A 57,671-nucleotide genomic window follows, 5' to 3' on the forward strand; every position below is an offset into this window, starting at 1 on the left:
CCTGAACCTGTGGTTCGTCCTCGGACTGGATTGGGGCGTGGTCGGCTCGGCACGCGCGTCGGTGATCGCCGAATGGACTGGCGCCCTGCTCGGCCTGGCCCTCACGCGAAAAGCCCTGCGTGCCTACCCCGGACATATCGCCTGGGCTGCGCTGAAACTATGGGAGAGCTGGCGCCCGCTGCTGGCGGTGAACCGCGACATCTTTATCCGCAGCCTCGCGTTGCAGTCGGTGTTTTTCATGATCACCGTGCAAGGCGCGCGCTTGGGCGATGCCACCGTGGCGGCCAACGCTCTGCTGCTCAACGGCCTGTTGCTGACCGCCCATGCGCTGGACGGCCTGGCCCATGCAGTCGAGGCCCTGTGCGGCCACGCTATCGGCGCCCATGACCGCCAAGCGCTGCGCCGTTCACTGGTGGTGGCCGGCGGTTGGTCGTTGATCGCCAGTGTAGGCTTTGCCCTGCTCTTTACTGTCGCCGGGCACCTGTTTATCGCCATGCAGACCGACATCCCCAGCGTGCGCGAAACGGCGGACCGCTACCTGCCGTACCTGGCGGTACTGCCGTTGATTGCAGTGTGGAGTTATTTGCTCGATGGCCTGTTCATCGGCGCCACCCGCGCGCGGGAGATGCGCAATGGCATGTTGCTGACGGTGTTGCTGACGCTGCCTTTCGCCTGGGCGTTGCAGGGTTTGGGCAACCACGGGCTGTGGCTCACCTTCCTGCTGTTCATGGCGTTGCGCAGCCTCACTTTGTGGGCGATTGCCTGGCGCTTGAACCGGCAGGACCAGTGGCTTGGATAAACGCGGTGACGCGGTCCAGCACCGGCGCCAGCCAACGTAGTGGCCTGGAGAGCGAGCCAACCAATGTCGCGTGGCTGGTTTTGTCGAAGTAAAACGCTTCCACCGGCACGCCTGCCGCCCGTAGCTTCTGCGCCAGCCCGCCGGTGTTGCGCGCGGGGTTGACCAGATCGTCATCCGTCGAGGCGATCAACAGGCTCGGCGGCGCGCCGGCAGTCACATGGTTGATCGGCTGGGACTCAGGCGGCGAATCCGGGAAGAAAAACACCGGCCGCACGTCGCGGTTTTCAATCGGCAGGAAGTCATAGGGCCCGGCCAGGCCGATCCAGCCTTTGAAGATAGCCGGCGACAAGCCCACTTCATTCAGCCAGCGTGCATCCAGCGCCAGCATCGAGGCGTTGTAGGCGCCGGAGCTGTGGCCCATCACGTAGAGCTGCCCGGGGTCGGCGCCGTAGTCGGCGATGTGCTGATAGGTCCAGGCCACCGCTTGGGCGCCGTCCTGGAGAAAGGCGGGGTAACGCACTTGCGGGTAGAGGCGGTAATCGGCGATGACCACGACGATGCCCCGCGAAGCCAGGGCTTCGCCGACAAAGCCGTAGTCGTCCTTGGAGCCTGAGTTCCAACTGCCGCCGTAGAAAAACACCACCACGGGGGCATGGGAAATCGCCGGGGCAGGTCGGTAGATATCGAGCTGTTGCCGGGGATCGGCGCCGTAGGCGATGGAAGAAGTTTTGGTGAAGGTACTGGAGGGGGTGAGTGCGTTGATCACGTTGATGGGTGAGCAGGCCGCGAGGAATGCGGTGAGTGCCAGGGTGAATGCTTGCAGGAGTTTGCTCGACATCGTTCAGTCCCTGCGAAAATCTACCGCCAAACAAGGATCCAAATGTGGGAGCGGGCTTGCTCGCGAAAGCGGTGGGTCAGTTAACACATGTGTGACTGATGTACCGCTTTCGCGAGCAAGCCCGCTCCCACAGGGGATTTGCATCAACCCGACTTACGAGGACAGGTACGAAGAACGGGTCAGCCCCAGACGCAACGCGTCGAGGAACTGGGTACGCTCCGCTGCACTGATCTTCGCGCTCGCGCACTTGTCACGGTAGTGGGTCATCAATTCCTCCGGCGACAAGTGCACATAGCGCAGCATGTCTTCGATGGTGTCGTGGGTCTCGATCCCGGCGCTGTACACCGAACCGTCTTCACGCTGGTAGATGTTCACCGAGTCGGTGTCACCGAACAGGTTGTGCATGTCGCCCAGGATCTCTTGGTAAGCACCCACCAGGAAGATGCCCAGCAGGTAGTCTTCACCTTCGTTCAAGCCGTGTACTGGCAGGCTGGTCTCGATGGACTGCTCGTCGACGTACTGCTTGATCTTGCCGTCGGAGTCGCAAGTCAGGTCTTGCAGCACGGCGCGGCGCAGCGGCTCTTCGTCGAGGCGGTGCAGCGGCAGGATCGGCAGGACCTGGCCGATGGCCCAGGTGTCCGGCAGGCTCTGGAACACCGAGAAGTTGCAGATGTACTTGTCGGCCAGCTTGTCGTTGAGTTCGTCCAGCACCTGGCGGTGCGAGCGCTGGCGGGCTTTCAGCGAGTTGTGCAGGCGGCGGCACACGGCGAAGTAGCACTGTTCGGCCAGGGCTTTTTCCGCCAGGGTCAGTTTGCCGTCGGCGTACTGGGTGGCCACGTCGCTCATGTAGTGCGTGGCGCGCCAGTAGGTTTCGGTGACCATCTCGATGTCGGTCGGACCCAGCAGGTCCACCAGCCATTGCACGGTTTCCGGCAGGCTTTCCTTGTTCTCGATCACCGGCACGTCGTCGTTGTGTTTCTCGACGTCGGTGACTTGCACCACCAGCATGGCGTGGTGGGCGGTCAGGGAACGGCCGCTTTCAGAGAAGATGTTCGGGTGCGGCAGGCTCTGCGCGTCGCAGAATTCCTTGAGCATGCCCACGACCACGCCGGCGTAGTCGTCCATGTCGTAGTTGATCGAGCTGGCGTTCCGCGAGTGGGTACCGTCGTAGTCCACGCCGAGGCCGCCGCCGACGTCGATGTGGTCCACCGGCAGGCCGAGGTTGCGCAGTTCGCCGTAGTAACGAATGGCTTCCTTGAACCCGTGCTGGTAGTCGGCCAGGTTGGCGATCTGCGAACCCATGTGGAAGTGCAGCAGGCGGATGCCCTGGTCCAGGCCGGCCGCGCGGAAGCGCTCGACCACAGACAACAGTTGCGCCGCCGACAAGCCGAACTTGGACTTCTCGCCACCGGTGTCCGCCCACTTGCTCGACGCCAGGGACGACAAACGCACGCGCAGGCCAACCTGCGGCTTGACCTTGAGGTTGGCGGCTTCTTCGATCACCAGCTCAACTTCGGATTCTTTCTCGATCACGATGAAGACGTTGTGGCCGAGCTTCTGGCCCATCAGCGCGAGGCGGATGAACTCACGGTCCTTGTAACCGTTGCAGACAATGGTGCCGCCCTTCGGCGCCAACGCCAGCACGGCCAGCAGCTCGGGCTTGGAGCCGGCTTCGAGGCCAATGGAGACGTCCTGGGTGGCGATGATGTTTTCGATCACCGCTTCCTGCTGGTTCACCTTGATCGGGTACAGCGCGGTGTACTTGCTCTGGTATTCCAGGCGCTCGATGTTTGCATCGAAGGCGCCGGTCAGTTGGCGTACACGGTCTTGCAGGATGTCGGGAAAACGCACCAGCAGTGGCAAGGACAGGCCGCTTTTGCGCAGCTCGTCCACTTGCTCGTACAGGTCGACCGGCGTGCTGTTCGGGCCGTTCGGACGGACTTCAACGCGACCGGCATCATTGATCGCGAAATACCCGGCCCCCCAATGGCGAATCCCATAAACACTGCGGCTGTCCGCAACTGTCCATTGGCTGCCATCGTCTTTGCGTGTGCGTCGTACGGACATCGAAGTCCCCTATAAATGAAGTCGAAGGCGCCGCCCCTATCAGAGGCTGGCGCAGTCTAAAGAATGAAAATGACGATTTGCCTGCGTGCGAGGTAAGACCCCACACGCAGGACAGAGTTTAGACACAGGTCGGAAAGAGGCTTTCAGCCGCCGGACTTCTTGGCCTTGTAACCGAGCTTGATCAGCTCGGCCAACAGCAGCTCGACGTGATCACCCTGGATCTCGATGACGCCGTCTTTCAACGCGCCACCGGTGCCACAGCGCTTTTTCAGCGTGGTGGCGAGTTCCTTCAGGGCTTCTTCGGCCAGCGGCACGCCGGTGATGGTGGTCACCGTCTTGCCGCCACGGCCTTTGCTCTCGCGGCGTACGCGGGCAATACCGTCGCCTTCAGGAATCAGGGTCTGTTTGCAGGTACACGAATCCACGGGCTGACGACAGTCCGGGCAGTGGCGACCTGCGTCGGTGGAAAATACCAGGCCACCAAGGGCGGCGAAGGATGCGGCTTTTTTGGCCACCGGCAATCCTCTTGGGAGGACAAAGACAGATCGGTACCCGCAACGGGACTACCGACCGCGAAGCCCCACTCAGGCAGGGGCAGCGCTACCGAACCGCCTTGCTCCTAATAGCAGGGCGGCTCGGGTGAAAAGTCGCGCAGTGTAACGGCAAAAAGCCGACTTGCTAAGGGCCAAAACGCGCCAATTTATGCAACTTTAGCGACGCAGGGCCAGATAGCGGCGCAAGCCTTCCTGGGCGTCCGGGCAGTAGGGCTTTTGTTCAGCTTCCTGAAGGACCGTTTCGAGGGGCAAAAAGCGTGCTTCCATGACTTCTTCGGGCTGCAAACGCAGGGGCCCGTCCCACACGGCAGAGTAGGATCGGCACCAGAGCCGGCTATCGCCGTCGGCGAAGTAAAAGTGGTCATGCTCGACCAACTCGACCCCAGCCACGCCAAGCTCTTCTTCCAGTTCGCGGGCCGCCGAATCGGCATAACTCTCCCCCGCCGCCACCATCCCACCCGCCGCCGTATCCCAGGAGCCCGGGTACATGGCTTTGCTCAGGGTGCGCCGATGCACACACAGCTCGCCTTGGGAGTTGAACAGGAAGATAAAGGTGCAACGGCCGATAAGGCCGCGCTGGCGCAGGTCGGACCGGACCAAGTGACCGAGGAGCTTGTCCTCCTCGTCCACCCAGCAGATCAGTTCGGCATCAGAGGCCGCACGGTGCGCGGCCTCTTTTTGAGTAGCGTCCATCATCAACCCTGGTTGAGGAGCTGACGCAAGTCGATCACTGCAGCGTTGGCCCGGGAAATATAGTTGGCCATCACCAGCGAATGATTCGCCAGTACACCGAAGCCACTGCCGTTAAGAATCATAGGACTCCATACCGGTTCCTGCGAGGCTTCCAGCTCACGAATGATCTGGCGCACGCTGACCGTGGCGTTTTTCTTGGCCAGCACGTCGGCAAAGTCGACTTCGATGGCGCGCAACAGGTGGGACAACGCCCAGGCCTGGCCACGGGCTTCGTAGAACACGTTGTCGATCTGCATCCATGGGGTTTCCACCACTTCTTCATCGACCTGCGGCACTTCACCCGGCGCCAGGGCTTCGGTTTTCAGTGCCGTGTTCAATTTGACCCGGCCGACGCTGGCCGACAGGCGCTGCGACAGCGAACCCAGGCGGGTTGCCACATCACCGAGCCAGTTGTTGAGGTTGTCGGCGCGGGCATAGAACAGCGCGCCGCGCTGGTTCGGGTCGGACAGGCGCGCTTCATAGCGGCTCAGGGAATTGATGCCTTCCTGATATTCCGACTCGCTGGACGGCAGCACCCAGCTCTTGTTGTCGAAGTTGAAACGCGGCTCGGCCTTGGCCAGGTCCGCGTCTTCGGCCGACTGCGACTGGGAACGGGCGAAGTCTTTACGCAGGGCGCGGGTCAGGTCGCGGACCTGCACCAGCACGCCGTATTCCCAGCTCGGCATGTTGTCCATCCACAGGCCAGGCGGGAAACGGTCGTTGGAAATATAACCACCGGGTTTGTTCAGCAAGGTGCCGACGACGGTCTTGAGGGTTTCGACGGTGGTGTAGCCCACTACCATCTGCTTGCCTTCCTTCTCGGCGGCAATCTGCGCATTCTGCTGGACGGGAAACAACGCCGGTTCCTGGCTCCAATACCACCCCAGGCCGCCGGTGACCAACAGGTACAAGCCCAGCAGGCTGAGCACGGCGCGGCTCATCAGCAGGGTGCGAAAATAGCTGCGGTTGGCCGACTTGGGCTCAGGAGCGGGGCCTTTGGCACTGTCTGCACGGTTTTTCCAGTCCAGCATGGCGATATCCTTTCAATCACTTGAGTTCATGCACGTCTATTGTCCGGGTGCGTTCAAACACTCCGACCACAACCCTACCCCATCGTGCCCGTCGGCGCGGGGCTTTTAGCGCAAGCACTATAAAGGATGCACGCTTTTCGCGCTGCGCGACCCTTGAGTCAAAAATTGAATGCATAAGTCTCGCAGTTAATTGACGCATGACACTCATGTAACAGAAAAGAGGTGCTAGCATAGAGCCATCAGTTCGACCTCAGCATGCAGCCTAACTAGTAGTCAGGATATGACCGAGCCAGAAGACCCCAGCCGTGAGCGTCTCAAGCACCATTTTGCCCAGCGGGTAATTCATCAGGCACGTCAAATTCTTGAGATCTGGCAGCGCCTGCAACGCAGTGAATGGTCCAACGCCGACCTCTCCGAACTCAGCGAAGCCAACTTGCGCCTGCTGCGTTTTGCCGAGCGTTTCGAACAACCCGAGCACGGCCAGTTGGCCCGGCATATCGGCGAGTCGCTCAAGCTGGTGGACGAAAACCGTGGCCGCCTGAGCAGCCAGTTGATCACCGAACTCAACCGCTTGATGCAGCGCCTGTCGCGCACCGGCCTGCGCCAGGGCGACCAGTTGGAACAAACCTTCCTGCCGCCGATGCGCAAGCCGATCTACGTGATGCTTGCCGATCACGACCGCGCCGAGCGCCTGGCCAAGCAGCTGGAATTCTTTGGCATGAGCGCCCAGTCCCTGGACAGCGTGGCGGCGTTTCGTGCCTCGATGGCCGAACGCTTGCCGTCGGCCATCGTCATGGACGTGGACTTCTGCGGCCCGGGCCTGGGCCTGCAACTCGCCGCCGAAGCCCAGGAAGGCCTGGAGCAAAAGCTGCCGCTGCTGTTTTTCAGCCTGCACGAAACCGACACCCCGACCCGCCTCGCCGCCGTGCGCGCCGGCGGCCAGGAGTTCCTCACCGGCACCCTGGAAGCCTCCAGCCTGCTGGAAAAGATCGAAGTACTCACCTGCGTCGCCCAGTACGAACCCTATAAAGTGCTGATCATCGACGACTCGCGGGCCCAGGCGCTGCACACCGAGCGGCTGCTCAACAGTGCCGGCATCGTCACCCGCACGCTGATCGAGCCGATCCAGGCCATGGCCGAGCTGGCCGACTTCCAGCCCGACCTGATCATCCTCGACATGTATATGCCCGCCTGTACCGGTACCGAACTGGCCAAGGTGATCCGCCACAACGACCGCTACGTCAGCGTGCCGATCATCTACCTGTCGGCCGAAGACGACCTGGACAAACAGCTGGACGCCATGAGCGAAGGCGGCGACGACTTCCTCACCAAGCCGATCAAGCCGCGCCACCTGATCACCACGGTGCGCAACCGCGCTGCCCGTGCCCGCCACCTCAAGGCGCGGATGGTGCGCGACAGCCTGACCGGCCTGTACAACCACACCCACATCCTGCAATTGCTCGAAGACTGCAGCTTCCGCGCGCGCCGCGAGAACAAGCCGTTGAGCTTTGCCATGCTCGACATCGACCACTTCAAGCGGGTCAATGACAGCCACGGCCACCCCATGGGCGACCGCGTGATCAAGAGCCTGGCGCTGTTTCTCAAGCAGCGGCTGCGCAAGACCGATTACATCGGGCGCTACGGCGGCGAAGAGTTTGCCATCGTCATGCCGGACACCGACCTGGAATCGGCCTGCAAGGTGCTGGATGAAATCCGTGGGCGCTTTGCCGAAATTCACTACCCGGCCCAGCCGCAGGACCTGTGGTGCACCTTCAGCGCCGGCCTGGTGGAGCTGTGCGACGATTCCGACAGCCTGATGATGGCCGCCCAGGCCGACGAGGCGCTGTACCGCGCCAAGCACGCCGGACGCAACCGGGTACAGGCCGCGCCCACGTCAAAGCAAAGTGCCATCTTTTCACCAGAATCCACTGATACCGTCATAACCCTGTAATGAAAACGCAATAACTTCAGGCACTTACCTTTTGCTGTCGGTTGAAACCACGCATGCGCCTGAAGCTGCTGACCAATCTCAATACCCTTCTGCTGGTGGCCGTGTGCCTAGCGCTCGGGGCGACACTCTGGTGGTCGCAACGGGCACTGGAGCGCCCGTATTTGTTGATGGAACGCTACCTGGGCCTGTCCCAGACCTTCCAGAACCAGGCCGCACGCAATATCGACGACTACCTCGCCAGCGGCGACGCCCTGCGCTTGAGCAGCGCCAGCCAAAGCCTGGAAAGCCTGCTGCAGCATCTGGATGAACTGCCCGCCGACCTCGCGCAAAACCTGCGCCCGAGCCTTGCCGACCTGGACACCTTCGGCAAGACCGACCTGCTCGCCGCCGGCAAGCTGGCTGGCGACCCGCAAGCCTTGCTGCTGCAAGCCGAGCGCGAGCTGGGCGCTAACCTGGAGCAACTGAGCCAATACGCCCTCGGCGTGAATTCCCCCGACGCCGCGCGTTACCTGCCGCCGCTGCTGGCCGCGTCGCAGCACCTGGGCAAGCTGTCCCTGGCCCGCGACAAGCTGGTCAGCAGCGGCCGCGCCGAGCTGGCGGATGATGTGGAACGTGAAGTCGGCAATATCCGCAGCCAGGCTGATGTGCTGGAGCAACTGCCGCTGCTCGGTGTGAAGGCCAGCGCCGAGTCCAGTGCCGACGACTTTTCCGCCTTGATGGGCTTGGAAAACAGTGAAAAAGCCGAAGCCCAGGACACCGCCGTCGACCTCAAGCGCGAACTCAACAGCCTGCTGACCCGCTACCCCGCCGAACTCAAGCGCACCCGCGAACAAATCCAGCAACGCGCCGACCTCGCCGCCAGCACCCACCTGAAAATCAACGCCGTGCAGCAAGCCATCGCCGGCCTGGAGCCGGTGGTGCGTGCGCAACACGGCAAGATCCAGGGCGAAGTGCGGGTGATGCAAGGCGTGATGATCGGCCTGATCCTGCTGATCGCGCTGCTGATCGACACCCTGCAACGCCGTTTGGCGCGGGTGCTGACCAATCTGGCGCCGGCACTTTCCACCTGGGCCGAAGGCGACTTCAGCCAACCGATCGCCCTGGGCAAGACCAACCGCGAATTGCACGACATCGAAGCCTCCCTGAACCGCTTGCGTGCCTACCTGGTGGCGTTGGTGGGCACTATTCGCGGCAATGCCGAGGAAGTCGCCGGCAGCAGCCGCGCCCTCGCCGAGCTGAGCAGTGGCCTGCACGACGGCGCCGAGCGCCAGGCCGGCGACACCGCGCAGATCCGCGACTCCCTGGGCGAACTGGAAGCGACCATTCAACAGGTGGCCGGCGATGCCAGCCAGGCCGCAGGCGCCAGCCGCAGCGCTGGTGACGCCGTGGAACAGGGCCAACGGGTGATCGGCCTGAGCCTCACCGGGTTGCACGCCCTGGTGGGTGAAGTGCAGCAAAACGCGCAGATGATCGAGAAACTCGCCGAAGAATCCGCCACCATCGGCGGCGTCCTGACGGTGATCCGTTCGATTGCCGACCAGACCAATCTGCTGGCGCTCAACGCCGCCATTGAAGCCGCGCGCGCCGGTGAAGCCGGACGTGGCTTTGCCGTCGTCGCTGACGAAGTGCGCTCCCTGGCCCAGCGCACGGCGGGCGCCACCGCCGAGATCCAGACCCTGATCGCCGGCCTGCAAACCGCCGCGCACCAATCGGTGCAAGGCATGCGCGCCCAGGTCGAACACGCCGAAGCCACTGCCCAGCAAGCCCAGGCGGCCGACGGCGCGCTGGATGAAATCGTCGAGGCGATCCAGACCATTTCCGACACGGCGGTGCGCATTGCCGATGTCACCGCGCAGCAGAGTGGCGCGGTGAGTGAGATTCGTGACAACAGTGAGCGGATTCATCAGCTCGGTGAGGACAACCTGCTGCGCATCGGCCAGGGCCGTAGCCAAGGTGAACATCTGTTGGTACTCGGCGGGCAGCTCAACACCGCTGTCCAGGCTTTCCGCGTCTGAGCCGATCTCTCACTCAATGAAGATTGGAAATCATGTGGAGATCAAAAATGTGGGAGCGGGCTTGCTCGCGAATGCGGAGTGTCAGTCAACACATCCATTACTGACACACCGTATTCGCGAGCAAGCCCGCTCCCACATTTGATCTCCATTGGATTAAAGACTGTGTTTCCAATGACCAGATCCGAGGCCCTAGTCACAAATTTTGCGCTATCCTCGCTAATCGTGCTGCCTACTGCATAGAACTGGACAGTCACAAAGGCTTTGCGGCATAGTCGCCGGGTTCTGCCGTACCCCTATCAATAACAAGGAACAGCCGATGGCGACCTTTCTGGTTCTGCACGGACCCAACCTGAACCTGCTCGGCACCCGCGAACCGGGCGTCTACGGGGCAGTGACCCTGGAACAGATCAACCTCGATCTGGAACGCCGGGCCCGTGAAGCCGGCCACCATCTGCTCTACCTGCAAAGCAACGCCGAGTACGAATTGATTGATCGCATCCATGCCGCGCGCGGCGAAGGCGTGGACTTTATCCTGATCAATCCCGCCGCTTTTACGCATACAAGCGTTGCATTACGTGACGCGCTGCTGGCGGTGAGCATCCCATTCATCGAAGTGCATTTGTCCAACGTGCACAAACGCGAAGCTTTCCGCCATCACTCCTACTTCTCCGATGTAGCGGTAGGTGTGATCTGCGGCCTTGGCGCCAGCGGGTACCGACTGGCCCTGGAGGCCGCCCTGGAACACATTGAACAACCGGCCAAGCGCCCCTGACCGACCCTTGGGAGTTGATGATTCATGGATATCCGTAAAGTTAAGAAACTGATCGAGCTGCTGGAAGAGTCCGGTATCGACGAGCTGGAAATCAAGGAAGGCGAAGAATCCGTACGGATCAGCCGCCACAGCAAGACCCCGGCCCAACAGTTCTACGCACCGCAAATGCAAGCACCGGCTCCAGCCGCTGCCGCTCCGGCTGCTGCACCTGCCGCCGCTGCTCCTGCTGCGCCAGCTGCACCTGCGTTGAACGGCTTTGTGGTCAAGTCGCCAATGGTCGGTACGTTCTACCGCACCCCGGCACCGACCTCGCCAGCCTTCGTTGAAGTCGGCGCAACCGTGAAAGTGGGCGACACCATCTGCATCGTTGAAGCGATGAAGATGATGAACCACATCACCGCTGAAAAAGCCGGCGTGATCGAATCCATCCTGGTAGAAAACGGTCAGCCGGTTGAGTACGACCAGCCGCTGTTCACCATCGTTTGAACCGCGGAGCGCCTTCGATGTTGAAACCTGCGAAGAAACTGCAAAAAGTCCTGATCGCCAACCGCGGCGAGATCGCGCTGCGGATCCTGCGCGCCTGTAAGGAAGAGGGCATCAAGACCGTCGCTGTTTACTCGACGGCCGATACCGAATTGATGCACGTGAAACTGGCGGACGAAAGCATCTGCATCGGCCCGCCACTGGCCACGAACTCGTACCTGAAAGTCTCGAACATCATCGCGGCCGCTGAAGTGACCGGCGCTGATGGCATCCACCCGGGCTACGGCTTCCTCGCGGAAAACGCCGATTTCGCCGAACAGGTGGAAAAATCCGGCTTCGCCTTCATCGGCCCGAAAGCCGAAACCATTCGCCTGATGGGTGACAAGGTTTCGGCCAAGGACGCCATGATCGCAGCCGGCGTGCCAACCGTTCCTGGTTCCGACGGCCCGCTGCCGGAAGACGAGGAAACCGCTCTGCGCATTGGTCGTGAAGTCGGTTACCCGGTGATCATCAAGGCCGCCGGTGGCGGTGGTGGTCGCGGCATGCGTGTTGTGCACAAGGAAGAAGACCTGATCGAAGCGGCCAAGCAGACTCGCTCCGAAGCAGGTGCCTGGTTCGGCAACCCGATGGTCTACCTGGAAAAGTACCTGACCAATCCACGTCACGTGGAAGTGCAAGTACTGTCCGACGGCCAGGGCCACGCCATTCATCTGGGCGACCGCGATTGCTCGCTGCAACGTCGTCACCAGAAGGTACTGGAAGAGGCTCCGGCACCGGGCCTGGACGAAAAAGCACGCGAAGAAGTACTGGCTCGCTGCGTCAAGGCGTGCATCGACATCAACTACCGTGGCGCCGGTACCTTTGAGTTCCTCTACGAGAACGGCCGTTTCTACTTCATCGAGATGAACACTCGTGTGCAGGTAGAGCACCCGGTTTCGGAGATGGTCACCGGTATCGACATCGTCAAGGAGATGCTGAGCATCGCCGCTGGCAACCCGCTGTCCTTCACCCAGGACGACGTGAAGATGCACGGCCACTCCCTGGAGTGCCGCATCAACGCCGAAGACCCGAAAACCTTTATCCCAAGTCCAGGCCTGGTCAAGCATTTCCATGCTCCAGGCGGCAACGGCGTTCGCGTCGATTCGCACCTGTACAGCGGCTACAAGGTTCCGTCCAACTACGACTCGCTGATCGGCAAGCTGATCACCTGGGGCGCGACCCGCGACGAGGCCATGGCCCGTATGCGCAACGCCCTGGACGAAATCGTGGTAGACGGCATCAAGACCAACATCCCGCTGCACCGGGACCTGGTCCGTGATGAAGGCTTCTGCGAAGGTGGTGTGAACATTCACTACCTGGAACACAAGCTGGCCAACCAGTAAGCGTTCCACCAGACAAAGCCGCCTTCGGGCGGTTTTGTTGTTTGTGGGATAGCAAAACACAGCCAATCCTCTGCGGGAGCTGGCTTCTGTGGGAGCTGGCTTGCCTGCGATGCAGGCAACTCGGTTTGTCAGCCAAACCGAGTCGATGCTATCGCAGGCAAGCCAGCTCCCACACAAGCCCGCTCCCACATTTGTTATGTGTACACCCCTCCCGCCGCTCGCGTAAACTTGCGCCCTTTCGCGGCCCACCCGTCGCACATTCAATTTTTTCAAAGGTGCCCGCCATGCCTTGGCTGCAAGTCCGTCTCGCCATCAGCCCAGAACAAGCCGAAACCTACGAAGACGCGTTCCTCGAAGTGGGCGCCGTGTCGGTGACCTTCATGGACGCCGAAGACCAGCCGATCTTCGAACCCGAGCTCAACACCACCCCGCTCTGGTCCCACACCCATTTGCTGGCCCTGTTCGAAGACGGCACCGATGCCGCCGCCGTCCTGGCCCATATGGAACTGCTCACCGGCGGCCCGCTGCCGGAGCATCACAGCGAAGTCATCGAAGACCAGGACTGGGAACGCAGCTGGATGGACAACTTCCAGCCCATGCGTTTCGGCCAGCGCCTGTGGATCGTGCCGAGCTGGCACGCCGCACCTGAGCCTGACGCCGTGAACCTGCTGCTGGATCCGGGCCTGGCGTTCGGCACCGGCACCCACCCCACCACCGCGCTGTGCCTGGAATGGCTGGACGGCCAGGACCTGGCCGACAGCAACGTGCTGGACTTCGGTTGCGGCTCGGGCATCCTGGCGATTGCCGCCCTGCTGTTGGGCGCCAAGGAGGCCGTGGGCACCGATATCGACGTGCAGGCCCTGGAAGCCTCCCGCGACAACGCCGGGCGCAACAACATTCCTGAAGGCAAATTCCCACTCTATCTGCCGCAAGACCTGCCGCAGGTGCAGGCCGACGTGCTGGTGGCGAATATCCTCGCCGGGCCGCTGGTTTCCCTCGCTCCGCAACTGTCGAGCCTGGTCAAGCCGGGTGGCCGCCTGGCCCTGTCGGGCATCCTCGCCGAACAAGGTGAAGACGTGGCCGCCGCCTACGCCAAGGATTTCGAACTGGACCCCATCGCCAACCGTGATGGCTGGGTACGCATCAGCGGGCGTCGGCGCTAGAATGAGCGCTTGTCTGAATCGGATGACCGCATGAGCGACAGTTTCGTCACCCAGTGCCCACATTGCCAATCGCGCTTTCGCGTCAACCACGCCCAACTGAGCGTGGCCCGCGGCGTGGTGCGCTGTGGCTCGTGCCTGCAAGTGTTCAACGCGGTGCGCCAGCTGCTGGAGCAGCGCGCCAGCGCTACGGCAGCGGAACCCGAACTGCCGAACAGCGTTGAACAGCCCACCGAGGCGCCCCGCGCCATCAGCCAGAAGCAGTGGACCGCCGAAGAGCTGGACCTCGACAACCTGGACCTGGACCAGGAACTGGCCAAGCTCGAACGCCGCGAGATTCAGCACACGCAACCGTTGGGCGCAGAACGTCGCCAACCGGGCACCGACCGCCGCCAAAAGGACGAACCCCTCAGCGCCAGCCGCGACACCGTCAAGGCCGAGGAAGAGAAATGGGCGGCCAGCCTGTTCAGCGAACCGCCGGCAGAACGCCTGCCGGCCGCCGAAGATGACGCCGAACCGACGAACGCACCTGCGACCAGGCAGCGCACCGAACCGTCCATGTCGTTCCATACCGACGACCTGGACGACGAGCCGCCACTGCGCTCGACGCCGGATGAGGACGACATCGACCCGCCGTTCACGCCGCTGACCCAAGCCGCAGAGGAACAGGACACCGACGAACGCCCGGCCCCGCGCCGCAAGCGCCCGCGCGCCTCCACCAGCGTGCACGACGAAGTGCTGCAGGACCTGGAAGACGACCCGCTGCACCTCTACGCGCAAAAACGCCCGCAGGGCTGGGGCCGTCGCCTGATCTGGATCCTGCTGGTTTTGATCGCCGCCGCAGGCCTCGCCGGCCAATACATCGCCTATCAATTCGACGACCTGGCCCGCCAGGACGCCTATCGCCCGTGGTTCCAGCAACTGTGCCCGACACTCGGCTGCACCGTGCCATCACGGGTCGACATCGCCCACATCAAGAGCAGCAACCTGGTGGTACGCAGCCACCCGGAATTCGCCGGCGCGCTGGTGGTCGATGCCATCATCTATAACCGCGCCACTTTCTCCCAGCCCTTCCCGCTGCTGGAGCTGCGGTTTGCCGACCTCAACGGCAGCCTGATTGCCAGTCGTCGCTTCAAGCCTGCCGAATACCTCAGCGGCGAGTTGGCCGGGGTCAGCGAAATGCCCTCGCAAACGCCGATCCATATCTCCCTGGACATCCTTGATCCAGGCAACAAAGCCGTGAATTACAGCCTGAGCTTCCACTCGCCCGAGTGAATTGGCTGGCATACAAAGCCTTGACGGCGGTTTGTTGACTTTTCGCCGCGCAACCAAACCGGCGGCGATAAAGAAATAACTGTTCAGATTTTATCCAATTCAGCCTTTATCCAGTCATCGAGAGCGGGTATCATGCCAACCCTTTTTCGAACTCTAATGATCCGGCCCCACAACAGGGAAGTCCTATGTCGGCGGTACGCATCGGCCCATACACATTGCACAACGGCTTGATTCTCGCCCCGATGGCGGGCGTCACCGACCAGCCCTTTCGTCAGCTGTGCAAGCGTTTGGGCGCAGGTCTTGTAGTCTCGGAAATGGTCACCAGCGACATGAGCTTGTGGAACACCCGCAAATCGCGGATGCGCATGATCCACGAAGGTGATCCCGAGCCACGCTCGGTACAGATCGCCGGTGGTGATGCACAGATGCTGGCGGATGCGGCCCGGGCCAACGTGGAGTTGGGGGCGCAGATCATCGACATCAACATGGGCTGCCCGGCCAAGAAGGTCTGCAACAAGGCCGCCGGGTCTGCACTGTTGAAAGATGAGCAGTTGGTTGCCGAGATCCTGCAGGCCGTTGTCGCCGCAGTGGATGTGCCGGTGACCCTGAAGATCCGTACCGGCTGGGACCGGGACAACAAGAACGGCCTGACGGTGGCGAAGATCGCCGAACAGGCAGGAATTACAGCGCTGGCGGTGCATGGCCGCACCCGCGCCGACCTTTACACCGGTGAAGCCGAGTACGACACCATCGCTGCGATCAAGCAGGCGGTGTCGATGCCGGTCTTTGCCAATGGCGACATCGATTCAGCCGAGAAAGCCCGGCGCGTACTCCACGCTACCGGCGCCGATGGCTTGTTGATTGGCCGGGCTGCCCAGGGGCGGCCATGGATTTTCCGTGAGATCGACCATTTTCTGCGTACCGGCGAAGTGTTGCCGGCACCGGAGTTGATCGAGGTGGAACGTATTCTGCTAGAGCATCTGGCCGCCCTGCACGCCTTCTACGGAGACGTGATGGGAGTACGCATTGCTCGCAAGCATGTCGGCTGGTATCTCGCAACCCTGCCGGGCGCCAGGGAGTTTCGCGCCCACTTCAATCGTTTGGATGATACGGAAGCACAGTGCGCCAACGTTCGTGAGTTCTTCAGCGAGCGTTACAAGAGCCTGGGGACAGGGGACGGAGAGGGGGTGGCCGCATGACGATGATGACCGAGACTTTAGTGAGTGGAACAACACCCGTGAGCGACAACGTCAATTTGAAACAGCACCTGAACACGCCAAGCGAAGAAGGCCAGACCCTTCGCGGGAGTGTCGAGAAGGCGCTGCACAATTATTTCGCCCACCTTGAGGGCGCTTCCGTCACGGACGTGTACAACCTGGTGCTCTCCGAAGTCGAGGCGCCCTTGCTCGAAAGCGTGATGAACTACGTCAAGGGCAACCAGACCAAAGCCAGTGAGCTGCTGGGCCTCAACCGTGGCACCTTGCGCAAAAAGCTCAAGCAGTACGATTTGTTGTAAGCATTCAATCAAACCAGAAAGGCGCCCGCGTAAAAAACGGTCGCCTTTTTTGCTGACTCCTTTGCTTTTGATGGAAATTGAAATGACCGACCAGACTACCCGCCTGCCGATCCGCCGCGCCTTGATCAGCGTTTCCGACAAGACCGGCATCCTCGAATTTGCCCGGGAGCTGGAAGCCCTGGGCGTGGAAATCCTCTCCACGGGCGGGACCTTCAAACTGCTGCAGGACAACGGCGTGGCCGCAGTGGAAGTGGCGGACTACACCGGTTTCGCAGAAATGATGGACGGTCGGGTCAAGACCCTGCACCCGAAAATCCACGGCGGCATCCTCGGCCGTCGCGGCACCGACGACGCGATCATGGCCGAGCACGGCATCAAGCCGATCGACCTGGTGGCCGTTAACCTGTACCCGTTCGAAGCCACCATCAACAAGCCAGGCTGCGACCTGCCGACCGCCATCGAAAACATCGATATCGGCGGCCCGACCATGGTGCGTTCGGCAGCGAAGAATCACAAAGACGTGGCCATCGTGGTCAACGCCAGCGACTACGCCAACGTGCTGGAAGGCCTGAAAGCCGGCGGCCTGACCTACGCCCAGCGTTTCGACCTGATGCTCAAGGCGTTCGAACACACCGCCGCCTACGACGGCATGATCGCCAACTACATGGGCACGGTTAACCAGGCCGCTGAAACCCTCAGTACCGAAGGCCGCAGCCAGTTCCCGCGCACCTTCAACAGCCAGTTCATCAAGGCCCAGGAAATGCGCTACGGCGAGAACCCGCACCAGAGCGCGGCGTTCTACGTGGAAGCCAAGCCCGCCGAAGTGGGCATCGCCACCGCGACCCAACTGCAAGGCAAGGAACTGTCCTACAACAACGTGGCCGACACCGACGCCGCGCTGGAATGTGTGAAGAGCTTCGTCAAGCCGGCCTGCGTGATCGTCAAACACGCCAACCCGTGCGGCGTGGCCGTGAGCCCGGACGCTGAAGGCGGTATCCGCCAGGCGTACGAACTGGCCTACGCCACCGACACTGAATCCGCGTTCGGCGGCATCATCGCCTTCAACCGTGAGCTGGATGCCGAGACCGCCAAGGCGATCGTCGAGCGTCAGTTCGTGGAAGTGATCATCGCCCCAAGCGTGAGCGAAGAAGCCCGCGCCATCGTTGCCGCCAAAGCCAACGTGCGCCTGCTGGCCTGCGGCGAGTGGTCGGCTGACCGCGCTGCGGCCTGGGACTACAAGCGCGTCAACGGTGGCCTGCTGGTGCAAAGCCGCGACATCGGCATGATCGGCAGCGAAGACCTGAAAGTCGTGACCAAGCGCGCACCGACCGAGCAAGAGATCAACGACCTGATCTTCGCCTGGAAAGTGGCCAAGTACGTTAAATCCAACGCCATCGTCTACGCCAAGAACCGCCAGACCATCGGTGTCGGCGCGGGCCAGATGAGCCGCGTGAACTCGGCGCGTATCGCTGCGATCAAGGCTGAGCACGCGGGTTTGCAGGTAGTGGGTTCGGTGATGGCTTCCGATGCGTTCTTCCCGTTCCGCGATGGTTTGGACAACGCCGCGAAAGCGGGCGTGACTGCCGTGATCCAACCGGGCGGTTCGATGCGCGACGCCGAAGTGATCGCTGCGGCTGATGAAGCCGGCATCGCCATGGTCTTCACCGGCATGCGCCACTTCCGCCACTGATTGATCGTTCCCACGCTCCGCGTGGGAACGCAGCCCGGGACGCTCCGCGTCCCTGGGACGCAGAGCGTCCGTAGAGGCATTCCCACGCAGAGCGTGGGAACGATCATCCACACGAGGTTTTTGAAATGAATGTTTTGATCATTGGCAGCGGTGGCCGTGAACACGCCCTGGCCTGGAAAGTTGCCCAGGACCCACGCGTCCAGAAGGTTTTCGTCGCACCCGGCAACGCCGGCACCGCCATTGAAGCCAAGTGCGAAAACGTCGCTATCGACGTGCTGGCCCTTGAGCAACTGGCCGATTTTGCTGAAAAGAATGTCTCCCTGACCATCGTCGGTCCGGAAGTCCCGCTGGTCGCCGGCGTCGTGGACCTGTTCCGCAGCCGTGGCCTGGACTGCTTCGGCCCTACCGCTGGCGCTGCCCAGTTGGAAGGCTCCAAGGCGTTCACCAAGGATTTCCTCGCGCGCCACAAGATCCCGACCGCCGACTACCAGAACTTCACCGAGATCGAGCCAGCCCTGGCTTACCTGCGTGAAAAAGGTGCGCCGATCGTGATCAAGGCCGATGGCCTGGCCGCCGGCAAAGGCGTGATCGTCGCCATGACCCTGCAAGAAGCCGAAGACGCCGTGCGCGACATGCTCGCGGGCAACGCCTTTGGTGAAGCCGGTTCGCGCGTGGTAATCGAGGAATTCCTCGACGGCGAAGAAGCCAGCTTCATCGTGATGGTCGATGGCAAGAACGTCTTGCCGATGGCCACCAGCCAGGACCACAAACGCGTCGGCGACGGCGACAGCGGCCCGAACACTGGCGGCATGGGGGCGTACTCCCCGGCTCCGGTGGTGACCGCTGACGTGCACAAGCGCGTCATGGACCTGGTGATCTGGCCAACCGTGCGTGGCATGGCCGACGAAGGCAACGTGTACACCGGTTTCCTCTACGCTGGCCTGATGATCGACAAAGCCGGTAACCCGAAGGTCATCGAGTTCAACTGCCGCTTCGGCGACCCGGAAACCCAACCAGTGATGCTGCGCCTGCAGTCGAGCCTGGTATTGCTGGTGGAAGCCGCCCTGGCCCAGGCCCTGGACAAGGTTGAAGCACAGTGGGATCCACGTCCGAGCGTCGGTATTGTGCTGGCCGCCGGCGGTTACCCGGCCGACTACGCCAAGGGCGATGTGATTGAAGGCCTGGACGCAGCTGCTACGCTGGAAGGCAAGGTGTTCCATGCGGGCACCGCGCTCAAGGATGGCAAGGTTGTGACCGCAGGTGGCCGCGTACTGTGCGCCACTGCGATGGGTGCCAGTGTGGACGCCGCGCAACAGCAGGCGTACAAGCTGGCCGCGAAGATCGACTGGAAAGGCTGTTTCTACCGCACCGACATCGGCTATCGCGCGATTGCCCGTGAACGTGGCGAGAACAACTAATCAGTCGTAGCTATCCGTTCGGTTAGGCAAGGGCCCCTGGCCCTTGCCGTACACATGTCGCCCCGCGCATAGTTAACCCGTGCATCAACCTACGAAGGGATTTCGCCGTGCGCTGGCTCAGGATCGCCATAGGTTTCACAGTCAGTCTGCTGACACTGCTCTGCTTGTTCCCGGCCCAGGCTGCGGCACAAGGCAGTGGTTGGGCGGTATTGCTTGATGAACAGGCCGACCTGCAACTAAGCGACATCCGCTCCCCCCGCTACACCAATCAATTCAGCCCCATCGAACTCGACCGGATCACTGCTGCGCAGCCCGACGGTGCGTTGTGGGTACGCTTCAAGCTGCAACCCGGTAAACACGAGCAAGTATTGCGGGTGTTTGCCCCGGACCTGTCCCACCTGAGCCTCTACGTCCTGGACGGCGACACCCTGGTGGAACAGCAGAACACTGGCACGCGCCAGCCCCAGGCCGAGCGCCCGCTGCCCAGCAGCGATTTCATGCTGCCGATGCCTCAGAGCCAGAAACCCCTCGAGGTCTACCTGCGCCTGGTCTCGGAACACGAACTGCGCCCCTACATCACCCTGGAGCCGGCCGTCCTCGCCGCCGCCAACCAGACCCAGACGCTGATCTACGGCCTGCTGTTCGGCTGCCTGCTGATGCTGATCCTGCACAACCTCACACGCTTCGCCTACCACCGCTCGCGCAGCAGCCTGTGGCTGGCGGCATGCGAAGTGTTGTTGATGCTGAGCCTGGCGCTGCTGCTCAACGTGGTCGGGCCGTGGCTGCCGAACTGGCATGCGATCCAGACCCCAGGCGCCTACCTCGCCCTGTTGCTGACGGCGCCGTGCGGGCTGATGTTTGCCTATCGCTTCTTCATGCCACTCGGTCCCCACCCGCTGAACAAGCTGCTGATGGCCGACATCCTGTTTATCGTGCTGTGCGGCCTGCTGCTGTTGTTCGTCAACACCCTGCCGCTGAACATCATCACCTACGCCCTGGTGGCCCTGGCCGGCTTGAGCATGCTGTTTGTCTCGGCGTATCACTGGCAGAAAGGCTACCGCCCGGCGCGCCTGTTCGTCGCCGCGATGGTGGTGTTCAACACCGGTACGCTGATCATCCTCCCCGCCCTGCTCGGCCTCACGCTGCTGGCGCCGCAAGGCTTGATCATCACCCTGCTCGCCTTTATCTGCCTCAGCGGCTTGTTGATGAGCCTGGCCCTCGGTGAACGCCAGCGTGCCATCGTCGAGACCCGTTTCAGCCTCAGCCGCGACCTCGCTGCCAGCAACGCCGAAATCGCGGCCAAGGCCGAGTTCCTGGCGAAGATCAGCCACGAAATCCGCACCCCTATGAACGGCGTGCTGGGCATGACCGAGTTGCTGCTGGGCACGCCGCTGTCGGTGAAACAGCGCGACTACGTGCAGACCATCCACAGCGCCGGCAACGAACTGCTGACGCTGATCAACGAAATCCTCGATATCTCCAAGCTCGAATCCGGGCAGATCGAACTGGACGACGTGCAGTTCGACCTCAACGCCTTGATCGAAGACTGCCTGAGCATCTTCCGCGCCAAGGCCGAACAGCAGAACGTCGAGCTGATCAGCTTTATCCAGCCCCAGGTGCCACGCGTCATCAGCGGCGACCCGACCCGCCTGCGCCAGGCGCTGTTGAGCCTGCTGGAAAACGCCCTGCAAAAGACCGATGAAGGCGAAGTGCTGATCGTCGTCGCCCTGGACGAGCGCAGCACCAAGCCGCGCCTGCGCATTGCCGTGCAAGACAGCGGCCTGCCAATGGAAGCCGCCGAGCGCGACGCCCTGCTGCACAGCGAACTGCACAGCAAGAACTTCCTCTCGGCTACCCGTTTGAGCGGCCACCTCGGCCTGGTCATCGCCCGCCAACTGATCCTGTTGATGAACGGCGAGTTCGGCATCAAAAGCGGCAGCCACCAGGGCAGCACCCTGTGGCTGACGTTGCCGCTGGACCCGGAACGCCTGGAACACCCGACCTCCGACCTCGACGGCCCGCTCAAGGACGCGCGCGTGCTGGTGGTGGACGACAACGACACCTGCCGCAAAGTGCTGGTGCAGCAATGCACCGCCTGGGGCCTGAACGTCAGCGCCGTGCCTTCCGGCAAGGAAGCCCTGGCGCTGCTGCGCACCAAGGCGCACCTGCGCGATTACTTCGACGTGGTGCTGCTGGACCAGAACATGCCCGGCATGACCGGCATGCAGTTGGCGGCGAAGATCAAGGAAGACCCAAGCCTGAACCACGACATCCTGCTGATCATGCTCACCGGCATCAGCAATGCGCCGAGCAAAATCATCGCGCGCAACAGCGGGATCAAGCGCATCCTCGCCAAGCCAGTGGCGGGTTACACGCTCAAGACCACTCTGGCCGACGAATTGACCCAACGCAGCAAGGGCAACACCCAGCCACGCGTGGTTCCAAGCGCGCCGGCCGCGGTGACCGTGCCCGCCGACTTCCGCATCCTGGTGGCCGAAGACAACAGCATCTCCACCAAGGTCATCCGGGGCATGCTCGGCAAGCTCAACCTCAACCCGGACACCGCCAGCAATGGCGAGGAAGCGCTGGAAGCGATGAAAGCCCAGCGCTATGACCTGGTGTTGATGGACTGCGAAATGCCGATCCTCGACGGGTTCTCGGCCACCCAGCAACTGCGCGCGTGGGAAGTCAGCCACCAGCGCATTCGCACGCCGGTGGTGGCGCTTACCGCGCATATCCTCTCGGAACACAAAGAACGCGCGCGCCAGGCCGGGATGGACGGGCACATGGCCAAGCCGGTGGAGTTGTCACAGTTGCGTGAGCTGGTGGAATACTGGGTGGCGCAGCGCCAACAGCGCCCGGAACACGCGCCGTCCTGACCTGACTGTGGAGCGGGCCCTTGTGGCGAGGGAGCTTGCTCCCGCTGGGGTGCGAAGCGCCCCCAAAAAGCCGGCTCCAGCTACGCTGTCGAGCGGGAGCAAGCTCCCTCGCCACAACAAGCCAGCTCCCACATTTGACCGGTTCCGCCTGATAGACTCTGCACACTTATCTCCCAACGAGCCGCCCCCATGCTCCACGTGTTATTCAGCGTCTACCTGAAAATGCTGGTGCTCTACAGCCCGTTCTTCGTGCTGTCCTGCTTTATCAGCCTCACCCGTGGCTACTCCAACAAAGAGCGGCGGCGCCTGGCCTGGAAAGTCGCCTTGGCGACCCTGGTATCGAGCGTGTTGCTCTACCTGTTCGGCCGCGTGATTTTCAGTGTGTTCGGCATCACCGTGGATGCGTTCCGTATCGGCGCCGGCAGTGTATTGTTCATCTCCGCCCTGGGCATGGCCCAGGGCAAGTCGGCGGTGCAGAGCGACAACGTGCAACAGGACGTGACCATCGTGCCGCTGACCATCCCCCTCACCGTCGGCCCCGGCACCATCGGTGCGCTGCTGGTGATGGGCGTCAGCCAGCCACACTGGGACGACAAGCTCACCGCCATCCTCAGCATCGCCCTGGCCAGCCTTACGGTTGGCGTGGTGTTGTACCTGTCCAACCGCATCGAGCGAATCCTCGGTGACCAGGGCTTGCAGATTGTCAGTCGGTTGATGGGCTTGTTCGTGTGCGCCCTCGCCGCACAAATCATCTTTACCGGGGTGCGCGGCTACCTGGTGCCTTAGATCCGGTATTTGGCGATCGCCAGCTGCACCTTGTCACCCGCGCTCTCGCGCATCAGCTGGATGGTTTTTTCGTTGACCACCGAGGTATTCAACACCAGGCAGGTCTGCCCGCTGAAAGCCTCGGAAGATGAGCTGTCCCACTCAAGAAACGGCAGGCCGACCTGCTTGCTCACGCCACGGGTGCTGTAAGTCACCAGCACCATCGTCACTTCGCCATCGGTCTGCGCGCAGGATGCCAGGCCGAAGTCACCGCCCTCATGCACCGTGCTGTTGCGCTTGAACAGCTCAAAGGACGCCGGTGTCTGCTTCATGGCTTCCAGCGCATCCGCCGCCAGCTTCGGCAACGCCGCCAATAGCGGCGAGGCCAATGACGTCGAAGCCAGCATCGCGGCAATCATGTTCAGCGCCGCCAGTTGCACCGTCAGGCCCCTGCCGGAACGGGCCACCCGCTCAAAGCTGCTGCGCAGCGGCAGCCAGCCCAGGCTGATCATCACCTTGATAAATTCGTCGTACCACGCCTCGGTCCCTCGATGGACCTTCAACACATCGCTGACGTAACTGCTCGCCAGCAGGTAGCTCTTGCGAATGTATTCCCGATTCAACGCCGACATACCCTCGACAAACGAGATCACGCCGTTGTTGACCACCGCCGCATTACTGTCATCCGCCGTGTCCACCGGCAATGAGCTATTCAATCCCGGCGAGCCTGGCAGCTTGTAGGCGGCAATCAACTTGCGTCGTTTTGCACTGATGATCCTTTTGTGATGTCGCTCCATTTTTCAGTTCTCCACAAGCACCCCACATGGGGCTTGCCCTCACACTAGTCCAGTGGCTGCCAGGCTTTCCACGCCACAAACATACCTTGGCGTCACCCGCGAAAAACCAGCGTCCAGCAATCGCGCGGGGTACCTGCTGGCCTTCCGGATTTCATCGCGTAAAAAAGAAAAAGCCCCGGACAACCGCAGGCAAATCCCTGGGTCATTCGGAGCTTTCCGGCAGCCGTGAAGGTGTTTTCAGGAGGCGGGTTTCTCGCCATACCAACGCGGCGTGTACACCCACTCACCACCACCGGCGCGCGGGAACACGCAAGTAGTGGATGAACCGATCAACACCATGGTGCGCATGTCCACTTGCTCAGGCGTCAGTTGCCCAAGGGTGGTGACACGCAGGGTCTGGCCCGGGCGCCCGATATCACGGCCCAATACCACCGGCGTTTCAGGCGTGCGATGCAGCGCGACGATCTCCAGGGCGCGCCCCAACTGCCACGGCCGCGAGCGCGAGATCGGGTTGTAGAACGCCAGCGCCAGGTCGGCCTGGGACGCGAGGTCCAGGCGCTTTTCGATGATCGACCAGGGCTTGAGGTTGTCCGACAGCGACATCACACAGAAGTCATGCCCCAACGGCGCGCCCGCCTGGGCCGCAGTGGCGAGGGAAGCCGAGACGCCCGGCAGGATTTGCAGGTCGACCTGATGCCATGTCGGATCACTGGACTCATGCAACGCCTCGATCACCGCCGACGCCATGGCAAACACACCCGGATCGCCGGACGACACCACCACCACCGAGCGACCTTGCGCGGCCAGCTCGAACGCGTGGCGCGCGCGCTGCATTTCTTCGCGGTTATCGGTGCAGTGCTGCACCTGGTCGTCACGGAACGGCCCGGCCATGCGCACATAGGTTTCGTAGCCGAGCACGTCGGTGCAGCGGGCCAGTTCGGCCTTCACCGCGGGCACCATCAGCTCGGCCGCGCCAGGGCCCAGGCCGATCACGGCGAGACGGCCGCGCACACGCCCTACCTGGGACAGGTCCAACGGCTGCTCGGCAACGTTGATCACGATGTCGGCGTCCTGGCTGACGCGGGTAAACCGCAGCGGCACACCCAGCTCCAGCGCAGCGTCATGCAACGCTGCTTCGGCCATCTGCGTATCGCTGGCCAACAGGCAGGCCAGGGATTGCACGGCGATGCCCGCGTCATGCAATGCTGCGCGCACACGTTCGGCCAACTGCGCGCCCGGCTTGCAGGTCACGCTGACGTTCTTCGGGTAGATCAACAATTCATTGGCGGCCGGCACACGCTCGGCACTGCCCACGTGAATCGCCAGGTGCGCCTGCTGGTCCTGGGGCAAGTCGGCGTGGTCCAGCCACGGCGCCGCGCCTTCGATGCGCACGCTTGCGCCGGCCAGCAGGTCCGAGACGAAGCGCTTGCCCAGCTCCAGGTCGGCCAGTTCATAACCGCTTGGAGGGTTGAGCAGGCAGGTGCCAAAACGCAGCTCGCCACTGGTGGTGATCGCAGCCGCCACGTTCAAGGCAGCGGCAATCTCCCGCGCCATCACGTTCACACCGCCCAGGCCGCCGAGCAGCGGCACCACGGCACTGCCGTCTTCGGCCACCGCGAGCACGGCAGGCTCTTCGCCTTTTTCCAGCAGCAGCGGCGCCAGGGTGCGGATCACGATGCCTGCGGCGCACAGCGCAATCAGCGGCGTGCCTTGTTGATACAGCTGACGCAGGGTCGCGCCGAATTCGCTGTAGGTCTGGTCGGCGCCTTCAACGCGGCCCGTCAGACCGTGGATCAACGCACCGGGGTAAACCTGCTGGATCGCGCGCGCAGTGGCCAGGCTGCCCTGGCCGAGGATGACAATCGCCGGGCTCATCAACCTTGCCACCGTTCACCGGGCACGATGATCAGCGAGAAGTATGGCGACGACGACGGATCCACCTGATCCAGCGCCACGATCTTCTGGTTTGCCATGGTGGCGCGCTCCACATACAACGCGCGCCCGGCCAGGCCGAGTTCCTCCAGCACCTGGCGCACTTTCGGGAAGTTGCGGCCCAGTTTCATGATCACCGCCGCATCGGCGTCCGCCAAACGGCGCTTGAGATCGTCATGGGGCAACACCCCCGAGAGCACCGACAGGCTCTGGTTGCGATACACCAGCGGCGCGCCGAGCACCGAGGCACCGCCGAGCATCGAGCACACGCCGGGGATGACTTGTGCTTCGTAACGCTCGGCCAGGCGGTCGTGCAGGTACATGTAGGAGCCGTAGAAGAACGGATCACCTTCGCAGATCACTGCCACATCGCGCCCGGCGTCCAGGTGCGCAGCAACCTCCACACTCGCCGCGTCGTAGAAGTCGCTGATCACTTGCTCGTACGACATCGGCGCCGGCAAGGCTTCGGTGGTCACCGGGTACACCAGCGGCATCAGCGTTTGCTGCGGCACCAGATGGTCCTCGATGATGCCGAAGGCGTTGCCTTTCTTGCCCTTGGCCACGAAGTACGCCACCACCGGCGACTCACGCAGCAGGCGCAAGGCCTTGAGGGTGATCAGTTCCGGGTCGCCGGGGCCTACGCCCAGGCCGATCAAACGTCCACGCGCCTGCATTATTCGACCTCCGTGGCCAAGGCATTCACCGCTGCGGCGGCCATCGCACTGCCGCCCAGGCGACCCTGCATGATCACGAACGGCACGCCACGGCTGTCGGCGGCGAGCATCGCCTTGGATTCGGCAGCGCCGACAAAGCCCACCGGAAAACCGAGGATCAGTGCCGGTTTCGGTGCGCCCGCATCAATCATTTCCAGCAGGTAGAACAACGCGGTCGGCGCGTTGCCGATCACCACCACACTGCCTTCCAGGTACGGACGCCACAGCTCCAGAGCCGCAGCGGAACGCGTGTTGCCCAACTCCCGCGCCAGCTCCGGCACGCTGTCGTCGCGCAGGGTGCAGATCACCTCGTTATTGGCCGGCAGGCGCGCGCGGGTCACGCCTTCGGAGACCATCCGCGCATCGCACAAGATCGGCGCGCCAGCGGCCAGCGCATCGCGCCCGGCCTTGCCTGCACCTTCGGAGAATTGCAGGCCGTCGATGGCGTCGACCATGCCGCAGGCGTGAATCACCCGCACCGCGAGTTTTTCCAGGTCGGCCGGGATGCGCTCCAACTTGGCTTCCGCGCGAATAATGGCGAAGGAGTTGCGATAGATCTCCTGACCGTCGCGGATGTAATCAATCATCGGTGTTGCTCCGTGGGCGGGCGCGCAGCAAGGCGCCCGTCGCTTCAATAGAAAGGGCATGCGCATGCAGCCGGCCGAAACCGGGCTGGGCTGCATCGCGAAAATAGAGGTCGTAGTGGCCGGGGCTCACGGCCAGCAAGGTCACCGGCGCGGTGTGCGCGGCGGCGCAGGAACGTGGGCAGCCGGACAGGTGTACGTCATGCGCCGATTGCAGGGCGGCCAGTTGCACCGCATCAGCCTTGGTGTCGGCCAGGGCCTTGCCGCAGCCGCTGGAGCCGGTGCAGGCGGTCATGCGCGCCAGGGGCTGGTCGATTGAACACAGAAAGCCCAACTGCATCAGGCGTTCGGTCACGGCGTGGGGCTTTTCGACGTAGGGCAGCAGCACGCCTTGCCACGGGGTGAAGCGCAACGTGCCGTCGCCGTAGTCGCTGGCCAGTTGCGCGGCGCCCTTGAGCATCGATGCGTCCAGGCGCCCCAAGGGCGCGAGGGCGGCAACATAGAACTGATTCTTTTGCGCCTGTGGATAAGTGCCGAGGTGCAGCAAAGCCCCGCTGGGCGGGCGTTTGAAGCCGTCGGCCGGTAGCAGCGGCAGGCTGAGGCGGCTCAGCAAGTTATCCACAACCAGATGACGCATGCGGGTTTGCGCTGGCGTGGCGAGGTCGAGAAATGCCTCCAGCACGGCCACCACCAAGGCATGGCCCTGCTCCAGCGGCACGGCGGCCAGCGGCGCATCCAGCCCCGGGCAACCGGCCAGGCCGAACGCGAGCAGCGTCTGGCCATTGCGTACGAACGCCGACAACCACAGGTCATGGTGATGCTCGAGCATCGCCAGGTCTTCGCCGCCATCCAGTTGCACGGCGAACTTGGCCGACAGCTCATGGAAACGCGGGTGGCTTTGCAGGGTATTGAGGATCTGTTCGGCCAGCGGGCGCGTATCGAAGAGCATCTGCAGGTCGATGCCGGCGCTGGGGCTGAGCATCAAGTTGCGCACATCGTCACCAGCGGCGTTGTTGGGGCCGAGGTCGGCGGCCAACAACAGGGCGATCAACGCGCCCTCCTCGCTGCCGATCCCGCGAATCTGCAAGTTGGCGCGGTTGGTCGCCTCGATCACCCCGCCCGCATAGGCCTGGGCCGCGTCTGCCACCGCATGGGCTTGCGCTGCGGTGATGGAACCGCCGGCCAGTTTGATCCGGCAAATGCCGCCGTCCAACGCCTGGACGATACGCAGCAACCCCGGACAAGCCGAGGGGCGCAAGGTATTCACAGCGGGCGTTGATTTCACGGGGCTACCGGTCGATGGGTAAAGGCGCGGTATTATGCCTGCTTTGTCCGGCGGCATGAAAAGCCTGCCCGTCGGATGTCGCTCAAGGAATCTTTATGTCGCCCTGGCTGACGGTTGTAGGCATCGGTGAAGACGGCTTCAAGGGCCTGGGCCGCAATGCCCGGCATGCCCTGTTGCGCGCCACGCGGATTATAGGTGCTCAGCGCCAGTTGGACCTGTTGCCGGTGTGTATTCGTGGCGCGCGTGAGTTGTGGCCGAGCCCGTTTTCCCTGGAACCGGTGCTGGCGCGGCGCGGCGAGCCTGTGTGCGTGCTGGCCAGCGGCGATCCGATGTTCTACGGCGTGGGCGCGAGCCTGGCGCGGCAGGTGGCGGCGGATGAGCTGCTGATCTTGCCGGCGCCGTCGTCGGTGTCGTTGGCGGCGGCGCGCTTGGGCTGGCCGTTGCAGGACGTGGTGACGCTGTCCGTGGTGGCGCGGCCGTTGGCGGCACTGAATGCCCATCTGGCCAGTGGCGTGCGGTTGTTGGTGTTGAGCAATGACGGGGGCAGCCCGGCGTTGATTGGCGCTTTGCTGGCCGCGTCCGGGTTTGGGCCGAGCCGCGTTTCTGTGTTTGAACACTTGGGCGGCGCGGATGAGCGGCGCATCGACGGACAGGCTGTTGATTGGCAACACGCGCCAGTCGCCGATTTGAATCTGGTTGCCATCGACTGCGTGGCCGACCCGCAGGCTCAGCGCCTGTCACGTCTGGCCGGCCTGCCCGATTCGGCGTTCAAACACGACGGCCAACTGACCAAACGCGATGTGCGCGCCATGACCCTGGCCCGCCTCGCGCCGATGCCCGGCGAATTGCTGTGGGATGTGGGCGCGGGCAGCGGTTCCATCGGCATCGAGTGGATGCGTGCGCACCCGAGTTGCCGCGCACTGGCAATTGAAGCCAATGAGGGCCGCCAAGGCCTGATCGAACACAATCGCGACGCCCTTGGCGTGCCCGGTCTGCAACTGGTTCGCGGCAAGGCGCCGGACGCACTGCAAGGCCTGGAAGCCCCGGACGCCATCTTCATCGGCGGCGGCGTCACCCGCGAAGGCGTGCTCGACACCTGCTGGCAACACCTGCGGCCGGGCGGGCGCTTGGTCGCCAACGCCGTGACCCTGCAAAGTGAAATGACCCTGATGGACTGGCGTGCGCGGCATGGCGGCGAACTGACGCGCATCCACGTGGCCCAGGCGCAGCCGCTGGGGGAATTTGATACCTGGCGGCAGGCGTTGCCGATTACGTTGCTGGAAGTGGTCAAGCCGCTATGAAACGTATCTTGCTGCTGGGCGGCGTGACTGAAGCGCTGGCTATCGCCCGCACATTGGGCCCGGAACATATCTACAGCCTGGCCGGCGTTGGGCGCGTGCCGACCGATCTTGCCTGCCAAGTACGGGTTGGCGGTTATGGCGGGGCAGAAGGCTTGGCACAGTTTGTTCGGGATGAGGGTATCAGCCTGATTCTCGATGCGACCCATCCGTATGCGGCGCAGATCAGCCGCAATGCGGCCGAGGCCGCGCAGTTGAGCGGCGTGCCATGCTGGGCCTTGCGCCGCCCGGCGTGGCAGCCGCAGGCGGGGGATGATTGGCGGGAGGTCAGTGATTGGGCTTCGTTGATTGACGCTTTGGAGCCGTTCAAACGACCGCTGTTCACCTTGGGGCGTGAGCCGTTGCAGCACCTTCATGAGATCCCGCCAGAGCAGTTCTGGACACTGCGCGCACTGGATGTGTATCCGGGCAATGAACGCTGTGAAGTGATCGGCGCACGCGGGCCGTTTTTGATCGAGGATGAGCGGGCGTTGTTCGAGCGGCGTGGGATTGATGTGCTGATCAGCAAGAACAGCGGCAGCACGGCGACGGAGCCGAAGCTGGAAGTGGCAAGGGCGTTGGGGGTGCCGGTGTTGGTGTTGAAGCGGCCCGTTCTGGCTCAGGTAGATCGAGAATTCACCACAGTACCTGCACTACTACAGGCAATCACCACTCTCTAAACACCACAAATCCCCTGTGGGAGCGGGCTTGCTCGCGAATGCGGAGTGTCAGCCAACACATTGGGTGGCTGACACTCCGCATTCGCGAGCAAGCCCGCTCCCACACTTTGGACGGTGTTGTCAGGCTGCAGTTGTCGCCGGGCCGCAACCCTTGTGCACACGATCCGCCAGCAACTGCGCCAGCTCAATCAACTGCGCAACGCCGAGCAATTCCTCTCGTTTCGAGCCTTCCGGGTTAAATGCCAGATCGCAGCTCCGTGCATTGGCTGAGGTAAAGGTTTCGCAGAGAAGCCGAATCCACCTACAAACACTTCCGAACCAACTGGCTGGCTCAGCCAAAAGCCCCCGCCCTAACCTTCCCCTTCGCGGTTTCGCATCAGCCAGCCGCAATGGGGATGCCTGCTTTGCAGCGCGTCGCAACTTGCCATCGTGTATCCCAAGGAATACGATAAAAATGATCCATTTCAAGAAATCCAAAGAGTTTCAGGAGTGGCTTGATTCGTTACGCAGTGAGTCCGCCCGTGCACGCGTATTGGCAAGGTTGAAAAATGCAAAGTCAGGAAACTTCGGAGACTGTGAAACAGTAGGAGATGGCGTATCAGAAATGCGCATTCACTACGGGCCTGGTTACCGGGTTTATTTCACACGCAGAGAAGAAGTGGTTTATCTACTGCTGATAGGGGGTGATAAATCAACGCAGAAACGTGACATCCAGCGCGCGAAGCAAATTGCAGAAGGTTTAGATAAAAGGAGTGACAAATGACCAAATTTACTGACTTTGATGTAGCTGAGCACCTCAAAACCCCCGGGGACATGGCCGAATATCTTGAAGCCTGCTTCGAGGAAGATACCGGCGATGGCTTACTTATCCGTTCAGCTCTCAACGATATCGCCCGCGCCCAAGGCATGACCCAAATCGCCCGCGACGCCGGCCTCGGCCGCGAAAGCTTGTACAAAGCCCTCTCCGCCACGGGCAATCCCGAATTCGCAACTATCATGAAGGTCATGAAAGCACTAGGCCTCAAGCTTCACGCCACAGCGATCTGATAGCACTGCGACACCAAACCACACCACCCCTTTTTACTTATCCCCTACGATCAGGCTAAATACCCACCTGATCGTTTAACCCTACGGATTGTCCGCCATGGCCCGTCAACGCTTTGCAATCGTCTGGATCGCCTGCCTTGCAGTGCTGTTCAACGCCTTTGCCATGCCGCTGGCCAGCGCGATGCAACAGTCGGATGACCCAGTCAAGCAACTGATGTGGGGCAGTTTCTGTTCCTCCAATGGCGCCACGCTCAAGACCATCGCCCTGGGCCAGCTGGAGATTCCGGCACCGCAGCAGGACGATCACTCCACCATGCAGCATTGCTGGTGTTGCTCAGGCTCCGCGCCACTGGTGGCGTTGCCGGGGCATGTGCCGCAGTTGTACCTCACGCAATTCAACACCGCTCAAAGCTTGCCGCCGCCCCAGCTGCAAAGCCCGACGCCGCGCCAGCAATGGCCGAGCCTCAATCCGCGCGCCTCTCCAACGGCCTGATGTCTTCGCAAGTGAACTGCGTTTAGAACCGTTCTGGAGAACTGCCATGCTCAAATCTTCCCTGCTTCTGGCCGCGTTGTTGCTGCCGGTGTTCAGTGCTGCCAATGCCGATGACTACAAGGCCGGCGACCTGCTGGTCAGCGACCCCTGGTCCCAGGAGTTGCCGCCGAATGCGCCAACGGTCGCGGCGTACTTTGTGATCCACAACACCGGCGCCAGCCCGGACCGCCTGCTCAGCGTCGAAACGCCCGTGGCCGACAAGGCCGAGCTGCATGAACACGTCATGCAGGGCGACCTGATGAAGATGCAACAAGTACCCAGCGTCGCCGTGCCCGCCAAGGGCGAGCTGACGTTTGCGCCGATGGCCTACCACGTCATGCTGCTGGGCCTCAAAGACCGCAGCCTGTTGGCCGACGGCAAGCAATTCCCACTGACCCTCACCTTCGAAAAAGCCGGCAAGGTCGAGGTGGAAGTGTCGGTGCAGAAGGTGCCGCCAATGGCCGCCCACGAGCATAAACACGCCCACTAGACCAACACTCGATGGGCGCCCCTCGCGCCAGGTTGTCGCCACACGCCCGCGTAACGCGCGGCAGTTGGATCAGCCTGTTCGCCATGCTGATGATTTTTATCGGTCCGCTGATTTCCCAAGCGATGCCGATGGATCATCACGCCGGTATGTCGATGAGCATGTCCATGGACATGCCGATGGACCACGGCGACGCCCATCACAAAAAGGCCCCTGACGAACACCACGCCCTCTGGGCCAAGTGCGGCTATTGCGACCTGCTCTACAGCTGCCCCGCCCTGCCCGGCGGCGTTTCCACGCTCACCCTCGGCGCCCCATCGCCGGCCACCGCCCTCACCCCCGCCACGCGCCTGGGACATGCCCGGCAGAGCATCTTCCCCGGCGCCCGCAGCCGCGCGCCGCCCATCGTCTCGTAGGCACTTCACAGCGTTACTTCACCCCGGCCGACTTTAGACAGACAGCCGCAGGCTGCTGGCCGTGTTGTTTACGATTGATTGATGGAATTTGTCATGTCCAGGTTTACTGCTGACTCCCGTTTGGGATGTACCCCCGTGTTCGCTGTTCTGTGCGGCGCACTCTTGGTGCCACTGGCTCACGCCGATGAAAACGAACTGAGCCCCACCGTCATCACCGCGATTGCGCCCAGCTCACCGCTGACCGTGATCACCAACCCCAAGGACCCGCGCCAGCCGGTGCCCGCCAGCGATGGCGGCGACTACCTCAAGACCATCCCCGGCTTTGCCCTGGTGCGCAACGGCGGCACCAACGGCGACCCGGTGCTGCGCGGCATGTTCGGCTCGCGCCTGAATATCCTCACCAATGGCAGCATGATGCTCGGCGCCTGCCCCGGCCGCATGGACGCGCCCACCTCGTACATTTCCCCGGAAACCTACGACAAGCTCACCGTGATCAAAGGCCCGCAGACCGTGCTTTGGGGCCCGGGCGCCTCGGCGGGCACGGTCCTGTTCGAACGAGAGCCGGAGCAGTTCGGTGAGTTGGGCACTCGCCTCAACGCCAGCGTGCTGGCCGGTTCCAACGGGCGCTTCGACAAGGTCATCGATGCCGCCGCTGGTGGCCCGTTGGGCTATGTGCGGGTGATCGGCAACCAGGCCCACGCCGATGACTACAAGGACGGCAACAACGACACCGTGGCCTCGCGCTACGACAAGTGGAACGGTGACGTGGCCATCGGTTTCACCCCCGACGCCGACACCCTGCTGGAACTCACCGCCGGCCGTGGCGATGGCGAAGCGCGCTACGCCGGACGCGGCATGGACGGCTCGCAGTTCCTGCGCGAAAGCCTCGGGCTGCGTTTCGAAAAATCCAAGATCGGCGAGGTGCTGGACAAGGTCGAGGCCCAGGTCTACTACAACTACGCCGACCACGTGATGGACAACTACAGCCTGCGCACGCCGTCGGGCACCGGCATGATGGCCGGGCCGATGGCGTCCAATGTCGACCGTCGCACCCTCGGCGCGCGGATCAAGGCCACCTGGCGTTGGGCCGATGTGCAGTTGATCAGCGGCCTCGATGCGCAGACCAACGAACATCGCCAGCGCAGCAGCATGGGCATCGACACCTACAAGAACCTGCCCCGGGTCAAGGACGCCAACTTCCACAACTACGGGGTGTTCGGCGAACTCACCTGGTACGCCGCCGACCGCGAGCGCCTGATCACCGGCGCGCGCCTGGACCGTGCGTCCGCCAAAGACTTCCGGCAAACCAGCGGTTCCGGAATGATGAAGCGTCCCAACCCGACGGCCGACAACACCCGCGCCGACACCTTGCCGTCCGGCTTCGTGCGTTATGAACACGACCTGGCTGACAGCCCCACCACCCTCTACGCCGGCCTTGGGCATTCGGAACGTTTCCCGGATTACTGGGAACTGTTTTCGCCGAACACCGGCGCAGCGGGTGCGGTGAACGCGTTCGACGGTGTGAAACCGGAGAAGACCACCCAACTCGACTTTGGCGCGCAGTACAAAAGCGCCGACCTCGAAGCCTGGGCCTCGGGCTACATCGGCCGCGTGCAGGACTTCATCCTGTTCGACTACAAGCCCGGGATGATGGGCACCACCTCCCAGGCGCGCAACGTCGACGCGCGCATCATGGGCGGCGAACTGGGCGCGGCGTACAAGCTGACGCGTCACTGGAAAACCGACGCCACCCTCGCCTACGCCTGGGGCAAGAACAGCAGCGACGGCAAGGCCCTGCCACAAATGCCGCCGCTGGACGCGCGCCTGGGCCTCACCTATAGCGAAGACGACTGGAGCGCCGGCGCCCTGTGGCGGGTGGTCGCGGCACAAAACCGCATCGACCAGAACAAGGGCAATGTGGTCGGCAAGGACTACGACAAGAGCGGCGGCTTTGGCGTGTTCTCGTTGAACGCAGCGTACCGCATCAATAAAAACTTCAAGGTCAGCACCGGTGTGGACAACCTGTTCGGCAAAGCCTATGCCGAGCATTTGAACCTGGCGGGCAATGCCGGGTTCGGCTACCCGGCCAATGATCCGCAGGCCATCAAGGAGCCTGGCCGCACCCTGTGGACCAAAGTTGATATGAACTTCTAAAAGCTTCGCGAGCAAGCCCGCTCCCACAGTTGGAATGCATTTCAACTGTGGGAGCGGCGGTGCGACGATTCGACTTGCTCGCGAAGGCGGCATAACAGACAAAAATTTCTAAAGCCTTGCGGAGCCCCTGATGAGCACCCCAAAAATCTCCTTCTACAACCTGGCCTGGCGCTGGCATTTCTACGCCGGTCTCTTCGTCGCCCCCTTCATGGTGCTGCTGGCCCTGACCGGTATCATCTACCTGTTCAAACCCCAGCTCGACCCGTTGATGTACGGCCACCTGCTCACCGTCCCGGCCACCGAACACGCGCTCACCGCCGACGAGCAACTGCAACGCGCCAAGGCCGCCTACCCCCAGGCCGCCATCGGCAAATACCTGCCGCCCGCGACTACCACCAGCAGCGCGCAGTTCGTGCTGCACGACAAGGGCCGTGAACTCACGGTATTCATCGACCCCTATCGCGGCACCGTCCTCGGTGAGCAAGACGCGAAATACAACCTGCAAGCCATCGCCCGCGCCCTGCACGGTGAGCTGATGATCGGCACCGTCGGCGACCGCCTGGTGGAACTCGCCGCCGGTTGGGGCGTGATGCTGGTGGTGTCGGGCGTGTACCTGTGGTGGCCGCGCGGCAAGTCGCCGGCCGGTGTGTTGTGGCCGCGCTTGAGCAGTCGCGGCCGCGTGTTCTGGCGCGACCTGCACGCGGTCACCGGTTTCTGGGGCGCGGCGCTGTTGCTGGTGATGCTGCTCAGCGGCATGACCTGGACCGGCTTCTGGGGCAAGCAATACGCCGACCTGTGGAATAAATTCCCGGCGGCGATGTGGAACGATGTGCCGCAGTCAGACCAGCAGGCCCGCGTGCTCAATACCGCGAGCCAGCAGACCGTGCCCTGGGCCATGGAAAACACGCCGATGCCGATGCCCGGCGACCACGCTGAGCACATGAACCACGGCGCCATGCATTCCGCGCCCGCCGCGCCGACCCTGCGTCTGCAACAGGTGGTGGACTTGGCCAACGCACGCAAGGTCGAGCCCGGCTACAGCATCACCTTCCCCACCACCGCCGAAGGCGTGTTCACCGTCGCGGTGTTCGCCGACGACCCGCGCAACGACGCCACCCTGCATGTGGACCAGTACACCGGCAAGGTCCTCGCCGATGTGCGCTGGGCGCACTACAACTCGGTCGCGCGCGCCACCGAGACCGGCGTGATGCTGCACGAAGGCAAGATGTTCGGCTGGATCAACCAACTGATCGTGCTGCTGATCTGCCTGATGATCCTGCTCAGCGCCGTCAGCGGCGTGGTGATCTGGTGGAAGCGCAAACCCCAGGGCAAGCTCGGCGTGCCGCCGTTGCGCCATGACCTGCCGAAGTGGAAAACCGCGATGGTGATCATGCTCGGGCTGGCGGTTGTTTTCCCGTTGGTGGGCGCGTCGTTGATCGCCGTGTGGGCCTTGGATCGTCTGATCCTCTCGCGTTTTTTTGGCCAACATGAATCCGTCTCAGGTTCGCCATGAACCCGGTGAGATGCCCTATACAGAGCACTTCTGTAGCCTTGCGCGACTTTTGTCTCGCAGCGAATAAGTGTTAACTTATAACACTTACTGCGTTATTGTTGCTCGCTGCTACACGCGGCGAGTAACCCTCCAAGAAGACTGATCGCCCCATGAACAAGTACCTCGCGTCCGGGCTGTGCCTGCTCGTCCTGCACACCAGCGCCCAGGCCCTGACACTGCCCGCCAGCCCCGTCACCGCACCGGCTGTGGACGATGAACACATCGACCTGAAGACCCCGACCACCGCCGGTTCGCGCCTGAACCTCACGGCCCTGCAAACTCCTGGCAGCGTCGAAAGCCAGACCGGCGCGCAGATCCGCGAGCGCGGCGACGCCAGCGTGCAGGACGCGATTTCCCGCGCCACCGGCATCAGCCGCACCGGCACCCCGGGCGACGGCGGCACGTCGTTGTCGGCCCGCGGTTTTACCGGCCAGGGTTCGGTGATGCAGCTCTACGACGGCAACCGCATGTACATGGGCATGGGCACCTCGACCTTCCCGGTGGACACCTGGGCGGTGGAACGCGTGGACGTGCTGCGCGGCCCGGCCTCGGTGCTGTACGGCGAAGGCGCCACCGGCGCGGTGATCAATACCGTGCCGAAAAAGCCGTTCGACGGCGAGATCGAAAACCATATCCGCCTCGGCTATGGCTCCTATGACCGCCAGCAACAGGCCCTCGACAGCGGCGGTTCGCTGACCGACACCCTGAGCTATCGCCTCAACCTCAACCGCCTGCGCAGCAACGGTTTCATCGACCGTGGCGACTCCAGCAGCGACTTCATCAGCGGCGCCCTGCGCTGGCAGGCGGCGGACAACCTCAGCTTCACCCTCGCCAGCGACTACGGCGACCAGCACCCGCAAAACTACTTCGGTACGCCGCTGATCAACGGCCAGTTGCACAAAGGCCTGCGCGAGAAAAACTACAACGTCCGCGACGACATCCAGCACTACAACGACCAGTGGACGCGCCTGACCAGCGAGTGGCAAATCAGCGAAAACCTCAGCGCCACCAACGAGCTGTTCTACCTGAAAAACCAACGCCGCTGGCAGAACGCCGAGAACTACAACTTCACCGACGGCCAGCTCACCCGCAGCGGCAATTACGGCATCAAGCACAACCAGGAACAGGTCGGCGACCGCCAGACCTTCACCTTCAAGCACACCCTGTTCGGCCTCGACAGCCAGACCGTGACCGGCGTGGAATACAACCGCATCCGCTTCCGCCTGGCCAGCAACTCGCCGTTCACCGATACCTTTGCCGATGGCCAACCCATCGACATCAACCACCCGGCACCCGGCGAGTTTGCAAGCAGCAGCGCGTTCCAACCGCTGTTCGCCACCACCACCAAAACCGTGGCCGGCTTCGCTGAAAACCGTCTGCAACTCAGCGATCAACTGGCGTTGGTCACCGGTATCCGTCGCGACTACGCCCACGTCGACCGCGACAACCTGCGCGATGGCAGCCAGTCCGACAAAACCCTCACCGGCAACAACTGGAAAGCCGGCCTGGTCTACGCAATCACCCCGGACACCTCGCTCTACGGCCAGTACGCCACCAGCACAGACGGCGTCGGCGGCCTGATTTCCCTGAGCCCCGGCCAGCAACAGTTCGACCTGTCCACCGCCAAGCAGACGGAGATCGGCATCAAGCAAGCCTTCTGGGACCAGCGCGGCGAATGGACCCTGGCCGCTTACCACATCGTCAAAAAGAAACTGCTCACCGACGTACCGGGCGACCCGAGCCGCCAGCAGCAAGTCGGCCAGCAATCCTCCCGTGGCCTGGAAGCCAGTCTCGACCTGCAACTGCCCCACGCCTGGGCCCTGCAAGCCAACGCGGCGCTGGTGCATGCGCAGTACGACGACTTCAAGCAGGACGTCAACGGCGTACAAGTCTCCCGCGACGGCAACTGCCCTGTGGACGTGCCGCGCCGCACCGCCAACCTGTGGCTGAGCAAGGCCGTGACCGACGACATCCGTGCCGGTGCTGGCGTGCGTTATGTAGATGCGCGGTATGCCGACATGGCCAACCAAAATGAGCTACCGAGCTATACCGTGGTCGATGCGACGGTGTCGTGGAAGGCCATGCGCAATACCACGCTGGGCCTGCAGTTGAATAACCTGTTTGATCGCACCTATGCCGTCAGCCAATACAATGACGGCCAACAGTGGATCCTGGGCGAGCCGCGCTCGTTCTTCGTGACGGCGGACTACACCTTTTAACTGATACAACACAGGTCAAAAATGTGGGAGCGGGCTTGCTCGCGAATGCGGTGGATCAGTAAAGAATTTCGCGACTGATTCACCGCATTCGCGAGCAAGCCCGCTCCCACACTTAGACCTGGTTTGACCTGAGAGTATTGATGACATCGCTAACCCTAACCGACCTCAACTGGTCCCCCGCAGGCCACTGCCATCACCAGTTCCACCTGCGTGACGCCAGCCTGCAGGTTGGTGCGGGAGAGTTCGTCGGGCTGATCGGGCCCAACGGCAGCGGCAAAACCAGCCTGCTGCGTTGCGCCTATCGCTTCACCCAGCCGGCACGCGGCGACGTCGTGCTCGACCACCAGAACGTGTGGAAACAAAGCGCCAAATGGTGCGCCCAACGCATCGCCGTGGTGCTCCAGGAGTTCCCCGATGCCTTTGGCCTGCGGGTCGATGAAGTAGTCGCCATGGGCCGCACGCCCCACAAAGGCCTGTTCGATGGCGACACCTTGCACGACCAGCAACTAATCCAAAAGGCACTGGAATCGGTCGGCATGCAAGGCTTCGAAGACCACGCCTTCGCCACCCTTTCCGGCGGGGAAAAACAACGGGTGATCCTCGCCCGCGCCCTGGCCCAGCAACCCCAACTGCTGATCCTCGACGAGCCCACCAACCACCTCGATCCGCGCTATCAACTTGAGCTGCTGCGGCTGGTCAAGCGCCTGAGCATCGGCACCCTGGCCAGCATCCACGACCTCAACCTGGCCGCCGCGTTCTGTGATCGCCTGTACGTGATCAACCACGGCCGCATCGTCGCCAGCGGCACGCCCCATGAAGTGCTGACCGCCGAACTGCTGCGCGAAGTGTTTGGCGTTGAAGCGCTGATCGACACCCACCCCTTGTCCGACTACCCCCGAATCACCTGGATAACTCAACCATGATCCTGCGTTCCCTGCTGGCTGTAGCCCTGTTGTCCGGTGCCTCTGTAGCATTCGCCGAGGCCACCCATTACCCGGTCACCGTCAAAAGCTGCAACCGCGACGTGACCTTCCAGGAAGCCCCCAGGCACGCCGTCAGCCACGACATCAACATGACGCAGATGATGCTCGCCCTCGGCCTCAAGTCGCGCATGGCCGGCTACAGCGGTGTGACCGGCTGGAAGTCGGTGACGCCGGAAATGGCCAACACCCTCGACGGTCTGCCGGAGCTGGCGAGCAAGTACCCGTCGGTAGAAACCCTGCTCAACGCCAACGTGGATTTCTTCTTCGCCGGCTGGGACTACGGCATGCGCGTCGGCGGCGACCTCACGCCGAGCACCCTGCAACCTTTGGGCATCAACGTGTACGAGCTGACCGAATCCTGCGCCTTCGTGATGAAGCGCCCGGCCGCGACCCTCGACGACACCTATAACGACCTGCGCAACCTGGGCAAGATCTTCGACGTGCAAGACCGCGCCAATACCCTGATCGCGCAGATGCAGGCCCAGGTCGATGAGGTGCAAAAAGACCTGCCCGACGACAAGCCCCGGGTATTCCTCTACGACAGCGGCGAAGACCGCGCCATGACCTCCGGACGCCTGGGCATGCCGCAAGCACTGATCGAGGCCGCCGGCGGGCGCAATATCCTCGATGACATCGACGCCAGCTGGACCCGCGTCAACTGGGAGACCGTGGTGGAACGCAACCCGCAGGTGATCGTGATCGTCGACTACAGCGAAATCACCGCCGAACAGAAGCAGCAATTCCTGCTGAATAACCCTGCGCTGCAAGGAGTGGACGCGATCAAGAACCAGCGGTTCATCGTGATCCCCTACGTGCAGGCCACGCCGGGGATCGACAACGTGCTGGCGGTGGAAACCCTGGCCAAGGGGTTCCACGGCGAATGATCTCCCGTCGCTACGCCTTGCTGCTGGTCGCCCTCGCGGCGCTGTTGCTGGCCTCGTGCGTGATCTCCCTGGGTTTCGGCCCGGCGCGGGTGCCGGTGGAAGTGGTGTGGCGGATCGTGCTGTACAAGGCCTTTGGCGTCGGCGAGGTGAACTGGCCGGCGGGGCAGGAACATATCGTCTGGCTGATCCGCGTGCCGCGCATGCTGCTGGGAGCACTGGTCGGCGCCGGTTTGGCGTTGATCGGCGCGGTGTTGCAGGCGGTCACGCGCAACCCGCTGGCCGATCCGCACCTGCTCGGCGTGACCTCCGGCGCCACGTTGGGCGCGGTGATCGTGGTGCTGCATGTCGGCGAAATCATCGGCCTGCTGACCCTACCCATCGCCGCGTTTATCGGCGCCCTGCTGAGCATGCTGGTGGTGCTGGCGGTGGCCAGCCGCAATGGGCGGCTGGAGAGTGATCGCCTGCTGTTGTGCGGGGTGGCGGTGTCGTTCGTGATGATGGCGGCCGCCAACCTGTTGCTGTTCATGGGCGACCACCGCGCGGCCTCGGCGGTGATGTTCTGGATGCTCGGCGGCCTCGGCCTGGCGCGCTGGGAACTGCTGGCGATCCCTTGCGCCACCGTGCTGCTGGGCCTGCTGGTCCTGCTCGGCATGGCCCGCCCGTTGAACGCCTTGATGGCCGGCGAGCAGACCGCCGTGACCCTGGGCCTGAACGCCCGCACCGTGCGGTTGAAGGTGTTCCTGGTGGCCTCACTGATGACCGGTGTGCTGGTGTCCATCAGCGGCTCCATCGGCTTTGTCGGGCTGATGGTGCCGCATATCGCCAGGCGCCTGGTGGGCGCCGAGCATCGCCGGTTATTGCCTGCATGCGCCCTGCTTGGCAGCCTGTTCCTGGTGTGGGTGGATGTGGCGGCACGCACCCTGATCGCTCCCGAGGACCTGCCCATCGGCGTGGCCACGGCCGCGATTGGTGGGGTGTTTTTTATTGGGTTGATGCGCAAGCGCTAAAGCCTGGCATTCAGAACTCGTCTTTTTCAGGGGGCATCGGCTGCACCTGGACCTGTGGCGTTTGCTCGCCTGGACTAAGCTTCCAATTCACTTTCAACACACCTTTACGTGTCCAGTAATCATCCGTATCGAGTACGTCGAGCACGCCATCCGTCGCTATTCGAGCCAACCACGCCGTCGGCGCGTAATCGTCCGGGCCGAAAAACAGCTGCCCGGTAAAAAGATCCTCCTCCTGCGGGTAGAACCTGGGTACATATTTGAGCAGTGCCCCTTGGCGCGTGGACAGATAACAAAAGGCACCTTTCACCCCGCCAACCTTCAACAGGTTTCGATAAAAGCCCAGTTCGTCCCGCGCAACAAAATGCTCGCCGAGTTGCTGGCCTGCAGGGGTCCACTCGCGACTTTCTCCCATCGTCTTGTAGAACAAATGCGCCGCCAGCAACTTGAAACCTTCTGGATACGCAGGCTTGCGCGGCGAGGGCCCCAGCAGGGTAGCCTCGTACAAAAACAGACGCTGCGGGACCGACGACTCAATGCCCTCATCCTTGAGGGGCTCGGCGGCGACATACAAGGTTTCCCCTTCATCGACCAACACCAGGCCCAGGAAAGCATGACGCTCGAAACGACGGACGCGATGTCGGGCATGCCGCGCGGCGTCGTCGGGGTGGGAAAACAATGGGCCAAACGTCAGCGCCGAGGCTGGGGAAATGGCAGTCCCAGGTGTCTGCATTTGCCATCGAGGCCTGACGGCGCCGAGCGTGTGCCAGAGGCTGCTGGTCACTATCACCGTCATTGGCCAGGCCGCCGCCACTTGCTGCACATAGGCCTGGGGCTTGAGGGTGCCTGCCTGCAAACGCGACCAAGCGGTACTCGCCTCTGGTACGAACGCCCTTGTGTCGCGCCGGTCGAACCTGAGCCAGGCGCCATCCGTGCAGCCCAGGTAGACCGACAGGTAGCCCTGGCCGTTTGGTCCCTTGAGCTCCACGACACGCGCCAGGTCCTGCGGGCTGACAAAATGGCGGTAGATCGGATCGCTGGCAAGTATGTCGGGCTGCGTGGGTGGGCAAAGGTAAAGGCCCAGTACGTCATACCCATGGGGCGCCAACCCCTCCACAAATACCTGGTTCAGCGTCAACGCAGCATCTGCGGCCACAAGCGGAAAACTCGCCAGGTAATGCTCGGCTTTACGCGCTTTCAAGATCAACCCAAATGTCAGGTGCTGGCGTTGAGCGACCTGGCGATGCAGGTAATGCAACAGGTCCGGCAGTTGCACGAAAACCGCACTGGTGCCTGTGTCCAACGACACCGGAGCGGATGCATCCAACAGCGCATTGGGTGCCCAATCCTCGATCTGACGGGGCCGTCCCCACAAGCCACTGCCCTGCACCACCCGAAGCACACCGGCACGCGCGACACGGTTGACGAACTCCGTCGGCGTCACTTGGCGATCACCCAAGGCCTGTTCCAATCGGTTGGCCTTGGGATGATTGCGTGAAGCGCCGACCACTAGATTGGCCAGTGAATGCGCCAGCGCGCCCCCCCTGACGGTGAAACAGAGAATGGTACCGTCGGCGCAGAATCGGTATTCGCAGCCCAGGGTATGCTTGGAGGGGACTGTCGAAGGCCGCAGCACCGCGCCGAGAAAATCGCTGGGGAACATGTCCAGGTACACCGCTCGCTGAACGTCCGTGAGGCCGAAGGGCGGCTCACACGCGACGACCGAGTGGTAGCGCGCCACAGCGGTGCTGGCTCCCATAAACTGTGCCTGGTTGACCAATTCGTCCAGGCGAATCCAGCTCGGCGCAAAGTCTTCCACGCCCACCGGCAGCGGCTCGGTGGCCGTGAACAAGCCATCGCTGCGGCGCAGGATCAGCCCGCCATAGACACGGTCACGTCGACTACCCAACGTAAACAGCGCATGCCGCGCGGCGTCGTCCTGAGTAATGAACACCGGCCCCAACAAGCGCCGGTCCACCTGCGCAAACGGTGCCCAAAGAGCGCCGACTGGCCCCGACACATCCCAATAGTCACTGATGCCCCACACCGACAACTGCCCACTCTGGGCGACCTGCTGCACCAGGCTATGGGGCGTCAGGGTCAAGGCGATTTTTTTTACCAGCACCTGTTCATCCACATGACCCGACTCATCCTTGAACAATGGGTGCGGGTCCTGCTGCGTGTGGTATTCCAGCAGCGCACCATCGAGTGTTGAAAGATACAACGGCAACGGCGCAAGCCCGCCACCGCGGCGGACACCTTGCTGGTCGTAAAGCGCAGCATATAAGTCCGTCGCACCGATAAAATGTCGGGCCAGCCAGGCCTCTTGTCCCATCAGTGCACCGGACAACCCACGTGCCGAGTAATAGACGGCATACACCTGGAACGACTCGGTGAGTAGCGTCGCACCAAAACGGCTGGTGTGATACAGCCTGTCCAGGTTTGATCCTGAGACAGTCTGCGTGGCCACGAACTCATGGCTCGCATGGTGTTTGAGCACCAGACCCAGGCCGCAATGGTCCAGGCCATAACGACTACGCCAATGAGTGCAAGCGGCCTCCACGGCCGTGCGGGCCGAGGCATGCACCGGGCCGAGTTGCGGCTGGCTGGGCACCACGCCCAGGTCAGGGGCATCCGCCGGCGTCCAACTGCTCTCGACCGGCCCGGGCGGGCCCCAGATACGGTTGCCGACCACCACGCGCAATACTCCGGACAAGGTCATTTCAGTGACCACGTCGCTGGGCAGCAGTGTGCCGTCATTCAATTCATGGAACAGGCGACTGCCACTCTCGCCGGTTTGTGCACGCTCCAGCAGGCGATGGGTCATATCCGGCAGATAGGGTTGATAAGCCAACAGGCAGTCCGCCGCACCTGACAAATAAGCCACCGGCAGGCCTGGCATCGTCAGGATGCGCTGGAGGTCGGTGTCCATGAACATCTGCGCCCCCACCCACGCCTCATCGCCTTCCCAATGGCCGTGGTAGTCATTTAGCCAGCGCGAACTGTAGACCCCATGCAGCATCTGTCCCGACGCCAGGGCAAACGGCAGCCCCGAACGTCCGGTGGGGAAATGCCGATTGAAGTCAAAGCGTTCACCGTTGAACGGTAGGGGTTCAGTCGCGACAAACCGCTGATCGTCACGTTTTAAAATCAAGCCGAGATAACCGCGCTCGCGACGACTGCCAATCCGTTCGTGCGCATGCCGTGCCGCATCGTCAGCCTGCACAAATGCCGGGCTCAAGGAGGGCCGACGCATACCCGCATAAGGCTGCCATGAACGCCCGACCCTGCCAGCAACATCCCACAGGCGGCTGGTCTTGAGCACAGACAACTGGCCTGCGCTACAGACCTGCCGCACAAAGTCGCTGGGGATCAGCGCACCTTCATCCAGATCAGCCTGCAAGCCATTGTCGATCGATTGGGTGGATGAATGGCGCGGGTTGAAAAACGGCAGTCTGGCCTGAGGGTCGGCCACGGTATAGCGCAACTGCGCACCGTCAAAGGTACTCAGGTAATACGTAAACCCCTTCCTCTTCAGCCCGTGTGCCAACCACACGGCCTCAGCCAACATCCGGGGTGAAAAGAAGCGTTCGTAAAGCCAGGGTTCCTTGGCCGTTGGCGGGGCTGATCTATCGGGGGCGAAGCTGTAGACACCGATAATATCGCAGGGGCACGAGTGGATCAGCCGGCCATCAGGTGCTGTCGGAAATACCGCTGACGGGTCAAAGGGTTTCGCGTCCACCGCAACGGGCTCGGTGGCCATGTAGTCCTCAGCCTGTTGAGGCTTGAGCAAAAAACCTATCTGGAGCACGGTCGGATTGCGCAGCATCAGCGGGTGTACAAAAGCCAGGGCCGACGTTGCATCCGCGAAAATCGGGCTCACCCACGGATCAGGGGTCACAGGGGCCGGGTCGGGCGCATACGCTTTCCATTTGGGCGTCAATTTGCCGCGCCATCCCGCCCAAATGGCAGACGTCACGATGACCCTGACCTCGGCTACCTCACTCAGATGGCGCACATACTCCTGCGCCGAAGCCTCCAGCACCGGTTCGGGCTCTGTCTGTAGCCGCTTGTACAGCCTGCGCAGGTACTCCAGCTCGCGAGGCTGTTTGATACGCGCGAACCTCACAAGTGAGCCCTCTGGCCCAATACTGTAAAACGCCAACCCTAGCTGGAGACAGGACACCACCCCACTGGCCGGCACAATACTTTGCTGCAATACGATGCTGTCCACTGACCACGCGGGGCGCAGCCTGGATATTTGCGCGTGCCGATCAATGTCGAAAAAATAATAACCGACATACCGATACCCTTCGGGTAGCTGGCGATTCCCGGCACTCTCCATGCTGACTGCATCGTTGAACAGCAACTCATCAAGCGCCCCTCCAAGGGGTGCCGAGGCATGGCAACTGCCATCGGCTGCACGAATAAGGTAGCCGCCCTGAGCATGGGCGGCCTGCCGATCGACCCGGGCCAGCGCATGACGCGCCGCGTCATCGCATGAAGCAAATCGTGGGCTTAGTGTTTGCAACAACCGCTGTGCGGTGATGGTCTTGAGGTTGTCCATGACCTTTTATCCTTGAGGTTTTTTTGAAAGAGCGTGATTGAGCGCCGTGTACACGCGGCAACTCGATTCAAAGTTCATCTTTTTCGGGCACTCCCGGTGTGGGATCGCTGGGCTGCTGCCCCCTGGTTTCCACTGCTCCGCGCCTCGTCCAGAAGCTGCCAGCGTGCAGCACCCGCAACTCTCCGAGGCGTGCCAACCCGGCGACAACCCAGGACGGTTCAGGCGCAAACCGCGTGTATCCGCCCTGCTCGGACCATTTGCCGGTGGTGTCCAACAGGTTGTATTCCACGTCGCTAAAACCCGGGGTGTAGCACAGCAGCGCGCCGTCGCGGGCGCTCAGGTAGAACGCGTTAATGGGCAGGCCATCGCGCGTCAATTGATAGATGTAGTGCGCCAGTTCGCGCCATGACACGAAGTACTCGCGATACAGGTCCTCTGCCACGGCGTGTGGCTGGTCGAGGCCGGCGTGAAACAACACATGCACGGCGCGGCATTGGTAGCCGTTTGGCCAGTCGATGTGCTTGGGAAACCAGCGCTGGGCTACCTGTGAAGGAAAGCCCTTGTCCGGCACGGGCAGCAGCGGCAGCCAGGCGCTGGCTTGCGGATTTTCCAGCACGGCGCTCAGGTACTGTTGCCCCGCATAGTCGCCGACCTGGCGCCGTGCATACCACGCAGCATCGTCGCCGTGGGCATGGATCGGCCCCAGCGCCAACACACGTTCGTCAACCGCCGTCGGCACATGCCCACGCCAATTGTCACTGGCCTGCAACAGGCGCAAATCACCGGCCGCTGCCATCCGGCGGATGTAGTCGCCGGCACTCAACGCACGGGTGCGCAGTTGAGCCAGGTCGTCATAGCGGGTGAAGCGCGCATCGCGCACCAGGAACTTGAGCAACGCTGCGTCGGCGCAGGAAATGTACAACGGCAATGCTGCAAGGGTGCGGGTGGCGTGCACCTGGTAGAGCGCCTCGATCAGGTCTGCTGGAGAAAACAATCCGGGTGGCAGACCACCGTCGGACGGCACGCTGCGCGTCGTCACCTGGGCATGCACGTGGCGCACGGCATCGTCCGGCTGCACGAAAATCGGCGTACAGGGTGGGTCATACCGAGCGTCACCAGCGATTGCCGGGGCAAACGGGCGCCAGCCCGACACGTGCCCGCGTCCGCCCCACAGACCACTGCCCTCCACCACGTTGGTGCGCACGGGATAGAGGCCACGGCTCACGATTTGATCGGGGAAGACCCACTTGATATCAAAGACTTCATCCGGCACTTCCAGCGGTTCGGTGGCCACGAACCAACCGTCGTCACGGCGCAGGATCACACCGCCGTAATAGCGCAAAAGCCCGGTGGGCACCCGCTGGCGCACATAGCGCGCGGCGTCGTCCTGGGTCAGAAAGGCTGCGCTCAAACGTCGGCGTGACAAATGTTCGTAAGAGTTCCACAGGCCCGGCACCAAGCCGCTGCGATCCCAGCAGGGGCTCGGTACGATTACCCGCAAATCGCCAGCAACGGCCACTTGCCGCATGAACTGCAACGGCTTCAGGGTGCCGGCATTCAGCTTGGCGTCGATGTCCTGGGCGCTCTGTTGTTCAAACAGACCGCCACTGGATGCAGGCTGATACTTGAGCAAGGCCCCCTCCGGCGGCGCCAGGTAGATGAGCTTGCCGCCTGACGCCTGCTGCGCGGCCTGCAAGTGGGCGGGTGCAACAAGGAAACGCTCCAGCCAGGCCGTCGAGCCGTTGCCGGCCGGTCCCCAAAACCGCGTGCCGATCAGCACGCGCAAGGTGCCGTTCACAGCGAGCCAGCGTACCCACTCGGTGGGTTGCTCGGGAGCGCTGGCGGGCAACCTATCGGGTTGATAGGCACTGATGAATGAGGGGCTGAGCCGGGGAAGGGGTTTGCCCATGGTGAGAGCCTCGAAACAAAGTTAAGCCTCCATCCTGCCCTCCCACCAAAAAACCGGGCGCTACATAGTTGCGCCCCGACGCACCAGCGCAGTGCCCTCGCCGCACCGCCGCCCCGATCAAGCGCCGTAACGGTGCAGCCACCCCCGCCCATCCCTGTGCACGCCGCTGTATTCAGGCACCTGCTTCAAGCAGGCACAGCCTTTGCAAACACCTGCTCATCTGTCCAACAACAACACTTGGGTTCACGGAGATCGCACCATGAAGCGTCGCAGCTTGATCAAGGCTTTCACACTGTCGGCATCCATTGCCGCCATGGGCATGACCTGGACGATCCAGGCCGCCGAGACCATCAAGGTCGGCATCCTGCATTCGCTGTCCGGCACCATGGCCATCTCCGAAACGTCGCTCAAAGACATGGCGCTGATGACCATCGACGAGATCAACGCCAAGGGCGGTGTGAACGGCAAGATGCTTGAACCCGTTGTCGTGGACCCCGCTTCCAACTGGCCGCTGTTCGCGGAAAAAGGCCGGCAGTTGCTGACCCAGGACAAGGTCGCCGTGGTGTTCGGCTGCTGGACCTCGGTGTCGCGCAAATCGGTGTTGCCGGTGTTTGAAGAACTCAATGGCCTGCTGTTCTACCCCGTGCAATACGAAGGCGAAGAGATGTCGCCGAACGTGTTCTACACCGGCGCAGCGCCGAACCAGCAGGCCATCCCGGCGGTGGAATACCTGATGAGCGAAGAAGGCGGCAGCGCCAAGCGCTTCTTCCTGCTGGGCACCGACTATGTGTACCCGCGCACCACCAACAAGATCCTGCGCTCGTTCCTGCACTCCAAGGGTGTAGCGGATAAAGATATCGAAGAGGTCTACACCCCGTTCGGCCATGCCGATTACCAGACCATCGTCGCCAACATCAAGAAGTTCTCCGCTGGCGGCAAGACCGCGGTGATCTCCACGGTGAACGGCGACTCCAACGTGCCGTTCTACAAGGAACTGGCCAACCAGGGCCTGAAAGCCACCGACGTACCGGTGGTGGCCTTCTCCGTGGGTGAAGAAGAACTGCGCGGCATCGACACCAAGCCGCTGGTAGGCAACCTCGCGGCGTGGAACTACTTCCAGTCGGTGGAAAACCCGGTGAACAAGAAGTTCGTCGCCGACTGGAAAGCCTACGCGAAGAAACACAACCTGCCGGGCGCCGACAAAGCCGTGACCAACGACCCGATGGAAGCCACCTACGTGGGTATCCATATGTGGGCGCAGGCGGCGGAGAAAGCCAAGTCCACCGACGTCGACAAAGTGCGCGAAGCGTTGGGCGGCCAGACGTTTGCCGCGCCGTCGGGCTTCACCCTGACCATGGACAAGACCAACCACCACCTGCACAAGCCGGTGATGATCGGCGAGATCCAGGCCGATGGGCAGTTCTCGGTGGTGTGGCAGACCCAGGAGCCAATCCGCGCCCAGCCTTGGAGCCCGTACATTCCGGGCAATGACAAGAAGCCGGATTACGCCGTGAAAAGTAACTAAGCCCCACCACGGATCAAATGTGGGAGCGGGCTTGCTCGCGAATACAGTGTGTCAGTCAATCCATCTGTTACTGATCCACCGCATTCGCGAGCAAGCCCGCTCCCACAGTTTTGACCGCGCATGATCAGGACACTTTAGTTATGCCTACTGCCCTTCATCGCTATTTCCTGGCTTTGCTGCTGTTGCTGCCTTTCGCCGCACACGCCAGCGACGCCGAAGACTTCCTCGCCGCCAACCCGGCCCAACAAGCCAAGCTCCTCCAGGACTGGGCCGCCCAGCCCGACCCGGCACGCATTGAGCTGGTGGATGCCCTGCAACAAGGCCAACTCACGCTCAACGGTGAAACCAAGACCGTGCGCCTGAACAACCGCCTGCGCGGCCTGATCGACAACGTCCGAGCCAGCCAGCAATTGCTCGCCGCCGACCCCAAGGTGCGTTTGGCCGCCGCGCAAACCCTGCAAAAAACCGCGCAGCCCGCGCAGTTGAAATTCCTCGACCAGCAGGTCGCCACCGAGACCGATGAGGATGTGCACACCGCCCTCAGCCTGGCCCTGGCCAACCTGCAACTGGTGGACACCGACCCGGCCGTGCGCCTCGCCGCCGTGCGTTTGCTCGGCAACACCGGTGACCCGCTGGCCCGTACGCGCCTGGAAGCCTTGCTCGCCCCCGGCGTAGAAACCGATGCCACCGTGCACACCGCCGCCGAAACCAGCCTGGCCCAGGTCAAGCGCAAGCTGATGTTCGGCGAGATCCTCGGCCAGGCCTTCAGCGGCATGTCCCTGGGCTCGATCCTGCTGCTCGCGGCCCTGGGTTTGGCGATCACCTTCGGCCTGCTCGGCGTGATCAACATGGCCCACGGCGAGATGCTCATGCTCGGCGCCTATTCCACCTATGTGGTGCAAATGCTGATGCAGCGTTATGTGCCGCAAGCCATCGAGTTCTACCCGCTGATCGCGCTGCCGGTGGCGTTTTTTGTCACCGCGGCCATTGGCATGGCGCTGGAGCGCACGGTGATTCGTCACTTGTATGGCCGGCCGCTGGAAACCCTGCTCGCGACCTGGGGCATCAGCCTGATGCTGATCCAGCTGGTGCGCCTGGTGTTTGGTGCGCAAAACGTCGAAGTGTCCAACCCCGCATGGTTGTCCGGTGGCATCCAGGTGCTGCCCAACCTGGTGCTGCCCTACAACCGCATCGTGATCATCGCCTTCGCCCTGTGTGTGGTGGTGCTGACCTGGCTGCTGCTGAACAAGACGCGCCTGGGCCTCAACGTGCGCGCCGTGACCCAGAACCGCAACATGGCGGCGTGCTGCGGCGTGCCCACCGGACGCGTGGACATGCTCGCGTTCGGCCTCGGTTCCGGCATTGCCGGTTTGGGTGGCGTGGCGCTGAGCCAGATCGGCAACGTCGGCCCGGACCTGGGCCAGAGCTACATCATCGATTCGTTCCTGGTGGTGGTACTCGGCGGTGTCGGCCAATTGGCCGGTAGCGTCATGGCTGCCTTTGGCCTGGGCATCGCCAACAAGATCCTGGAACCGCAGATCGGTGCCGTGCTCGGCAAGATCCTGATCCTCGCGCTGATCATTCTGTTTATCCAGAAACGCCCGCAAGGACTCTTCGCACTGAAAGGACGGGTGATCGACTGATGAACCAGCCATTGATGCTCACGGCCACGCAAAAGGCCGGCCCCAAAGTGACGATTGCCGTGGGTGCGGTGATCCTGCTCCTGCTGCTGGCGCTGCCGTTGCTCTCGCTGCTGCCCGCCGACAACGCTTTTCATATCTCCGCCTACACCCTGACGCTGGTGGGCAAGATCCTCTGCTACGCCATCGTCGCCCTCGCCCTGGATTTGGTGTGGGGCTATGCGGGGATGTTGTCCCTCGGCCACGGCTTGTTTTTTGCCCTGGGCGGCTACGCCATGGGCATGTACCTGATGCGCCAGGCATCCGGCGATGAGTTGCCGGCGTTCATGACCTTTTTGTCGTGGACCGAATTGCCGTGGTATTGGGTCGGCACCGAACACTTCCTCTGGGCCATGTGCCTGGTGGTGCTGGCGCCCGGCTTGCTGGCGCTGGTGTTCGGTTTCTTCGCCTTCCGCTCGCGGATCAAGGGCGTGTATTTCTCGATCATGACCCAGGCGCTGACCTTCGCCGGGATGCTGTTGTTCTTTCGCAACGAGACCGGCTTTGGCGGCAATAACGGCTTCACCAACTTCCGCAGCATCCTCGGCTTCGGCATTACCGAACCGGGCACGCGGGCGGTGCTTTTTGTCGCGACGGTGCTGTTGCTGGTGACGAGCCTGTACATCGGCTGGCGCCTGGCCCAGAGCAAGTTCGGCCGGGTGCTGACGGCGCTGCGCGATGCCGAAAACCGCCTGATGTTCTGTGGCTACGACCCACGCGGTTTCAAGTTGTTCGTGTGGGTGTTGAGCGCGGTGCTGTGCGGTTTGGCCGGGGCGTTGTATGTGCCGCAGGTGGGCATCATCAACCCCAGCGAAATGTCGCCGACCAACTCCATCGAAGCCGCCGTGTGGGTGGCCCTCGGCGGGCGCGGTACGCTGATCGGCCCGCTGCTCGGCGCCGGTGTGGTCAATGGCATGAAGAGCTGGTTCACCGTGGCGTTCCCGGAATACTGGCTGTTCTTCCTCGGGGCGCTGTTCATCATCGTCACCCTGTACCTGCCCAAGGGCGTGATCGGGCTGCTGAAAAAATGAGGAACGTCATGCTTGAACCTATTTTCGACGCCGGCAGCGGCCGTGAAGCCATCGGCCTTGGCCAGGTCGCCGGCAAGGGCCTGAACACCCGCCACGGCACCATCCTGACCCTGGAAGACATCAGCGTCAGCTTTGATGGCTTCAAGGCGCTCAACAACCTGAACCTGTACATCGGTGTCGGCGAATTGCGCTGCATCATCGGCCCCAACGGCGCGGGCAAGACCACGCTGATGGACGTGATCACCGGCAAGACCCGGCCCAGCCACGGCACCGCGTGGTTTGGCGAAAACCTCGACCTCACCGGCATGAGCGAAGTGCAGATCGCCCAGGCCGGCATCGGCCGCAAGTTCCAGAAACCCACGGTGTTCGAAGCCCTCAGCGTGTTCGAAAACCTGGAGCTGGCGCAGAAGACCGACAAGTCCGTGTGGGCCAGCCTGTGCGCTCGCCTGAGCGGTGAGCAGAAGGACCGTATCGACGAAGTGCTCGACACCATCCGCCTGACCGCCTCGGTGCAGCGCCCGGCCGGCTTGTTGTCCCACGGGCAAAAGCAATTCCTGGAAATCGGCATGCTGCTGATGCAAGACCCGCAACTGTTGCTGCTGGACGAACCGGTGGCGGGCATGACCGACGCCGAAACCGAATTCACCGCCGAACTGTTCAAGCGCCTGGCGGGCAAGCATTCGCTGATGGTGGTGGAGCACGACATGGGGTTTGTCGGTTCGATTGCCGACCATGTGACCGTGTTGCACCAGGGCAGCGTGCTGGCGGAAGGGTCGTTGGAGCAGGTGCAGGAAAATGAGCGCGTGATCGAGGTTTACCTCGGCCGATAAGGCTGCCACAGACTGCTTTATGTGGGAGCTGGCTTGCCTGCGATAGCGGTGCATCAGGTACACCGCTATCGCAGGCAAGCCAGCTCCCACATTTGAACCGGTTCCCACAGGGGGATCGAGGAGGTTTTGAAGATGTTGCAAGTCGAAAAACTGCACCAGTACTACGGCGGTAGCCACATCCTGCGCGGGCTTTCATTTGATGTGAAAGTCGGTGAAGTCACCTGCCTGCTCGGCCGTAACGGCGTGGGCAAGACCACCTTGCTCAAGTGCCTGATGGGCCTGCTGCCCGCCAAGGAAGGCGCGGTGAACTGGGAAGGCAAGGCCATCACCGGTTTCAAACCACACCAGCGCGTGTACGCCGGCATCGCCTACGTGCCCCAGGGCCGCGAGATTTTCGGGCGGCTGACGGTGGAAGAAAACCTGCTGATGGGCCTGGCACGTTTCCCGGGCTCCGAGGCCAAGGAAGTCCCGGCGTTTATCTACGAACTGTTCCCGGTGTTGCTGCAAATGAAACACCGGCGTGGTGGTGACTTGTCTGGCGGCCAGCAGCAACAGTTGGCGATTGGCCGCGCGCTGGCCAGCCGTCCGCGCCTGCTGATTCTCGATGAGCCCACTGAAGGCATCCAACCCTCAGTGATCAAGGAGATCGGCGCGGTGATCAAAAAGCTCGCGGCCCGTGGCGATATGGCGATCCTGCTGGTGGAGCAGTTCTACGACTTCGCCGCCGAACTCGCCGACCAGTACCTGGTGATGTCACGGGGTGAAATCGTCGCCCAGGGCCGTGGCGAAAACATGGAAAGCGAGGGTGTGCGCGGCCTCGTTACGATCTAATCTGTAGCGTCCTAACGATAAGCACAACGACATGAACCTGCCCTCTGCCCTCTTCACCCCCAGCTGGCACGCCGAGCTGAACCTCGGCTACGCGCGTTTCGGCGACACCACGCGCCCGGTGATGCGCCGCCACCTTGGCCCGCTGCGGGTGCAAAAGCACCTGTACGCCGAAGGCCCCGAGGTGTGCCAACACATCATCGTGCACCCACCCGGCGGGATTGCCGGCGGTGATCGCCTGGACATCAGCGCCCACGTCGGTGCGGGCGCCTGGGCGCAGTTGACTAGCCCCGGTGCGGCTAAGTGGTACCGCGCCAGCGGCCCGGCGTTTCAGCAACTCGACCTGACTGTCGAAGCCGGCGCCACGCTGGAATGGCTGCCCCAGGAAACCATCGTGTTCAGCGCGGCCCAGGCCGAACTCACCACGCGCATCGAGCTGCAAGGCGATGCGCGCCTGTTCTACTGGGACGTTGTCGCCCTCGGCCGCCCTGCCAGTGGCGAGCGTTTTGACCTGGGCCACTTTCAATCCCACCTGGATATCCGCCGCGACGGCCAGTTGCTCTGGCATGAGCGCCAGCGCATTGTTGGCGCCGATGGTTTGCTCGACTCGCCGATCGGGCTGGATGGGCAACCGGTGTTTGCGACGTTGTTGCTGACGGGCGAGATTGACCCCGAGTTACTCGAACAATGCCGTGCCCTGCCCCATGCGGTGCGTGGCGACTTGAGCCAATTGCCGGGTCTGTTGGTGGCGCGTTGCCTGGCCAGTGAGGCGCTGTTGGCGCGGGCATGGTTGATTGATTTATGGAAATTGCTGCGCCCGGCGATACTGGGCCGAGAAGCAGTAGCCCCCCGAATCTGGAGCACATGAGATCTAACAGTGGGAATGGGTTTGTGTGGGAGCGGGCTTGCTCGCGAATGCGGTGGATCAGCAACAGATGCATTGACAGACACACTGCATTCGCGAGCAAGCCCGCTCCCACACAAGCTCACTCAACATTGGATCTTTGGTGTATTTGAGCATGTATTTATGAAGGACCTTAAACCATGGACCTGACCCCACGGGAAAAAGACAAACTGCTGATCTTCACCGCCGGCCTCGTCGCCGAGCGCCGCCTTGCACGCGGGGTGAAGCTCAACTACCCGGAAACCATCGCCTACATCTCCGCCGCGCTGATGGAAGGCGCCCGCGATGGCCGCACCGTGGCCGACCTGATGCACTTCGGCACCACCCTGCTCAGCCGCGAACAGGTGATGGAGGGCATCCCGGAGATGATCCCGGACATCCAGGTGGAAGCCACCTTCCCCGACGGCACCAAGCTCGTCACCGTCCACCAGCCGATTGCCTGAGAAGCCGCCATGATTCGTGATGCACTTGAAAGCGACCTGCCGGCGATCCGCGACATCTACAACGATGCGGTGCTGAATACGACGGCGATCTGGAACGAGCAACCGGTGGACCTGGCCAACCGCCAGGCCTGGTTCAACGCGCGCCAGGCGCAGCAGTATCCGATCCTGGTGTCGGTGGAAAACGGCGAAGTCACCGGCTACGCCTCGTTCGGCGACTGGCGGCCCTTCGAAGGCTTCCGCTACAGCGTCGAGCACTCGGTGTACGTGCGCAACGACCAGCGCGGCAAGGGCCTTGGCCCGCTGCTCATGCAAGCGCTGATCGAACGCGCGCGCAGCGGCGGCAAACACGTGATGGTCGCCGCCATCGAAAGCGGCAACCACGCCTCGATCCACCTGCATGAGCGCCTGGGTTTCATCACCACCGGGCAAATGCCTCAGGTGGGCATCAAGTTCGGCCGCTGGCTGGACCTGACCTTTATGCAACTGGCCTTGAACCCGGGTGCAGAGCCCCCCAAGGAGTGAGAGCGATGAGCGCGACCCAACTGCGTCGAGTCAATGCAGAAAGTTTTGCCCACTATCGCCAGGGCTTGATCGAACTGTTGCTGGACGCGGTCAGGCACGGCGCTTCCGTTGGTTTCATGGCCGACTTCGACGAGGCCCAGGCACGCGCCTATTTGCATAGCGTGAAGGCCAGCATCGAAGACGCCAGCCTGTTGCTGTGGGTGGTGGTGCGCGACGAGCAAGTCATCGCCAGCGTGCAATTGGCGCTGTGCCAGAAGGCCAACGGGCTGAACCGCGCCGAGGTGCAAAAGCTGCTGGTGCACAGCAGCGCACGGCGCCACGGCCTCGGCCAGCAGTTGATGAACACCCTGGAACTCGCCGCCCGCCAGCACAAGCGCGGCCTGTTGTACCTGGACACCGAGGCTGGCTCTCCTGCCGAAGCGTTCTACCAGTCGCTGCGCTACACCAGGATCGGTGAGTTGCCCGACTACTGCCAAAGCCCGGACGGGCGCTACAGCCCGACCGCCATCTACTTCAAGACCCTGGGGCAACCCTCATGATTCCTGGCGAATATCAGATCCAGCCTGGCGACATCGAACTCAACGTGGGCCGGCGCACCGTCACCCTTAGCGTGGCCAACAGCGGCGACCGGCCGATCCAGGTGGGTTCGCATTATCATTTTTTCGAGACCAATGACGCGCTGACGTTTGACCGGGCGGCGAGCCGCGGCATGCGTTTGAATATTCCGGCGGGGACGGCGGTGCGGTTCGAGCCGGGGCAGAGTCGGGAAATCGAGTTGGTGGATTTGAGTGGGGGCAGGCGGGTGTTTGGGTTTGCCGGGCGGGTTATGGGTGATCTTTAGGGCCTCTTCGCGAGCAAGCCCGCTCCCACATTTGGAATGCGTTCTCCTGTGGGAGCGGGCTTGCTCGCGAAAGCGGTCTCACATTCAACACAAATATTTCAGGGCACACACATGAAAATCACCCGCCAAGCCTACGCCGACATGTACGGCCCCACCGTCGGTGACAAGGTCCGCCTGGCCGACACCGAGCTATTTGTCGAAGTGGAAAAAGACTTCACCATCTACGGCGAAGAAGTGAAATTCGGCGGCGGCAAGGTGATCCGCGACGGTCAGGGCCAGAGCCAATTGCTCGCCCATGAAGTGGTCGACACGTTGATCACCAACGCGCTGATCATCGACCACTGGGGCATCGTCAAGGCCGACGTGGGCCTCAAGAACGGCCGCATCCACGCCATCGGCAAGGCCGGCAACCCGGATATCCAGCCCGGCGTGACCATGGCCATCGGCGCCAGCACCGAGGTGATTGCCGGCGAAGGCATGATCCTCACCGCCGGTGGCATCGACAGCCACGTGCATTTCATCTGCCCGCAGCAGATCGAAGAAGCACTCACCAGCGGCGTCACCACCATGATCGGCGGTGGCACCGGCCCGGCCACCGGCACCAACGCCACCACCTGCACCTCGGGCCCATGGCACCTGGCGCGCATGCTCCAGGCCAG

At 62.6% G+C, this 57,671-nt stretch carries 50 protein-coding genes and 1 pseudogene (2 of these 51 cut by a window edge); 38 read left to right on the forward strand and 13 right to left on the reverse strand.

The features are described from left to right. On the forward strand, nt 1-799 hold the 3' portion of the coding sequence (locus ACZRMO_RS11085) for an MATE family efflux transporter (RefSeq protein WP_463972880.1). It extends 539 nt beyond the left edge of the window; 799 of the gene's 1,338 nt are visible here — the last part of the coding sequence; its start codon lies beyond the left edge, outside the window; its stop codon occupies nt 797-799. On the opposite strand, the gene ACZRMO_RS11090 is transcribed toward ACZRMO_RS11085, so the two are convergent. From ACZRMO_RS11090 to ACZRMO_RS11110, 5 genes are all read right to left on the reverse strand, one after another. Further along, nucleotides 744-1,637 carry an alpha/beta hydrolase gene (locus tag ACZRMO_RS11090; protein WP_463972881.1) on the reverse strand — a complete coding sequence of 298 codons (894 nt, stop codon included), beginning with the start codon at nt 1,635-1,637 and terminating at the stop codon, nt 744-746. The genes ACZRMO_RS11085 and ACZRMO_RS11090 overlap by 56 nt on opposite strands. Before the next feature lie 153 nt (nt 1,638-1,790). Continuing rightward, nucleotides 1,791-3,704 carry an arginine decarboxylase gene (gene speA, locus ACZRMO_RS11095; protein WP_124525631.1) on the reverse strand — a complete coding sequence of 638 codons (1,914 nt, stop codon included), beginning with the start codon at nt 3,702-3,704 and terminating at the stop codon, nt 1,791-1,793. Between the two features lie 143 nt (nt 3,705-3,847). After that, nucleotides 3,848-4,219 (reverse strand): translation initiation factor Sui1, encoded by a 372-nt coding sequence (locus tag ACZRMO_RS11100; RefSeq protein WP_012722004.1) that lies wholly within the window; start codon nt 4,217-4,219, stop codon nt 3,848-3,850. A 195-nt stretch (nt 4,220-4,414) separates the two neighbouring features. After that, nucleotides 4,415-4,951, reverse strand: coding sequence for an NUDIX hydrolase (locus ACZRMO_RS11105; protein WP_463972882.1), 537 nt, complete (start codon nt 4,949-4,951; stop codon nt 4,415-4,417). A 2-nt stretch (nt 4,952-4,953) separates the two neighbouring features. After that, complete coding sequence (locus tag ACZRMO_RS11110; protein ID WP_017738541.1) at nt 4,954-6,021, reverse strand: DUF2333 family protein; 1,068 nt, start codon at nt 6,019-6,021, stop codon at nt 4,954-4,956. A gap of 280 nt (nt 6,022-6,301) precedes the next feature. On the opposite strand from ACZRMO_RS11110, the gene ACZRMO_RS11115 reads away from it, so the two are divergent. From ACZRMO_RS11115 to ACZRMO_RS11175, 13 genes are all read left to right on the forward strand, one after another. Further along, nucleotides 6,302-7,972, forward strand: coding sequence for a diguanylate cyclase (locus ACZRMO_RS11115; protein ID WP_463972883.1), 1,671 nt, complete (start codon nt 6,302-6,304; stop codon nt 7,970-7,972). A gap of 53 nt (nt 7,973-8,025) precedes the next feature. Next, nucleotides 8,026-9,987: a methyl-accepting chemotaxis protein gene (locus ACZRMO_RS11120; protein WP_463972884.1), complete on the forward strand. Its 1,962-nt coding sequence runs from the start codon at nt 8,026-8,028 to the stop codon at nt 9,985-9,987. A gap of 316 nt (nt 9,988-10,303) precedes the next feature. Further along, nucleotides 10,304-10,759 carry a type II 3-dehydroquinate dehydratase gene (gene aroQ, locus ACZRMO_RS11125; RefSeq protein WP_017738538.1) on the forward strand — a complete coding sequence of 152 codons (456 nt, stop codon included), beginning with the start codon at nt 10,304-10,306 and terminating at the stop codon, nt 10,757-10,759. A gap of 24 nt (nt 10,760-10,783) precedes the next feature. Continuing rightward, nucleotides 10,784-11,245: an acetyl-CoA carboxylase biotin carboxyl carrier protein gene (accB, locus tag ACZRMO_RS11130; RefSeq protein ID WP_177001525.1), complete on the forward strand. Its 462-nt coding sequence runs from the start codon at nt 10,784-10,786 to the stop codon at nt 11,243-11,245. Nucleotides 11,246-11,262: 17 nt separating this feature from the next. Then, complete coding sequence (accC, locus tag ACZRMO_RS11135) at nt 11,263-12,624, forward strand: acetyl-CoA carboxylase biotin carboxylase subunit (RefSeq protein WP_017738536.1); 1,362 nt, start codon at nt 11,263-11,265, stop codon at nt 12,622-12,624. Between the two features lie 284 nt (nt 12,625-12,908). After that, nucleotides 12,909-13,787 (forward strand): 50S ribosomal protein L11 methyltransferase, encoded by an 879-nt coding sequence (prmA, locus tag ACZRMO_RS11140; protein WP_124525625.1) that lies wholly within the window; start codon nt 12,909-12,911, stop codon nt 13,785-13,787. Between the two features lie 30 nt (nt 13,788-13,817). After that, complete coding sequence (locus ACZRMO_RS11145) at nt 13,818-15,059, forward strand: DUF3426 domain-containing protein (protein ID WP_463972885.1); 1,242 nt, start codon at nt 13,818-13,820, stop codon at nt 15,057-15,059. 185 nt (nt 15,060-15,244) lie between these two features. Further along, nucleotides 15,245-16,258, forward strand: coding sequence for a tRNA dihydrouridine synthase DusB (gene dusB, locus ACZRMO_RS11150; RefSeq protein WP_124525623.1), 1,014 nt, complete (start codon nt 15,245-15,247; stop codon nt 16,256-16,258). Beyond that, nucleotides 16,255-16,575: a DNA-binding transcriptional regulator Fis gene (gene fis / locus ACZRMO_RS11155; protein WP_002555375.1), complete on the forward strand. Its 321-nt coding sequence runs from the start codon at nt 16,255-16,257 to the stop codon at nt 16,573-16,575. The genes dusB and fis overlap by 4 nt, the downstream gene beginning before the upstream one ends. An 82-nt stretch (nt 16,576-16,657) precedes the next feature. Next, entirely contained in the window at nt 16,658-18,265 is a 1,608-nt protein-coding gene (purH, locus tag ACZRMO_RS11160) for a bifunctional phosphoribosylaminoimidazolecarboxamide formyltransferase/IMP cyclohydrolase (protein ID WP_017738532.1), read from the forward strand. A 125-nt stretch (nt 18,266-18,390) separates the two neighbouring features. Continuing rightward, nucleotides 18,391-19,683 (forward strand): phosphoribosylamine--glycine ligase, encoded by a 1,293-nt coding sequence (gene purD / locus ACZRMO_RS11165; protein ID WP_463972886.1) that lies wholly within the window; start codon nt 18,391-18,393, stop codon nt 19,681-19,683. A 107-nt stretch (nt 19,684-19,790) separates the two neighbouring features. Continuing rightward, entirely contained in the window at nt 19,791-22,562 is a 2,772-nt protein-coding gene (locus tag ACZRMO_RS11170; protein ID WP_463972887.1) for a hybrid sensor histidine kinase/response regulator, read from the forward strand. 189 nt (nt 22,563-22,751) lie between these two features. Further along, nucleotides 22,752-23,348: a MarC family protein gene (locus ACZRMO_RS11175; protein WP_017738529.1), complete on the forward strand. Its 597-nt coding sequence runs from the start codon at nt 22,752-22,754 to the stop codon at nt 23,346-23,348. Here ACZRMO_RS11175 and ACZRMO_RS11180 read toward each other — a convergent pair. From ACZRMO_RS11180 to cobG, 5 genes are all read right to left on the reverse strand, one after another. Next, the gene (locus ACZRMO_RS11180; RefSeq protein WP_463972888.1) at nt 23,345-24,124 is read right to left on the reverse strand and encodes a hypothetical protein; all 780 of its coding nucleotides are present in this window, start codon (nt 24,122-24,124) and stop codon (nt 23,345-23,347) included. The genes ACZRMO_RS11175 and ACZRMO_RS11180 overlap by 4 nt on opposite strands. 237 nt (nt 24,125-24,361) lie before the next feature. Further along, nucleotides 24,362-25,999, reverse strand: coding sequence for a precorrin-3B C(17)-methyltransferase (gene cobJ, locus ACZRMO_RS11185; protein WP_463972889.1), 1,638 nt, complete (start codon nt 25,997-25,999; stop codon nt 24,362-24,364). Next, entirely contained in the window at nt 25,999-26,730 is a 732-nt protein-coding gene (locus ACZRMO_RS11190) for a precorrin-2 C(20)-methyltransferase (protein WP_257782623.1), read from the reverse strand. The genes cobJ and ACZRMO_RS11190 overlap by 1 nt, the downstream gene beginning before the upstream one ends. Then, the gene (locus ACZRMO_RS11195) at nt 26,730-27,356 is read right to left on the reverse strand and encodes a precorrin-8X methylmutase (protein WP_207043657.1); all 627 of its coding nucleotides are present in this window, start codon (nt 27,354-27,356) and stop codon (nt 26,730-26,732) included. The genes ACZRMO_RS11190 and ACZRMO_RS11195 overlap by 1 nt, the downstream gene beginning before the upstream one ends. Next, the gene (cobG, locus tag ACZRMO_RS11200) at nt 27,349-28,695 is read right to left on the reverse strand and encodes a precorrin-3B synthase (protein ID WP_463972890.1); all 1,347 of its coding nucleotides are present in this window, start codon (nt 28,693-28,695) and stop codon (nt 27,349-27,351) included. Before cobG ends, ACZRMO_RS11195 begins: the two co-directional genes overlap by 8 nt. Before the next feature lie 38 nt (nt 28,696-28,733). Between cobG and cbiE the strand changes: the two genes are divergently transcribed. Next, nucleotides 28,734-29,939, forward strand: a complete 1,206-nt coding sequence (gene cbiE / locus ACZRMO_RS11205; protein ID WP_463972891.1) for a precorrin-6y C5,15-methyltransferase (decarboxylating) subunit CbiE — start codon at nt 28,734-28,736, stop codon at nt 29,937-29,939. Continuing rightward, nucleotides 29,936-30,655: a cobalt-precorrin-6A reductase gene (locus ACZRMO_RS11210; protein ID WP_463972892.1), complete on the forward strand. Its 720-nt coding sequence runs from the start codon at nt 29,936-29,938 to the stop codon at nt 30,653-30,655. The genes cbiE and ACZRMO_RS11210 overlap by 4 nt, the downstream gene beginning before the upstream one ends. A gap of 120 nt (nt 30,656-30,775) precedes the next feature. On the opposite strand, the pseudogene ACZRMO_RS11215 reads toward ACZRMO_RS11210, so the two are convergent. Beyond that, nucleotides 30,776-30,943, reverse strand: a pseudogene (locus ACZRMO_RS11215) (DUF6124 family protein); the annotation flags it as partial. A 166-nt stretch (nt 30,944-31,109) separates the two neighbouring features. On the opposite strand from ACZRMO_RS11215, the gene ACZRMO_RS11220 reads away from it, so the two are divergent. The 11 genes from ACZRMO_RS11220 to ACZRMO_RS11270 all read left to right on the forward strand — a co-directional run bounded on the left by ACZRMO_RS11220 (nt 31,110) and on the right by ACZRMO_RS11270 (nt 41,936). Beyond that, nucleotides 31,110-31,418, forward strand: coding sequence for a type II toxin-antitoxin system RelE/ParE family toxin (locus tag ACZRMO_RS11220; RefSeq protein ID WP_463972893.1), 309 nt, complete (start codon nt 31,110-31,112; stop codon nt 31,416-31,418). Continuing rightward, nucleotides 31,415-31,702: an addiction module antidote protein gene (locus tag ACZRMO_RS11225; protein ID WP_463972894.1), complete on the forward strand. Its 288-nt coding sequence runs from the start codon at nt 31,415-31,417 to the stop codon at nt 31,700-31,702. Before ACZRMO_RS11220 ends, ACZRMO_RS11225 begins: the two co-directional genes overlap by 4 nt. Nucleotides 31,703-31,799: 97 nt before the next feature. Beyond that, nucleotides 31,800-32,195 carry a DUF2946 domain-containing protein gene (locus ACZRMO_RS11230; protein ID WP_463972895.1) on the forward strand — a complete coding sequence of 132 codons (396 nt, stop codon included), beginning with the start codon at nt 31,800-31,802 and terminating at the stop codon, nt 32,193-32,195. Nucleotides 32,196-32,241: 46 nt separating this feature from the next. After that, nucleotides 32,242-32,724 (forward strand): copper chaperone PCu(A)C, encoded by a 483-nt coding sequence (locus tag ACZRMO_RS11235; protein WP_448186967.1) that lies wholly within the window; start codon nt 32,242-32,244, stop codon nt 32,722-32,724. A gap of 11 nt (nt 32,725-32,735) precedes the next feature. Continuing rightward, a complete protein-coding gene (locus ACZRMO_RS11240) occupies nt 32,736-33,137 on the forward strand; it encodes a DUF2946 domain-containing protein (protein WP_463972896.1) in 402 nt (133 codons plus the stop codon). A gap of 93 nt (nt 33,138-33,230) precedes the next feature. Continuing rightward, on the forward strand, nt 33,231-35,291 hold the full coding sequence (locus ACZRMO_RS11245) for a TonB-dependent copper receptor (RefSeq protein WP_463972897.1): 2,061 nt from the start codon (nt 33,231-33,233) through the stop codon (nt 35,289-35,291). Nucleotides 35,292-35,421: 130 nt separating this feature from the next. Beyond that, a complete protein-coding gene (locus tag ACZRMO_RS11250; protein ID WP_463972898.1) occupies nt 35,422-36,804 on the forward strand; it encodes a PepSY-associated TM helix domain-containing protein in 1,383 nt (460 codons plus the stop codon). A gap of 149 nt (nt 36,805-36,953) precedes the next feature. Next, the gene (locus ACZRMO_RS11255; protein WP_463972899.1) at nt 36,954-39,062 is read left to right on the forward strand and encodes a TonB-dependent receptor; all 2,109 of its coding nucleotides are present in this window, start codon (nt 36,954-36,956) and stop codon (nt 39,060-39,062) included. A gap of 140 nt (nt 39,063-39,202) precedes the next feature. After that, complete coding sequence (locus ACZRMO_RS11260; protein WP_463972900.1) at nt 39,203-39,985, forward strand: ABC transporter ATP-binding protein; 783 nt, start codon at nt 39,203-39,205, stop codon at nt 39,983-39,985. Continuing rightward, nucleotides 39,982-40,929, forward strand: a complete 948-nt coding sequence (locus tag ACZRMO_RS11265) for an ABC transporter substrate-binding protein (RefSeq protein ID WP_463972901.1) — start codon at nt 39,982-39,984, stop codon at nt 40,927-40,929. Before ACZRMO_RS11260 ends, ACZRMO_RS11265 begins: the two co-directional genes overlap by 4 nt. Next, nucleotides 40,926-41,936, forward strand: coding sequence for a FecCD family ABC transporter permease (locus ACZRMO_RS11270; protein WP_463972902.1), 1,011 nt, complete (start codon nt 40,926-40,928; stop codon nt 41,934-41,936). The genes ACZRMO_RS11265 and ACZRMO_RS11270 overlap by 4 nt, the downstream gene beginning before the upstream one ends. Before the next feature lie 10 nt (nt 41,937-41,946). Here ACZRMO_RS11270 and ACZRMO_RS11275 read toward each other — a convergent pair whose 3' ends face one another. Continuing rightward, nucleotides 41,947-46,500, reverse strand: coding sequence for a hypothetical protein (locus ACZRMO_RS11275; RefSeq protein WP_463972903.1), 4,554 nt, complete (start codon nt 46,498-46,500; stop codon nt 41,947-41,949). 67 nt (nt 46,501-46,567) lie between these two features. Beyond that, nucleotides 46,568-48,409: a hypothetical protein gene (locus ACZRMO_RS11280; protein ID WP_463972904.1), complete on the reverse strand. Its 1,842-nt coding sequence runs from the start codon at nt 48,407-48,409 to the stop codon at nt 46,568-46,570. Between the two features lie 259 nt (nt 48,410-48,668). Between ACZRMO_RS11280 and urtA the strand changes: the two genes are divergently transcribed. The 11 genes from urtA to ureC form a co-directional block, all read left to right on the forward strand. Next, nucleotides 48,669-49,934, forward strand: a complete 1,266-nt coding sequence (gene urtA, locus ACZRMO_RS11285) for an urea ABC transporter substrate-binding protein (protein WP_207043627.1) — start codon at nt 48,669-48,671, stop codon at nt 49,932-49,934. A gap of 140 nt (nt 49,935-50,074) precedes the next feature. Beyond that, nucleotides 50,075-51,577 carry an urea ABC transporter permease subunit UrtB gene (gene urtB / locus ACZRMO_RS11290; RefSeq protein ID WP_463972905.1) on the forward strand — a complete coding sequence of 501 codons (1,503 nt, stop codon included), beginning with the start codon at nt 50,075-50,077 and terminating at the stop codon, nt 51,575-51,577. Continuing rightward, complete coding sequence (gene urtC / locus ACZRMO_RS11295; protein WP_463972906.1) at nt 51,577-52,644, forward strand: urea ABC transporter permease subunit UrtC; 1,068 nt, start codon at nt 51,577-51,579, stop codon at nt 52,642-52,644. Before urtB ends, urtC begins: the two co-directional genes overlap by 1 nt. Next, nucleotides 52,641-53,474, forward strand: a complete 834-nt coding sequence (urtD, locus tag ACZRMO_RS11300) for an urea ABC transporter ATP-binding protein UrtD (protein WP_463972907.1) — start codon at nt 52,641-52,643, stop codon at nt 53,472-53,474. The genes urtC and urtD overlap by 4 nt, the downstream gene beginning before the upstream one ends. A 132-nt stretch (nt 53,475-53,606) precedes the next feature. After that, nucleotides 53,607-54,305, forward strand: a complete 699-nt coding sequence (gene urtE, locus ACZRMO_RS11305) for an urea ABC transporter ATP-binding subunit UrtE (protein WP_207043619.1) — start codon at nt 53,607-53,609, stop codon at nt 54,303-54,305. A gap of 31 nt (nt 54,306-54,336) precedes the next feature. Beyond that, nucleotides 54,337-55,170 (forward strand): urease accessory protein UreD, encoded by an 834-nt coding sequence (locus ACZRMO_RS11310; protein WP_463972908.1) that lies wholly within the window; start codon nt 54,337-54,339, stop codon nt 55,168-55,170. Between the two features lie 176 nt (nt 55,171-55,346). Beyond that, the gene (locus ACZRMO_RS11315) at nt 55,347-55,649 is read left to right on the forward strand and encodes an urease subunit gamma (protein ID WP_010213535.1); all 303 of its coding nucleotides are present in this window, start codon (nt 55,347-55,349) and stop codon (nt 55,647-55,649) included. A 9-nt stretch (nt 55,650-55,658) separates the two neighbouring features. Beyond that, nucleotides 55,659-56,171, forward strand: coding sequence for an N-acetyltransferase family protein (locus tag ACZRMO_RS11320; RefSeq protein WP_463972909.1), 513 nt, complete (start codon nt 55,659-55,661; stop codon nt 56,169-56,171). A 5-nt stretch (nt 56,172-56,176) separates the two neighbouring features. Next, nucleotides 56,177-56,710 (forward strand): GNAT family N-acetyltransferase, encoded by a 534-nt coding sequence (locus tag ACZRMO_RS11325; protein ID WP_463972910.1) that lies wholly within the window; start codon nt 56,177-56,179, stop codon nt 56,708-56,710. Continuing rightward, the gene (locus ACZRMO_RS11330; protein WP_078046645.1) at nt 56,707-57,012 is read left to right on the forward strand and encodes an urease subunit beta; all 306 of its coding nucleotides are present in this window, start codon (nt 56,707-56,709) and stop codon (nt 57,010-57,012) included. The genes ACZRMO_RS11325 and ACZRMO_RS11330 overlap by 4 nt, the downstream gene beginning before the upstream one ends. Nucleotides 57,013-57,123: 111 nt before the next feature. Next, nucleotides 57,124-57,671, forward strand: partial view of an urease subunit alpha gene (gene ureC, locus ACZRMO_RS11335; RefSeq protein WP_463972911.1) — the 5' end (the start) only. 1,153 nt of this gene lie beyond the right edge of the window; 548 of the gene's 1,701 nt are visible here — the first part of the coding sequence; its start codon is at nt 57,124-57,126; its stop codon lies beyond the right edge, outside the window.

The sequence above is a fragment of the Pseudomonas sp. B611 genome (assembly GCF_055407965.1).

Excerpts from the sequence above, each read along its gene's own strand:
- ACZRMO_RS11090 (WP_463972881.1), bottom strand. The coding sequence starts at position 1,637 with ATGTCGAGCAAACTCCTGCAAGCATTCACCCTGGCACTCACCGCATTC.
- speA (WP_124525631.1), bottom strand. The coding sequence starts at position 3,704 with ATGTCCGTACGACGCACACGCAAAGACGATGGCAGCCAATGGACAGTT.
- ACZRMO_RS11105 (WP_463972882.1), bottom strand. The coding sequence starts at position 4,951 with ATGGACGCTACTCAAAAAGAGGCCGCGCACCGTGCGGCCTCTGATGCC.
- ACZRMO_RS11110 (WP_017738541.1), bottom strand. The coding sequence starts at position 6,021 with ATGCTGGACTGGAAAAACCGTGCAGACAGTGCCAAAGGCCCCGCTCCT.
- ACZRMO_RS11115 (WP_463972883.1), top strand. The coding sequence starts at position 6,302 with ATGACCGAGCCAGAAGACCCCAGCCGTGAGCGTCTCAAGCACCATTTT.
- ACZRMO_RS11120 (WP_463972884.1), top strand. The coding sequence starts at position 8,026 with ATGCGCCTGAAGCTGCTGACCAATCTCAATACCCTTCTGCTGGTGGCC.
- aroQ (WP_017738538.1), top strand. The coding sequence starts at position 10,304 with ATGGCGACCTTTCTGGTTCTGCACGGACCCAACCTGAACCTGCTCGGC.
- accB (WP_177001525.1), top strand. The coding sequence starts at position 10,784 with ATGGATATCCGTAAAGTTAAGAAACTGATCGAGCTGCTGGAAGAGTCC.
- accC (WP_017738536.1), top strand. The coding sequence starts at position 11,263 with ATGTTGAAACCTGCGAAGAAACTGCAAAAAGTCCTGATCGCCAACCGC.
- prmA (WP_124525625.1), top strand. The coding sequence starts at position 12,909 with ATGCCTTGGCTGCAAGTCCGTCTCGCCATCAGCCCAGAACAAGCCGAA.
- ACZRMO_RS11145 (WP_463972885.1), top strand. The coding sequence starts at position 13,818 with ATGAGCGACAGTTTCGTCACCCAGTGCCCACATTGCCAATCGCGCTTT.
- dusB (WP_124525623.1), top strand. The coding sequence starts at position 15,245 with ATGTCGGCGGTACGCATCGGCCCATACACATTGCACAACGGCTTGATT.
- fis (WP_002555375.1), top strand. The coding sequence starts at position 16,255 with ATGACGATGATGACCGAGACTTTAGTGAGTGGAACAACACCCGTGAGC.
- purH (WP_017738532.1), top strand. The coding sequence starts at position 16,658 with ATGACCGACCAGACTACCCGCCTGCCGATCCGCCGCGCCTTGATCAGC.
- purD (WP_463972886.1), top strand. The coding sequence starts at position 18,391 with ATGAATGTTTTGATCATTGGCAGCGGTGGCCGTGAACACGCCCTGGCC.
- ACZRMO_RS11175 (WP_017738529.1), top strand. The coding sequence starts at position 22,752 with ATGCTCCACGTGTTATTCAGCGTCTACCTGAAAATGCTGGTGCTCTAC.
- ACZRMO_RS11180 (WP_463972888.1), bottom strand. The coding sequence starts at position 24,124 with ATGGAGCGACATCACAAAAGGATCATCAGTGCAAAACGACGCAAGTTG.
- cobJ (WP_463972889.1), bottom strand. The coding sequence starts at position 25,999 with ATGAGCCCGGCGATTGTCATCCTCGGCCAGGGCAGCCTGGCCACTGCG.
- ACZRMO_RS11190 (WP_257782623.1), bottom strand. The coding sequence starts at position 26,730 with ATGCAGGCGCGTGGACGTTTGATCGGCCTGGGCGTAGGCCCCGGCGAC.
- ACZRMO_RS11195 (WP_207043657.1), bottom strand. The coding sequence starts at position 27,356 with ATGATTGATTACATCCGCGACGGTCAGGAGATCTATCGCAACTCCTTC.
- cobG (WP_463972890.1), bottom strand. The coding sequence starts at position 28,695 with ATGCCGCCGGACAAAGCAGGCATAATACCGCGCCTTTACCCATCGACC.
- cbiE (WP_463972891.1), top strand. The coding sequence starts at position 28,734 with ATGTCGCCCTGGCTGACGGTTGTAGGCATCGGTGAAGACGGCTTCAAG.
- ACZRMO_RS11210 (WP_463972892.1), top strand. The coding sequence starts at position 29,936 with ATGAAACGTATCTTGCTGCTGGGCGGCGTGACTGAAGCGCTGGCTATC.
- ACZRMO_RS11220 (WP_463972893.1), top strand. The coding sequence starts at position 31,110 with ATGATCCATTTCAAGAAATCCAAAGAGTTTCAGGAGTGGCTTGATTCG.
- ACZRMO_RS11225 (WP_463972894.1), top strand. The coding sequence starts at position 31,415 with ATGACCAAATTTACTGACTTTGATGTAGCTGAGCACCTCAAAACCCCC.
- ACZRMO_RS11230 (WP_463972895.1), top strand. The coding sequence starts at position 31,800 with ATGGCCCGTCAACGCTTTGCAATCGTCTGGATCGCCTGCCTTGCAGTG.
- ACZRMO_RS11235 (WP_448186967.1), top strand. The coding sequence starts at position 32,242 with ATGCTCAAATCTTCCCTGCTTCTGGCCGCGTTGTTGCTGCCGGTGTTC.
- ACZRMO_RS11240 (WP_463972896.1), top strand. The coding sequence starts at position 32,736 with ATGGGCGCCCCTCGCGCCAGGTTGTCGCCACACGCCCGCGTAACGCGC.
- ACZRMO_RS11245 (WP_463972897.1), top strand. The coding sequence starts at position 33,231 with ATGTCCAGGTTTACTGCTGACTCCCGTTTGGGATGTACCCCCGTGTTC.
- ACZRMO_RS11250 (WP_463972898.1), top strand. The coding sequence starts at position 35,422 with ATGAGCACCCCAAAAATCTCCTTCTACAACCTGGCCTGGCGCTGGCAT.
- ACZRMO_RS11255 (WP_463972899.1), top strand. The coding sequence starts at position 36,954 with ATGAACAAGTACCTCGCGTCCGGGCTGTGCCTGCTCGTCCTGCACACC.
- ACZRMO_RS11260 (WP_463972900.1), top strand. The coding sequence starts at position 39,203 with ATGACATCGCTAACCCTAACCGACCTCAACTGGTCCCCCGCAGGCCAC.
- ACZRMO_RS11265 (WP_463972901.1), top strand. The coding sequence starts at position 39,982 with ATGATCCTGCGTTCCCTGCTGGCTGTAGCCCTGTTGTCCGGTGCCTCT.
- ACZRMO_RS11270 (WP_463972902.1), top strand. The coding sequence starts at position 40,926 with ATGATCTCCCGTCGCTACGCCTTGCTGCTGGTCGCCCTCGCGGCGCTG.
- ACZRMO_RS11275 (WP_463972903.1), bottom strand. The coding sequence starts at position 46,500 with ATGGACAACCTCAAGACCATCACCGCACAGCGGTTGTTGCAAACACTA.
- ACZRMO_RS11280 (WP_463972904.1), bottom strand. The coding sequence starts at position 48,409 with ATGGGCAAACCCCTTCCCCGGCTCAGCCCCTCATTCATCAGTGCCTAT.
- urtA (WP_207043627.1), top strand. The coding sequence starts at position 48,669 with ATGAAGCGTCGCAGCTTGATCAAGGCTTTCACACTGTCGGCATCCATT.
- urtB (WP_463972905.1), top strand. The coding sequence starts at position 50,075 with ATGCCTACTGCCCTTCATCGCTATTTCCTGGCTTTGCTGCTGTTGCTG.
- urtC (WP_463972906.1), top strand. The coding sequence starts at position 51,577 with ATGAACCAGCCATTGATGCTCACGGCCACGCAAAAGGCCGGCCCCAAA.
- urtD (WP_463972907.1), top strand. The coding sequence starts at position 52,641 with ATGAGGAACGTCATGCTTGAACCTATTTTCGACGCCGGCAGCGGCCGT.
- urtE (WP_207043619.1), top strand. The coding sequence starts at position 53,607 with ATGTTGCAAGTCGAAAAACTGCACCAGTACTACGGCGGTAGCCACATC.
- ACZRMO_RS11310 (WP_463972908.1), top strand. The coding sequence starts at position 54,337 with ATGAACCTGCCCTCTGCCCTCTTCACCCCCAGCTGGCACGCCGAGCTG.
- ACZRMO_RS11315 (WP_010213535.1), top strand. The coding sequence starts at position 55,347 with ATGGACCTGACCCCACGGGAAAAAGACAAACTGCTGATCTTCACCGCC.
- ACZRMO_RS11320 (WP_463972909.1), top strand. The coding sequence starts at position 55,659 with ATGATTCGTGATGCACTTGAAAGCGACCTGCCGGCGATCCGCGACATC.
- ACZRMO_RS11325 (WP_463972910.1), top strand. The coding sequence starts at position 56,177 with ATGAGCGCGACCCAACTGCGTCGAGTCAATGCAGAAAGTTTTGCCCAC.
- ACZRMO_RS11330 (WP_078046645.1), top strand. The coding sequence starts at position 56,707 with ATGATTCCTGGCGAATATCAGATCCAGCCTGGCGACATCGAACTCAAC.